48 protein-coding genes and 3 other RNA genes (1 of these 51 only partly in view) are annotated in these 57,671 nt (G+C 64.8%); 36 read left to right on the forward strand and 15 right to left on the reverse strand.

All coding sequences use genetic code 11. From position 1 onward, the window contains the following. Window positions 1-455: 455 nt before the first annotated feature. From ABQZ00_RS12640 to hpaM, 3 genes are all read left to right on the forward strand, one after another. Window positions 456-524: non-coding RNA, sX9 sRNA (locus tag ABQZ00_RS12640), on the forward strand. 157 nt (window positions 525-681) lie between these two features. After that, complete coding sequence (locus tag ABQZ00_RS12645) at window positions 682-2,823, forward strand: TonB-dependent siderophore receptor (protein ID WP_323538177.1); 2,142 nt, start codon at window positions 682-684, stop codon at window positions 2,821-2,823. Between the two features lie 300 nt (window positions 2,824-3,123). Beyond that, a complete protein-coding gene (hpaM, locus tag ABQZ00_RS12650; RefSeq protein WP_055845076.1) occupies window positions 3,124-4,176 on the forward strand; it encodes a type III secretion-associated outer membrane-bound protein HpaM in 1,053 nt (350 codons plus the stop codon). Between the two features lie 66 nt (window positions 4,177-4,242). Here the strand turns inward: hpaM and asnB are convergent, their stop codons facing one another. The 8 genes from asnB to map all read right to left on the reverse strand — a co-directional run bounded on the left by asnB (window position 4,243) and on the right by map (window position 13,284). After that, window positions 4,243-5,937, reverse strand: coding sequence for an asparagine synthase B (gene asnB, locus ABQZ00_RS12655; RefSeq protein ID WP_055845080.1), 1,695 nt, complete (start codon window positions 5,935-5,937; stop codon window positions 4,243-4,245). 295 nt (window positions 5,938-6,232) lie between these two features. Further along, window positions 6,233-7,363: a succinyl-diaminopimelate desuccinylase gene (dapE, locus tag ABQZ00_RS12660; protein ID WP_323538176.1), complete on the reverse strand. Its 1,131-nt coding sequence runs from the start codon at window positions 7,361-7,363 to the stop codon at window positions 6,233-6,235. A 19-nt stretch (window positions 7,364-7,382) separates the two neighbouring features. Continuing rightward, window positions 7,383-7,868: a GNAT family N-acetyltransferase gene (locus tag ABQZ00_RS12665; RefSeq protein WP_323538175.1), complete on the reverse strand. Its 486-nt coding sequence runs from the start codon at window positions 7,866-7,868 to the stop codon at window positions 7,383-7,385. Continuing rightward, a complete protein-coding gene (locus ABQZ00_RS12670) occupies window positions 7,865-8,221 on the reverse strand; it encodes an arsenate reductase (protein ID WP_115553389.1) in 357 nt (118 codons plus the stop codon). Before ABQZ00_RS12670 ends, ABQZ00_RS12665 begins: the two co-directional genes overlap by 4 nt. After that, complete coding sequence (locus tag ABQZ00_RS12675; protein WP_323538174.1) at window positions 8,218-8,691, reverse strand: hypothetical protein; 474 nt, start codon at window positions 8,689-8,691, stop codon at window positions 8,218-8,220. The genes ABQZ00_RS12670 and ABQZ00_RS12675 overlap by 4 nt, the downstream gene beginning before the upstream one ends. Next, window positions 8,688-9,884 carry a 2,3,4,5-tetrahydropyridine-2,6-dicarboxylate N-succinyltransferase gene (gene dapD / locus ABQZ00_RS12680; protein ID WP_323538173.1) on the reverse strand — a complete coding sequence of 399 codons (1,197 nt, stop codon included), beginning with the start codon at window positions 9,882-9,884 and terminating at the stop codon, window positions 8,688-8,690. Before dapD ends, ABQZ00_RS12675 begins: the two co-directional genes overlap by 4 nt. A 17-nt stretch (window positions 9,885-9,901) precedes the next feature. Beyond that, on the reverse strand, window positions 9,902-12,511 hold the full coding sequence (locus ABQZ00_RS12685; RefSeq protein WP_323538172.1) for a [protein-PII] uridylyltransferase: 2,610 nt from the start codon (window positions 12,509-12,511) through the stop codon (window positions 9,902-9,904). Then, window positions 12,508-13,284 (reverse strand): type I methionyl aminopeptidase, encoded by a 777-nt coding sequence (gene map, locus ABQZ00_RS12690; RefSeq protein ID WP_055845099.1) that lies wholly within the window; start codon window positions 13,282-13,284, stop codon window positions 12,508-12,510. Before map ends, ABQZ00_RS12685 begins: the two co-directional genes overlap by 4 nt. A gap of 318 nt (window positions 13,285-13,602) precedes the next feature. Here map and ABQZ00_RS12695 point away from each other — a divergent pair, with 318 nt between their 5' ends. From ABQZ00_RS12695 to bamA, 16 genes are all read left to right on the forward strand, one after another. Continuing rightward, window positions 13,603-14,127: a Csu type fimbrial protein gene (locus ABQZ00_RS12695; RefSeq protein WP_161556490.1), complete on the forward strand. Its 525-nt coding sequence runs from the start codon at window positions 13,603-13,605 to the stop codon at window positions 14,125-14,127. 8 nt (window positions 14,128-14,135) lie between these two features. Further along, window positions 14,136-14,903, forward strand: coding sequence for a fimbrial biogenesis chaperone (locus tag ABQZ00_RS12700; protein WP_323538171.1), 768 nt, complete (start codon window positions 14,136-14,138; stop codon window positions 14,901-14,903). A 16-nt stretch (window positions 14,904-14,919) separates the two neighbouring features. Next, window positions 14,920-17,268: a fimbria/pilus outer membrane usher protein gene (locus ABQZ00_RS12705; RefSeq protein ID WP_323538170.1), complete on the forward strand. Its 2,349-nt coding sequence runs from the start codon at window positions 14,920-14,922 to the stop codon at window positions 17,266-17,268. Next, on the forward strand, window positions 17,265-18,299 hold the full coding sequence (locus ABQZ00_RS12710) for a Csu type fimbrial protein (protein WP_323538169.1): 1,035 nt from the start codon (window positions 17,265-17,267) through the stop codon (window positions 18,297-18,299). The genes ABQZ00_RS12705 and ABQZ00_RS12710 overlap by 4 nt, the downstream gene beginning before the upstream one ends. A 48-nt stretch (window positions 18,300-18,347) precedes the next feature. After that, a complete protein-coding gene (locus ABQZ00_RS12715; RefSeq protein ID WP_055845111.1) occupies window positions 18,348-18,674 on the forward strand; it encodes a hypothetical protein in 327 nt (108 codons plus the stop codon). A gap of 2 nt (window positions 18,675-18,676) precedes the next feature. After that, window positions 18,677-19,384: a fimbrial biogenesis chaperone gene (locus tag ABQZ00_RS12720; RefSeq protein ID WP_323538168.1), complete on the forward strand. Its 708-nt coding sequence runs from the start codon at window positions 18,677-18,679 to the stop codon at window positions 19,382-19,384. Window positions 19,385-19,698: 314 nt separating this feature from the next. Then, complete coding sequence (gene rpsB / locus ABQZ00_RS12725; RefSeq protein WP_115512133.1) at window positions 19,699-20,550, forward strand: 30S ribosomal protein S2; 852 nt, start codon at window positions 19,699-19,701, stop codon at window positions 20,548-20,550. 170 nt (window positions 20,551-20,720) lie between these two features. Next, window positions 20,721-21,599, forward strand: coding sequence for a translation elongation factor Ts (tsf, locus tag ABQZ00_RS12730; RefSeq protein ID WP_115553380.1), 879 nt, complete (start codon window positions 20,721-20,723; stop codon window positions 21,597-21,599). Between the two features lie 281 nt (window positions 21,600-21,880). Beyond that, on the forward strand, window positions 21,881-23,404 hold the full coding sequence (locus tag ABQZ00_RS12735) for a sensor domain-containing diguanylate cyclase (protein ID WP_115553379.1): 1,524 nt from the start codon (window positions 21,881-21,883) through the stop codon (window positions 23,402-23,404). A gap of 106 nt (window positions 23,405-23,510) precedes the next feature. Further along, the gene (gene pyrH, locus ABQZ00_RS12740; RefSeq protein ID WP_046963035.1) at window positions 23,511-24,233 is read left to right on the forward strand and encodes a UMP kinase; all 723 of its coding nucleotides are present in this window, start codon (window positions 23,511-23,513) and stop codon (window positions 24,231-24,233) included. Window positions 24,234-24,432: 199 nt separating this feature from the next. After that, window positions 24,433-24,990, forward strand: a complete 558-nt coding sequence (gene frr / locus ABQZ00_RS12745) for a ribosome recycling factor (RefSeq protein WP_055845126.1) — start codon at window positions 24,433-24,435, stop codon at window positions 24,988-24,990. A 17-nt stretch (window positions 24,991-25,007) separates the two neighbouring features. Further along, on the forward strand, window positions 25,008-25,769 hold the full coding sequence (gene uppS, locus ABQZ00_RS12750; RefSeq protein ID WP_055845128.1) for a polyprenyl diphosphate synthase: 762 nt from the start codon (window positions 25,008-25,010) through the stop codon (window positions 25,767-25,769). Beyond that, on the forward strand, window positions 25,766-26,593 hold the full coding sequence (locus ABQZ00_RS12755; protein ID WP_055845131.1) for a phosphatidate cytidylyltransferase: 828 nt from the start codon (window positions 25,766-25,768) through the stop codon (window positions 26,591-26,593). Before uppS ends, ABQZ00_RS12755 begins: the two co-directional genes overlap by 4 nt. 2 nt (window positions 26,594-26,595) lie before the next feature. Beyond that, window positions 26,596-27,786, forward strand: a complete 1,191-nt coding sequence (locus tag ABQZ00_RS12760) for a 1-deoxy-D-xylulose-5-phosphate reductoisomerase (RefSeq protein ID WP_323538167.1) — start codon at window positions 26,596-26,598, stop codon at window positions 27,784-27,786. Between the two features lie 26 nt (window positions 27,787-27,812). Beyond that, window positions 27,813-29,159 (forward strand): RIP metalloprotease RseP, encoded by a 1,347-nt coding sequence (gene rseP, locus ABQZ00_RS12765; RefSeq protein WP_323538166.1) that lies wholly within the window; start codon window positions 27,813-27,815, stop codon window positions 29,157-29,159. Window positions 29,160-29,241: 82 nt separating this feature from the next. Next, a complete protein-coding gene (bamA, locus tag ABQZ00_RS12770; RefSeq protein ID WP_323517278.1) occupies window positions 29,242-31,647 on the forward strand; it encodes an outer membrane protein assembly factor BamA in 2,406 nt (801 codons plus the stop codon). A gap of 75 nt (window positions 31,648-31,722) precedes the next feature. Here the strand turns inward: bamA and ABQZ00_RS12775 are convergent, their stop codons facing one another. Then, window positions 31,723-31,914 (reverse strand): hypothetical protein, encoded by a 192-nt coding sequence (locus tag ABQZ00_RS12775; protein ID WP_115527438.1) that lies wholly within the window; start codon window positions 31,912-31,914, stop codon window positions 31,723-31,725. 127 nt (window positions 31,915-32,041) lie between these two features. Between ABQZ00_RS12775 and lpxD the strand changes: the two genes are divergently transcribed. From lpxD to ABQZ00_RS12820, 9 genes are all read left to right on the forward strand, one after another. Beyond that, on the forward strand, window positions 32,042-33,055 hold the full coding sequence (gene lpxD / locus ABQZ00_RS12780; protein WP_055845145.1) for a UDP-3-O-(3-hydroxymyristoyl)glucosamine N-acyltransferase: 1,014 nt from the start codon (window positions 32,042-32,044) through the stop codon (window positions 33,053-33,055). Continuing rightward, window positions 33,052-33,510 (forward strand): 3-hydroxyacyl-ACP dehydratase FabZ, encoded by a 459-nt coding sequence (fabZ, locus tag ABQZ00_RS12785; RefSeq protein ID WP_055845149.1) that lies wholly within the window; start codon window positions 33,052-33,054, stop codon window positions 33,508-33,510. Before lpxD ends, fabZ begins: the two co-directional genes overlap by 4 nt. Window positions 33,511-33,535: 25 nt before the next feature. Then, the gene (gene lpxA, locus ABQZ00_RS12790) at window positions 33,536-34,327 is read left to right on the forward strand and encodes an acyl-ACP--UDP-N-acetylglucosamine O-acyltransferase (protein WP_055845151.1); all 792 of its coding nucleotides are present in this window, start codon (window positions 33,536-33,538) and stop codon (window positions 34,325-34,327) included. A gap of 29 nt (window positions 34,328-34,356) precedes the next feature. Continuing rightward, a complete protein-coding gene (gene lpxB, locus ABQZ00_RS12795) occupies window positions 34,357-35,643 on the forward strand; it encodes a lipid-A-disaccharide synthase (protein ID WP_323538355.1) in 1,287 nt (428 codons plus the stop codon). Next, window positions 35,640-36,374 (forward strand): ribonuclease HII, encoded by a 735-nt coding sequence (gene rnhB / locus ABQZ00_RS12800; RefSeq protein WP_323538165.1) that lies wholly within the window; start codon window positions 35,640-35,642, stop codon window positions 36,372-36,374. The genes lpxB and rnhB overlap by 4 nt, the downstream gene beginning before the upstream one ends. 283 nt (window positions 36,375-36,657) lie before the next feature. After that, a complete protein-coding gene (gene dnaE, locus ABQZ00_RS12805) occupies window positions 36,658-40,248 on the forward strand; it encodes a DNA polymerase III subunit alpha (RefSeq protein WP_323538164.1) in 3,591 nt (1,196 codons plus the stop codon). A gap of 150 nt (window positions 40,249-40,398) precedes the next feature. Then, window positions 40,399-41,358: an acetyl-CoA carboxylase carboxyltransferase subunit alpha gene (locus tag ABQZ00_RS12810; RefSeq protein WP_055845163.1), complete on the forward strand. Its 960-nt coding sequence runs from the start codon at window positions 40,399-40,401 to the stop codon at window positions 41,356-41,358. Between the two features lie 64 nt (window positions 41,359-41,422). Beyond that, a complete protein-coding gene (locus ABQZ00_RS12815) occupies window positions 41,423-42,178 on the forward strand; it encodes a tetratricopeptide repeat protein (protein WP_323538163.1) in 756 nt (251 codons plus the stop codon). A 324-nt stretch (window positions 42,179-42,502) separates the two neighbouring features. Beyond that, a non-coding RNA gene (locus ABQZ00_RS12820) (sX9 sRNA) lies at window positions 42,503-42,579 on the forward strand. A gap of 29 nt (window positions 42,580-42,608) precedes the next feature. On the opposite strand, the gene ABQZ00_RS12825 is transcribed toward ABQZ00_RS12820, so the two are convergent. After that, on the reverse strand, window positions 42,609-43,055 hold the full coding sequence (locus ABQZ00_RS12825; RefSeq protein WP_115512148.1) for a CopD family protein: 447 nt from the start codon (window positions 43,053-43,055) through the stop codon (window positions 42,609-42,611). Between the two features lie 74 nt (window positions 43,056-43,129). Between ABQZ00_RS12825 and ABQZ00_RS12830 the strand changes: the two genes are divergently transcribed. Together ABQZ00_RS12830 and ABQZ00_RS12835 are read left to right on the forward strand one after the other, a co-directional pair. After that, on the forward strand, window positions 43,130-43,732 hold the full coding sequence (locus ABQZ00_RS12830) for a methyltransferase (protein ID WP_323538162.1): 603 nt from the start codon (window positions 43,130-43,132) through the stop codon (window positions 43,730-43,732). 421 nt (window positions 43,733-44,153) lie between these two features. Then, complete coding sequence (locus ABQZ00_RS12835; RefSeq protein ID WP_005993627.1) at window positions 44,154-45,497, forward strand: polyhydroxyalkanoate depolymerase; 1,344 nt, start codon at window positions 44,154-44,156, stop codon at window positions 45,495-45,497. 131 nt (window positions 45,498-45,628) lie between these two features. On the opposite strand, the gene ABQZ00_RS12840 is transcribed toward ABQZ00_RS12835, so the two are convergent. Both ABQZ00_RS12840 and ABQZ00_RS12845 read right to left on the reverse strand, forming a co-directional pair. Then, window positions 45,629-46,546 carry a sensor domain-containing protein gene (locus ABQZ00_RS12840; RefSeq protein ID WP_503064278.1) on the reverse strand — a complete coding sequence of 306 codons (918 nt, stop codon included), beginning with the start codon at window positions 46,544-46,546 and terminating at the stop codon, window positions 45,629-45,631. Beyond that, complete coding sequence (locus tag ABQZ00_RS12845) at window positions 46,543-46,905, reverse strand: PadR family transcriptional regulator (protein WP_055845177.1); 363 nt, start codon at window positions 46,903-46,905, stop codon at window positions 46,543-46,545. Before ABQZ00_RS12845 ends, ABQZ00_RS12840 begins: the two co-directional genes overlap by 4 nt. A gap of 371 nt (window positions 46,906-47,276) precedes the next feature. Here ABQZ00_RS12845 and ABQZ00_RS12850 point away from each other — a divergent pair, with 371 nt between their 5' ends. After that, window positions 47,277-48,830 carry an alginate export family protein gene (locus ABQZ00_RS12850; protein ID WP_323514138.1) on the forward strand — a complete coding sequence of 518 codons (1,554 nt, stop codon included), beginning with the start codon at window positions 47,277-47,279 and terminating at the stop codon, window positions 48,828-48,830. 338 nt (window positions 48,831-49,168) lie between these two features. On the opposite strand, the gene ABQZ00_RS12855 is transcribed toward ABQZ00_RS12850, so the two are convergent. Beyond that, complete coding sequence (locus tag ABQZ00_RS12855) at window positions 49,169-50,530, reverse strand: hypothetical protein (RefSeq protein WP_323538161.1); 1,362 nt, start codon at window positions 50,528-50,530, stop codon at window positions 49,169-49,171. A gap of 447 nt (window positions 50,531-50,977) precedes the next feature. Between ABQZ00_RS12855 and ABQZ00_RS12860 the strand changes: the two genes are divergently transcribed. From ABQZ00_RS12860 to ABQZ00_RS12875, 4 genes are all read left to right on the forward strand, one after another. Then, window positions 50,978-51,652 carry a DUF502 domain-containing protein gene (locus tag ABQZ00_RS12860; RefSeq protein ID WP_055845184.1) on the forward strand — a complete coding sequence of 225 codons (675 nt, stop codon included), beginning with the start codon at window positions 50,978-50,980 and terminating at the stop codon, window positions 51,650-51,652. Between the two features lie 4 nt (window positions 51,653-51,656). Beyond that, on the forward strand, window positions 51,657-52,433 hold the full coding sequence (locus tag ABQZ00_RS12865; protein ID WP_055845187.1) for a queuosine precursor transporter: 777 nt from the start codon (window positions 51,657-51,659) through the stop codon (window positions 52,431-52,433). A 61-nt stretch (window positions 52,434-52,494) separates the two neighbouring features. Continuing rightward, window positions 52,495-52,570: non-coding RNA, sX9 sRNA (locus ABQZ00_RS12870), on the forward strand. Between the two features lie 218 nt (window positions 52,571-52,788). Beyond that, window positions 52,789-54,738 carry a DUF885 domain-containing protein gene (locus ABQZ00_RS12875; RefSeq protein WP_115559471.1) on the forward strand — a complete coding sequence of 650 codons (1,950 nt, stop codon included), beginning with the start codon at window positions 52,789-52,791 and terminating at the stop codon, window positions 54,736-54,738. A gap of 191 nt (window positions 54,739-54,929) precedes the next feature. Here ABQZ00_RS12875 and mmuM read toward each other — a convergent pair whose 3' ends face one another. Then, complete coding sequence (gene mmuM, locus ABQZ00_RS12880; RefSeq protein WP_323538160.1) at window positions 54,930-55,892, reverse strand: homocysteine S-methyltransferase; 963 nt, start codon at window positions 55,890-55,892, stop codon at window positions 54,930-54,932. Further along, a complete protein-coding gene (mmuP, locus tag ABQZ00_RS12885) occupies window positions 55,889-57,286 on the reverse strand; it encodes an S-methylmethionine permease (protein ID WP_323538159.1) in 1,398 nt (465 codons plus the stop codon). The genes mmuM and mmuP overlap by 4 nt, the downstream gene beginning before the upstream one ends. Before the next feature lie 312 nt (window positions 57,287-57,598). On the opposite strand from mmuP, the gene gloA2 reads away from it, so the two are divergent. Then, window positions 57,599-57,671, forward strand: the beginning of a protein-coding gene (gene gloA2 / locus ABQZ00_RS12890) for an SMU1112c/YaeR family gloxylase I-like metalloprotein (RefSeq protein WP_323538158.1). It continues 317 nt past the right edge of the window; 73 of the gene's 390 nt are visible here — the first part of the coding sequence; it begins with the start codon at window positions 57,599-57,601; its stop codon lies off the right edge, out of view.

Genomic DNA, 57,671 nt, shown 5'->3' on the forward strand with positions numbered 1-57,671 from the left:
CGTTGTCCGATTTGTCGGATACCGGTCTCGACGCAAGCGAAGAAATGGTCGAGCCGCAGTAGCCCCTCTCCTGCGGGAGACCTGCCGACCACCACAACGCACACGCTGCGTCTGCAGCCGCAGTAGGCGCGCTGGCGTTGTCCGATTTGTCGGATACCGGTCTCGACGCAAGCGAAGAAATGGTCGAGCCGCAGTAGCCCCTCTCCTGCGGGAGAGGGGTTGGGGTGAGGGTACGTGCGCACGCATGCGACCGATGGCATGCGATGCGACGCATCCTCGGCTTGTTTCAAGCGGCTTGTGCATGACAAACACCACGAGGCTTCGTGTGTCCCCTCATCCGCGCTTCGGGCACCTTCTCCCATCGGATGAAGGAGAGCACTGCACTTCTGACGTCTGCATTTAAAGCAGCTAAAAAAAGACTGTGCAGCCATCAGGCGGCCGGTGCTCGGTGCGTTATGTAGCATGCGGACGCTCCTGTTCCTCCGCGCCCCCAACTGACGACTGCTCGCTACCTTTTGTTAGCCACCCTTATGAGTTGCGTTTGGCATTTGGCATTTTGGCTGCTGCACCTCGCATATCTGCACGTTCCAGCGTCCAGACATCCGCACGGCTGGCAGTGCATGTCATCAAGCGAGCACAGCATGATAAGATGCATTTGATAACCATTATCATTAACGACCAATGCGCCCCACGCTTCTTGTCACCGCGCTGACCGCTGCGCTCGCCCTGCCCTCGCCCTCCGCTTTCGCTCAGCACACCAGCACCTCGCCTGCCGTCACCGAACTCGATGGCATCAACGTGGTCGGCCGTGCGCAGACGTTATACAAATCCGACGATGCAGCGGTCGCCACGCGTACCGACACGCCGCTGGCGCTGGTGCCGCAATCGGTGCAGGTGCTGCCGCGCGAGTTGATCGACGACCAGGCCGCGCGCCAGATCACCGATCTGTATCGCAGCATCAGCGGCATCAGTTTCTTCAGCTACGCGGGCGTCACCTTGCGCGGGTTCCGCCAGGAAAACGTGCTCTACGACGGTCTGCGTGGCGATCCGTATGCCGGTTTTTCGGTGCCGCAGCTGTTCAACATCGAACGCGTGGAAGTGCTCAAGGGTCCGGCGGGGGCGTTGTATGGCGGCGGCGAACCCGGCGGCGTCATCAACTACGTCACCCGCAAGCCTGCGCACCAGGCGCAGCGGCGGGTGGAGCTGCAGCTGGGCAATCAATCGTTCGGCGCAGCGTCGTTCGAAGCCACCGGCCCGGCGCGCGAAGACGGCCGCATCCGCTATCGCATCGGTGCCTATGCCGATGGCGAGGATGGCTTTCGCCGGAACACCGATAGCCAAAGCCAGATCGGCGATGCCTCGGTGGCCTTCGATGTCGGCGACACCGGCGAGCTCACCCTGCAATACACCGATATCACCCAGAACCTGGGCGGCAATCGTCTGCGCGGCGTGCCGGTCGATGACGACGGCAATTTCCTCACCGACCGTCGCTGGAACCACAACGAGCCCACCGATTTTCTCGACATGCGCGCCAAGGTCGCCTTCGCGCAGTATCGGTTTGCCCCCTCCAGTGCGTGGGATGTGGACATGGCGCTGCGCTGGTTCAAAAACGATGAGCATCAGATCTATCACGAGCCGATGGGCTTGATCGACCGCGATCGCGACGGCACCGCCGAGTGGATGACGCGGCAGTTGCGCAACCAGTACCGCGACAACGATGCCATTTCCAGCAACGTCAATGCGGTGTTCCGCACCAGCACCGGTGCCATCGCACACAAGCTGCTGATGGGCGCCGATTACTATCGCCTGGATGCCGATTTCCGTGCGCAAACAGCCAATACCGCAGATAGCGGACGCGTGCGCGGGCCGGTGCCGGGCATCGACCTGTTCAACCCGGTCTACGGGCGTAGCGGCTTTTACGATTACGGCCTGGACACGCTGCCCTGGCGTGCCACCAGCACGCGTAGCCTGCGCTACGGCGCGTATCTGCAGGACGAACTGACGCTGACACCACGCTGGTATGCGATGGCCGGACTGCGCTGGGATGGCTTCAAGGACGACAACCTGCTGGATGGCTCGCGTATTACCGGCAACGACCTCAGCTGGCGCGTGGGCAGCACCTTCGTGCTGCGCGATGGCGTCAATGCCTATGCGAGTTACGCCAGCGGGTTTGTGCCGCAGGACGCGGCAAATCAGGATGCGAGCGTCGGCGGGCCGTTCGACCCGGAGCGCAGCAAACAATGGGAGCTTGGCCTGAAGACCGCGCTCAACGATGGCGGCTTGACGCTCAACACCGCGTTGTATCGCATCGAGCGCAGCAACATCGTGCAGGCCAATGGCAGCGTCGTCGATGGCGTCAACCAACTCTCTGCGCTGGGCCTGGTGCGCAGCGAAGGGCTGGAGGTCGACCTGCTGGCCGATCTGACCCAGCGCTGGGTGCTTAACCTGACCTACGCCTACAACGATGCGCACGTGCTCGATGCCGGTAGCGACGGCATCACCAATGCATCGGGCGATCGCTTCGCCAACGCACCGCGTAACACGCTCGGGCTGTGGACCCGCTACGACTTGCCGGCCTGGCGCTCGGCGGTAGCCTTCGGCGCCGACTACGTGGGCGAGCGCGTCAGCCTGGACGGCCAGCGCGTCAAGCCGTACGCCATCTACGACATCAGCTGGCAGACGCAGTGGGATGCGTGGAAGCTGCAGATCAACGTCAAGAATCTATTCGACAAGGTGTACGCGATGAGCGGCTTCAATGCGCGTGGCGGGCACTTTCCGGGCGAGCCGCGACGCATCTATGCGCAGTTGGCCTATACCTTCTGAGCACGGCGACTCGTCGCTCAAGCATCCGCAGCACGCGACGCTTGCAACGCCGGCGCGCCCTCCGGCAAGCATCGCCATCACGATCACGCCTGCGTCCATGCAACACGCACTCGCCACCACCGCAACTGCGCGTTGACGCACAGTTGCACTGCGCACAATTGCCACGCAATGAACCTGCGCCGAATCGCGCAGGCGGTCATGGGCTGGAACTTAACGTTCGGTGGGACACACTAGAGGCCGTCGCGATCTGGAGATCTCTCCACACCGATCGCCCCCCTCCCCTCACTGACCGGAATCCGCATGCCTCAGCTTGCCCGCTCCGTTTCCGCCCTGTTGCCCCTGGTGTTTGCAGCCGCCTGCTCGGCCGCACCACCGGCCAAATCCGGCCCACCCGACGCGCCTGTCGCCAGCTGCACCGCCAAGGTGAAGCCGGGGCAGGATCTGCAAAAGGCCATCGATAAACTGCCGCAAGGCGATACGCCGTCGGTGTTGTGCCTGGAAAAAGGCGAATTTCCGCTGCGTGGGCTGGTCTCGATCCACCGCGGCAACCTGACCTTGCGCGGCAAAGGCCCAAGCACGGTCTTGCGTATGGCCGATGGCGTGCAGCAACCAGCACTGGTGGTGGGCGACTACGAAAACCAGCAGCCGACCGGCGTGATCCGCAACGTCAGCATCGAAGACATGCAGATCGTTGCCAGCACCGGCGACAAGGAATTCATGCCCGAGCGCCCGTACCTGAGCAACAGCGCAGTGGTGGTGCGCTCCGGCCAAGGCATTCGCCTGGCTGGGTTGCAGGTCAACAAGTGCCGTAGCGCCTGCCTGTTGAGCGAATACGACACGCGCGAGATCACCATCGAAAACAACGATGTGTCTGGCGCGATCTGGGACGGTGTGTCGTTCAACCGCACCGCCAAGGTGACCATGGTCAACAACTACATCCACGACAACGTGGCGGCCGGGTTGACCACCGAACATCTGGAAGACAGCGAGATCCGCAACAACCGCTTCGAACGTAACGGCAGCCAGGGCATCTATCTGTCCGATGCGCGGCGCAACCGCTTCAGCAACAACGTGTTCGATGGCAACAAGGTGGCCGGCGTGTTCCTGGCCTGCGCCATCCGCTATCGCACGCCGGAAATCCTGTGCTGGGACAACAGCATGAGCCAGGACAACGTGTTCGAGAACAACCGCTTCTCCAATACGCCGTTCACCTACACCATCGGTGTGGACCGTGCAGCCAACTGCACCGCGGCCGACTTCAAGCCCAACCTGTGGCGTAACAACCAGGCCGATGTGGCCGGTGTGGATATCGAGCCGCAGCGCTACGGCTATTGCGTGCGCCACGAGCAATAAGCACCTGTACTACAGGGCGGCCGGCAGCGCGTTGGCGCATGCCGGCCGCTGCAGTTGCAACGCGCGTTACGAGGCCAGTGCCTGTTCGTGCACGCCGGCGATCGCACGGCCCGACGGGTCGGCCATTGCCGCAAAACTCGCATCCCAGGCAATCGCGGTCGGTGACGAGCACGCAATCGACTTGCCGCCCGGCACCGTTTCTGCCGCCGCCTGGCTCGGGAAAAACTGCTCGAACAGGCTGCGATAGAAATACGCTTCCTTGGTCTGCGGCGGGTTGACCGGAAAACGCCGGTCGGCCGCGGCCAGCTCGCGGTCGCTCACATGCGCGGCGGCATGCGCCTTGAGCCCATCGATCCAGCCATAGCCCACGCCATCGCTGAACTGCTCTTTCTGCCGCCACAGGATCGATTCGGGCAGATAACCGGCGAACGCTTCGCGCAGCACGCCCTTTTCCATGCGCGTGGCGCCGGTGCTGGTCTTGTCGATCATCTTGAAGCTGGCATCCATGCGCATGGCCACATCCAGGAACTCGCGGTCCAGGAACGGCACGCGTGGCTCAACGCCCCAGGCCATCATCGACTTGTTTGCGCGCAGGCAATCGAAGTTGTTGAGTGCATCCAGCTTGCGTACCAATTCCTCATGGAATTCGCGCGCGTTCGGTGCCTTGTGGAAATACAGATAGCCGCCAAAGATTTCGTCGCTGCCTTCGCCCGACAGCACCATCTTGACGCCCATCGCCTTGATGCGCCGTGCCAGCAAAAACATCGGCGTGGACGCGCGAATGGTGGTGACGTCGTAGGTCTCGATGTGACGGATCACTTCCGGCAACGCGTCCAGGCCTTCTTCGAAGGTGTATTCGAACCCGTGGTGCACGGTGCCCAGTGCTGCGGCGGCCACTTCTGCAGCGGCAAGATCGGGCGAGCCTTTCAGGCCGATCGCGAACGAATGCAGGCGCGGCCACCACGCTTCGGTGGTGTCGTTTTCTTCGATGCGATGCCGTGCATAACGCGCGGCGACGGCTGCGACCAACGACGAATCCAGACCGCCTGAGAGCAACACGCCGTACGGCACGTCGGTCATCAGCTGACGATGCACCGCCCGCTCAAAGGCTTCGCGCAATTCCTGCAGTTGCACCTGCACGCCTTCCACTTCTCCGTATTCGCGCCAGGCGCGTTCGTAGTAGCGGCTCAATGCGCCGGTGGCGCTGTCGTACCAATGGCCCGGCGGAAACTGTGCGGCATCGGCGCAATCGTCCACCAGCGATTTCAGCTCGGAGGCCACGCGCAGGCGGCCTTCGCGATCATGCCCCCAGTACAGCGGCACCACGCCGATCGGGTCGCGCGCAATGATCACGCGTCCGGCCGCCTTGTCCCACAGTGCGAACGCAAAGATGCCGTTGAGGCGGTTGAGATACGAGGCCGGCGCATCTTCGCGATACAACGCGTTGATCACCTCGCAATCGGAGCCGGTCTGGAAGGCGTACGGCTGCTGCAGCTCCTGCTTGAGTTCGCGATGGTTATAGATTTCGCCATTCACCGCCAAGGCCAGCTGCCCATCTTCCGAGAGCAAGGGCTGCGAGCCGCCGGCCGGGTCGACGATGGCCAGCCGCTCGTGCACCAGGATCGCGCCGGTGTCGACATACACGCCGCTCCAGTCCGGACCGCGATGCCGCTGCCGCTGCGAACATTCCAGCGCCTGCCGGCGCAGGGCCTGCAGATCGTCGCCGGGTTGCAGGCCGAAAATTCCGAAGATGGAACACATGGAAACACTCCTGATGAAACTGCGGGGATGGATGGCCGGTGGACGAGCATGCTGCTTGGAAGTGACGCCCAAAAAAAAACCCGCATCGGCCGATGCGGGTTTTCTGATTCCTGGGCGTTTGGATGTACTTCGCCTAGTCGCAGACCCGCATCGGCCGCGCACGATTATTCGCGCGCAGCGTGTTGCGGTTGGCGTTATTAAGCTTGGCGAGGTGGATGACCATGTAGCCGACGCTAACCGTTCGTTTTCGCTGGCGCAACTGTTTCAGCGGCAACGACGGCGGCGCAGCGCTTGCTCAACCGATCAACAAGCGTTCGACAAGCGTGCGGTACAGCGACGGCAACGCCTCCAGATCGGCCACGCGCACATGCTCGTCCACTTGGTGGATCGACGCGTTGACCGGGCCGACCTCGATGCATTGCGCGCCCAGCGGCGCGATGAAGCGCGCATCGGAAGTGCCACCGCCAGTGCTCTCTTCCGGCGGCGCGCCGGCGAACTGGCCCAACACCTCGCGCGCAACGCTGCGCAGGCGCCCCTCCGGGGTGTAGAACGGCTCGCCGCTGCGGTGCCAGCGAACGCTGTAATCCAGCGCATGGCGATCCAGCACTGCGGTAATTTCCGCTTCAAGACGCGGCGCATCCCACTGCGGGGTGTAACGCAGATTGAAGGCGACCTGCAGCTCGCCGGGGATCACGTTGTTGGCACCGGTGCCGGCATGGATGTTGGAAATCTGCAGACTGGTGGGCGGGAAACTTTCGAAGCCGTCGTCCCAGCGCCGTGCGACCAATTCGGCCAACGCGGGCGCTGCCAGATGGATCGGGTTGCGCGCCTTGTGCGGATACGCCACATGGCCCTGCACGCCATTGACGGTCAGCGTGCCGGACAGGCTACCGCGGCGGCCAACCCGCAGCAGGTCGCCCAGTCGCTCGGTGGACGATGGCTCGCCGGTGATGCACCAATCGATCGCTTGCCCACGTTCGCGAAACAGATCGGCCACACGCCGCACGCCATCGATGGCATCGCCTTCCTCGTCGGAGGTCAACAACACCGCCAACGTACCGGGGTGCTCCGCATGGGCCGCAACAAACTGCTCGGCGGCAATCACGAAGGCAGCCACGCTGCCTTTCATATCGGCGGCACCACGCCCGTACAGCACGCCATCGCGGATCTGCGGATCGAATGGATCGCTGGTCCACGCCTCGCGCGGGCCCGGCGGCACCACATCGGTATGCCCGAGCAACACCAGCACTGGCGCACCGCTGCCATGGGTTGCCCACAGATTGTCGACCTCGCCCAAGCGCAGGTGCTCGCAGGCGAAGCCCGCGGCAGTCAAGCGCCCTGCAAGCAGTGCTTGGCAGCCAGCATCGTCAGGGGTCACCGAGGGGCGTGCGATCAGATCGCAGGTCAGCTCCAGCACATCGTTCATGTCGTCAGGCCTTATGTGATCACACGGTTGATGCATGCATCGCTGGGGCGGCATCCGGGCCATGCCACTGCATCGTCTGCACGCGCACTGCAAAACGCTCGTTTCCCGGCATGCGGCCGCCGTGGCTGCCGGTGACGACGAAGCCGCAGCGTTGGTAGAAGGCCAGTGCTGCGTCATTTCCTTCCAGCAATTCCAACGACAGGCCGTTCGGACGATCCCGCTGGACCGCTGCAACAAGCGCTGCGCCAACGCCGCGCCGTTGCGCGCCCGGCGCCACGTACAGCCAGGCGAGTTCCTGCGCATCGTAGGCAACGAAACCCATCACGCGTCCATTGAGCTCGGCCACGCGCAGCGTGTAGTCAAACAGTGACTCACGCTCGGCGGCGATCGGCAGGGGCAGGAATGCTTCGGGCAAGCCGGCCGCTCGCAGCTCTTGCTGCCGCGCCGCATCGTGCACGGCACACAGCTGGAGCCAGTCCTCGCCCTGGTAGGGCCGCACGTTCACTCGATGCCGAACCGCTTCTTGAAGCCGTTATCGGAGAATCCCTGGCTCAACGCGCCATCGTCGGTCACGACCACGGGCCGTCGGATCAGCTGCGGATACTCGCGCAGCAGCAGCTTCCATTCGGCCTGCGAGCCAGGCGTTTTTTTGTTGTCGGGCAGCTGCCGCCAGGTGGTCGAGGACTTGTTGATCAAGGCATCGAAGCCGCCCGCCTGTTCGGCCCAGGCGACCAGCGTCTCCGGCTCCGGCTTGTGCTCGCGGTAATCGACGAACGTATGGGCCAAGCCGAAGCGGTCCAGCCACTTGGTGGCCTTCTTGCAGGTGTCGCAGTTCTTCAATCCATACAACGTGGTCATGTCGTGCTCTCTTCAACTGCATGGTGCGCGCCTGCACGCGCCAGCAAGGTGGTGGCCAACGCGGTGGGGTCTTGCCCGCGCGCAGGCAGGAACACCACCCGTGCGCGCTCACCGTGGAATTTCAACGCCAGCCGCACCGGTGGAACCAGCCAGGCCGGATCGACTGCACGCAACTGCGCCAGGTCCACACGCTGCGACCGCCCCTGCTGCACGATCTCCAGCGCATCGCCGGCATCGCGCACCTGCGCCCATCGCCTGCACAACACGATATGCCGCACGGTCAGCCCAAGCATGGCGACAGGCGCCAGCCAGCGCAGCACGTCCAGCTGCTGCGGCACGCCGTCGCGCGCCAGCGAGCCCGCCACGTAGACCGCAGCCCATCCCAGCCACAGGGCCGGGATGCCCCACCGGATCCAGCCGCTGGCTGGACGCGACAGCAAGGTGCCGGCAGGGGCGGGTGCGGTACTCAATCGGCCAGACCGCGCAGCAGCTCGTTAACGCTGGTCTTGCTGCGTGTCCTGGCATCCACTTGCTTGACGATCACTGCGCAATACAGCGAATGCGAGCCGTCCTTGGACGGCAGCTGGCCAGACACCACCACGCTGTACGGCGGCACATAGCCGTAGGAAATCTCGCCGGTAGCGCGGTTGTAAATACGCGTGCTCTGCGAAATGAACACACCCATGCCGATCACGCTGTGATGGCCGATGACCACGCCTTCGACCACTTCCGACCGCGCGCCGATAAAGCAATGGTCTTCGATGATGGTCGGGCTGGCCTGCAGCGGTTCGAGCACGCCACCGATGCCGGCACCGCCGGACAGATGGCAGTGCTTGCCGATCTGCGCGCACGAGCCCACCGTTGCCCAAGTGTCGACCATGGTGCCTTCGCCGACATAGGCGCCGATATTGGTGAAGCTCGGCATCAGCACCACGTCCTTGCCGAAATAGGTGCCGCGACGCGCGACCGCACCGGGCACCACGCGCACGCCGGCCTTGCGGAAGTCGGCTTCATGGAAGCCGGCAAAGCGCGATTCCACCTTGTCCCAGAACGGCGCCGGCTGGGCGTCGATCACCGCCATCTCGTTGACGCGGAAATACAGGAGCACAGCTTTCTTCAACCACTCGTTGACGGTCCAGCCGCCCTGCCCGTCCGGCTCGGCCACGCGGAATTCGCCGCTCTCCAGGCCATCGATCACGCGGGTGACGATCGCGCGGGTGGAGCCGTCGATCTCATCCATCGTCAAGGTGGCGCGGCGCTCGAAGGCGCTTTCGATGCCGAACTTCAGTTCATCGTTGCCTACATGGGTTGCCGCGCTTTGCACGGCCTGCTCGGCAATCGGCCGTTTCTTTGCAGCGGCCGCCTTTTTCGCTGCTGGCACCGACACCACGCCGGTCGCCTGCCTGGCCACGCGCGGAGCGCTGGCGGCCTTCTTTTCAGCAGTCTTCTTTTCAGAAGCCTTGTTTACAGCGGTGTTCTTGACCGGCGCGGCCTTGACCGCCGCCGTCTTGACGGCGCCTTTCTTGCCGACTCTCGCGACCGGCTTGGTCGTGTCTGCTGCGGTCGTCTTGCCGGCCTTGGCGGTGGGGGTGGCTGCGCGCTTGGGTGCGGCGCTGGCGGTGGTCGCGCCGGGCTTGCGCGCGGTCTTCTTGGTGGTGGCCATGGGGGTCTCCGGACGTACTAGGCGGGGTCGAGACAGGCGCACAACGCATCGCGCAGGGCCTGCCGGGCGGATTCGGACAACGGGCGATCGTGCTCGTCGGTGATCTGGAACTGATCTTCCGCACGCTCGCCAAAGGTGGCGATGCGCGCGTCGTGCACGCGGAGATGTTGCATGCGCAGGACATACGCCACATCGGCCAGCAGGCCAGGACGATCGGGGGCGACCAGACTGATGCGGGTGCGGCGGCCGCCAGCGCTTTCGCTGAATTCCACGCGCGGCGCAAAGCGGAAATGCCGCAACTGGCGCGGCACGGCACGCCGCGATGGCCGCACTTTTTGCAGGTCGCCGGCCAGCACCTGGCGTAGCGCGGCGGCAAGACGCTGCGGATCGCCATCGGCATAGCCTTCCTGCGGCAGCACTTCGAACACGTCGAAGATCGCGTCGTGCGGCGCGTCCAGCACGCGCGCGCGATGGATGCCGTAGCCCTTGCGATCCAGCGTGGCGACAATCGCCGAAAACAGGCCATCGCGGTCTGGCGAATACACGAACAGTTCCAACGCATCGTTGTCCGGCACCGCACGACGCGCCTTGACCAGGGTCTGGCCGATCTGCACTTCGATCAGCGAGACGGCCTGCCAGGCGAGCTGCTCGGGACGGAAGCGCAGGAAGTTTTCGTCCGGCATGCCAGCGAACTGGCGGTCGATGGTGGCATCGTCATGGCCTTGCGCCTGCATCAGCGCGCGTGCGGAGTCGCGTGCTTCGCGCAAGCGTTCCTCGCGCGGCGGCGGATGTTCCAGGCCTTCGCGCAGCGCGCGACGCGCGGCGAAATACAGATCGGCCAGCAACCGGTCCTTCCATGCGTTCCACAGCTTGGGGCTGGTGCCGGCGATGTCGGCGCAGGTCAACAGATACAAATAATCCAGACGCTCGCGGGTGCCGACCAGGGTGGCGAAGCGATGGATTACCTCCGGGTCGGAGATGTCCTGCTTTTGCGCGGTGACCGACATGCGCAGGTGCTGCTCCACCAGCCAGGTCACCAGTTCGGTATCGCCTTCGCTGAGCCGATGCGCAAGACAGAACGCGCGCGCATCGACTGCGCCCAGTTCGGAGTGATCTCCACCGCGGCCTTTGGCGATGTCGTGAAACAACCCGGCCAGCAGCAGCAATTCCGGCTTGCGCAGACGCGGCCAGACTTCGTGGGTGATCGAAAAACGCTCGTCGGCACGGCCGGCGGCGAACAGCGCGATGTTCCGCAGCACCATCAAGGTGTGCTGGTCCACCGTGTAGACGTGAAACAGATCGAACTGCATGCGCCCGGACACACTGGCAAACGCCGGAATCCACTGCCCCAGCACACCCAGCCGCGCCATGCGATTGAGCGTTTCCACCGCACGCGGGCCGCGCAGCAGCGCCATGAAACGGTCGCGCGTGGCGGCATCGGCTACGTCGTAAGCCGGCAGTTGCTGCAGCACTTCGGCCAGCGCGCGTGCGGTCAACGAATGCAACCCGCGCACATCGCGATGCGCGGCCCACTGCGCAAACAGCGCGAATACCCGCAGCACATCGCCATCCGGCCAGCTGTCGGCATCGGCGGCCAGATAACCGCGACGCAGGCTGAAACCATCGCCCAACGGCTCCGGTACCGCCTCGCCATCGAACTGTTCTTCGAAGCGCTGCAGCAGCCGATCGCTGATCCGGCGGATCAACGCAGCGCTGCGGTAAAAGCGCTGCATCATTTTTTCGACGCCAAGACTTTCCGGGTCGTCGGCAAAGCCCAGCCGCTGCGCCAGGGTCTTTTGGTAATCGAAACGCAGGCGTTCTTCCGGCCGGTTGGCCACGATGTGCAGCCCGAAGCGCAGCCGCGCCAATTCTTCGCGCTCGCGTCGCAACGCAGCCGCTTCGTCGAAGCCGACATGGCCCAGCCCGACCAACGCTTCCAGATCCTTGACCCCGAACGCGCGCAACGCCATCCAGCCCAGGGTCTGCAAATCGCGCAGGCCACCCGGGCCGTCCTTGATGTCGGGTTCGAGATTGTCGGCGGTGTCGCCAAAGCGCTGATGCCGCGCCAGCAATTCTTCGCGCTTGGCCTGGAAGAAATCGCGCGGCGGCCACACCCATTGCGGCGCGATCGCCGCAGCCAGTGCCGCGCGCGCGTCGCCGTCGGCCACCAACGGCCGCGACTCGATCAACGCGGTGAGCACGGTCTGATCGATCGCAGCGGCGGTGCACTGCGCCGGCGAGCGCACCGCGTGACTGATCGGCAGGCCCACATCCCACAACAACGCGAACAACCGCGCCAGCGCCTGCTCGTGGCGCTGCTGCACGGCGGTGTCGCCCAACACCAGCACGTCCACGTCCGAACGCGGAAACAGCTCGCCGCGGCCATACCCACCGACCGCATGCAGCGACAGGCCGCTATCGGCCGAAATACAGCGGGTCCAGGCGTTGCGCATCAACTGGTCGACCGCGCGTGCGCGTAGCGCAACCAACCGTTCGATCGGTTCGCCCTGATCGAAGCGTTTGCACAGCCGCATGTCCGCGTGCACCAGCAGCGGACGGGCCTGCGCGGCCCATTCCGCATCGCCGGCGACGCCCGGGTCGGGTCGATCCGCCGGCGTGGCCGTCATACCGGCGCGGGCGAATTGGCAGACAGCGTCAGCACATCCACGCCGTCTTCGGTCACTGCGACCATGTGCTCCCACTGCGCGGACAACTTGCGATCCTTGGTGACCACGGTCCAGCCGTCGGGCAGTGTCTTATGGTGATAGGTGCCTTCGTTGATCATCGGCTCGATGGTGAAGGTCATGCCCGGCTTGAGCACCAGGCCTTCGCCCGGACGGCCGTAATGCATCACCTGCGGTTCGTCGTGATAGACCTTGCCGATGCCGTGGCCGCAGTAGTCGCGCACCACGCTGAAACGTTCGGCCTCAGCAAACTTCTGGATCGCATGGCCCACATCGCCCAGCGTGGCGCCCGGCTTGACCGCGCGGATGCCGCGCCACATCGCTTCATAGGTGGTGTCCACCAGGCGCTTGGCCATTACCGACGGCGTGCCCACGTAATACATGCGGCTGGTGTCGCCGTGCCAGCCGTCCTTGATCACGGTGACATCGATATTGACGATGTCGCCTTCCTTCAACACCTTGGCCGCGCTCGGAATGCCGTGACAGATCACGTTATTGACCGAGGTGCATACGCTCTTGGGAAAGCCGCGATAGCCAACGTTTGCAGGAATGGTGCCCTGCACGTTGACGATGTGGTCGTGGCAGATGCGGTCGAGCTCGGCAGTGGTCACGCCCGGCTTGACGTGCGGGCCAACGATGTCGAGCACCTCGGCGGCCAGACGGCCGGCGATGCGCATCAGTTCGATTTCTTCTTTGGTTTTTAGATTGACGCTCATGCCCCCGATTATCGCCGATCCGGGCTGAATCTGAACGACCCGCGACAGCGTTTTTTGCAGGACACAGTGTCGACAGCACAAGCGGACCGGGCAACAGCAAACCGTCGCGAGCGCCTATTCATGTGTGACGCAGTTCCTCTCGCGTCAAGAATCCTGCGAGCGAAGTCATCAATAGGACATCGCAAATTTCGCAAAAGATGCAAGCGAAACAGCTAGATACAAGATGAATTCGCAGTTATTTTTGGCACAGTTGATGCATTGCATGGAGGGCGACAGCTTGTCGCGTCATCAAAGACCTGACCGGTCAAGGAAATGTCCATGCGCACTGTCCGCCCTGTCCTGCTCTCCATCGGCCTGCTCTCGACCATCGGCATGGCGACGGCAGCAGATACAACCACCTTCAACGTCAAGATCGCCGTCACCAAGGCCTGCACCATCACCGCCGCTTCCGCCACGGACGTCGACTTCGGTTCGGTGCTCTCCACCTCGACCGCCAACGCCGATGCCAACGGCAGCGTGACCGCCCAATGCACCGCATTGACGCCCTACAACATCGCGCTGAGCGCGGGCAGCAACGCGGGCACCTCTAACGATGTGACCACCCGCCGCATGAAGAACGCCGACCCACTGGTCACCACCAACAACTTCATCGCCTATCAGCTCTATCAGGATCTGGGCCGCAGCACGGTCTGGGGCAGCACCACCGGCACCAACACCCTGAGCCGCACCGCCACCGGCATCAACCAGGTCTACCCGGTCTACGGTCGTGTGACCAATCCGTCGGTCAACAACGCCGCGACTGGTAGCTACCAGGACACGATCACCGCGACCATCGTCTATTGAGCTCACGCATGCCATCGCAACAGCTGCCGTCGCGCCTCCGTGCGTGGCTGGTCCCGCTGGGACTCGCCCTGAGCCTGTCGCTGAGCTGCGTCTGGCTGTTGCCGCCTGCGCAGGCGGCCAGCCTGCAGCTGGCGCCGACCTCGCTGACCCTGAGCGCAGAACAGACCGCCGACGGCCTATGGCTGAGCAACAGTGGCGGCGCACCGGTGCAGGTGCAGACCCGCGCCTATCGCTGGACCCAGCGCGATGGGCAGGACCAGCTCGATCCGACCCAGGAAATCCTGATCAGCCCACCGATGCGCACCCTGGCTGCAGGCGAGCGCCAACTGATTCGCGTGATCCGCGCCGGGCCTGCGCCCAGTCGCCAGGAGCTCTGCTACCGCATCATCGTCGACGAACTGCCCAGCGCCGATGCCGATCGCAAGGGCATGCAGTTCGTGCTGCGCTACTCGGTGCCGATCTTCGTCCTGCCACCCGGCAAGGCCGAGCCCACGCCCACCCTGAGCGCGCAGGTAATCGCCGGCACCGACGGCAATGCGCAGATCCAGATCAGCAACAGCGGCTCCGGGCATGCGCAGGTCGCCGATCTGCAGCACCGGGTCGATGGCGCAACCAAGACCACCTTGAACGGCTTGGTCGGCTACGTGTTACCGGGCCAGACCATGCGCTGGTCGCTGGGCGCACCGCTGGCGCAGTTCGGCCGCGGCTCCATCGTCGCGAGGATCAATGGTGAGGCTGACGAACGCACCTTGTTGGCCGCGCCCACGGCGCCGTGATACGGCCCGGCTGGCGATGACCCTGCTTGCGACCGCCACCGGGTTGGCGAACGCCATGGCCGGCGATCTCGCCGATGTCGCATCGTTGCCCGACCAGATTGCGCAAAGCGCCGCCACACAACCGCAGTCGCTGTATCTGGACGTCACCTTGAATCAGGCCGATCGCGGCCTGGCGCCCTTTGAGCTGGTCGACGGCCATTTGCGTGGCTCGGTGGAAACGCTGCGCAAACTCGGCTTCATCCTGGCCGATCGCCTGCCCGGCGAATTGGTCGATCTGGATCGGCTACCCGATGTGGAAGTGCGCTACGACGCCGCGCTGCAGCGGCTCGCGCTGCAGGTACCGCTGGCGCAGCTGTCGCTGTCCACCACCGTACTCAAGGCCGAAGAAGCCGCCCCGCCCAGCGCCACCGCATCGCCGGGCATGCTGCTCAATTACGACTTCTATGCCACGCGCAATGCCGGTTCCAGCAGCATGTCGCTGGCCACCGAACTGCGCGGCTTCGGCCTGGGCCGCGGCATGGTCGATACCACGGCCATTTTTCTGGCCTACGACCGCCCGCAGGACCAACGCTGGCGCAGCGAGGCGGTGCGCCTGGACAGCGCCTGGCAGATGGATTTCCCCGACAGCGCCACCAGCCTGCGGGTGGGCGATTTCTACAGCGGCTTCGTCGACTGGAGCCGTTCGCTGCGGCTGGGCGGCGTGCAGATCGGCCGCAATTACGCGCTGCAGCCCTATCGCGTGCTGACCCCGACGCCCAGCTTTCTGGGCGAAGCGGCGGTGCCCTCCACGGTGGAGCTGTATGTCGATGGCCTGCGTCAATACAGCGGCCAGGTGCCGGCCGGGCCGTTTCAACTGGCCGCGCAACCGGGCATCAGCGGCACCGGGCAGGCGCAGATCGTGGTGACCGATGCCTTCGGCCGGGTGCGTCGGCTGGACTTCGCGTTTTACGGCACGCCGCAACTGCTGGCGCGCGGCATTTCCGAGTGGTCGGCAGGCATCGGCCATCTTCGCCGCGACTATGGCGTGCGTTCGTTTTCCTATGCCTCGCAGCTGGTCGCCAGCGCCAGCTTGCGCAAGGGCCTGCGCGACGACTTCACCATTGAGGCGCACACCGAAGCCGGCGGCGGCGTGATCAATGCCGGCGCAGGCGGGGTGTGGTTGCTCGGCGCTGGCGGCGTGTTCAATGCAGCCTACGCACACAGCAGGATGCATGCGCTGCGTGGCGGCCAGTCTGTGCTGGGCTACGCCTGGAACAACCGGCGTTTCAACGTGAATCTGGGCACCCAGCGCACCCACGGCGATTACCGCGACCTCGGCGCGTTGCAGGGCAGCCTGCCGGCGCGTGTCAGCGACCGCGCCGCATTCGGCGTCAATGCCGACCCGATCGGCTCGCTGGGCACCAGCTACGTGCGCCTGAGCTATCCGCAAGGCGACACCTCGCGTTATGCCAGCGTGTTCTGGTCGCGCAGCTTCGGGCGCAACTGGGCCGCCAATCTGTCGGGCAATCAGAACCTGGATATCCGCAGCGACCGCAGCCTGTATCTGTCGCTGTCCACCACCTTCGGCGAATTGCGCCAGGCCAGCGCGTCGATGCAGCGCAACGGCAATCGCACCGGGTTTGTGGCCGATGTCAGCCAGCCGCTACCCGGCGACGGCGACCTGGGCGGCATCGGCTGGCGCGTGCAGGCACGCGCGGGCGACGATGCCAGCGGCGGGCTGGCCGAGCTGGGCTGGTTGAACCGCATCGGCCGCTACAACTTCGGCGCGGCCACCCAGGACGGCGACCAGTTCGGCTATGCCAGCGCCAGCGGCAGCCTGGTGTGGATGGACGGCCGCAGTTTTGCGGCGCGCGACGTCCAGGACGCGTTTGCGGTGGTGTCCACCGACGGCCAGGCCGGCATTCCGGTACGGCTGGAGAACCGCTTGATCGGGGTCACCGATGCACGCGGCACCTTGTTGGTGACGCCGCTGCAATCGTGGCAGCGCAATCAGCTATCGATCGACACGCTGAGCCTGCCGGCGGACCTGCGCGTGGATCGGGTCGACACCACGGTGACGCCGCGCCAGCAATCCGGTGTGGCAGTGCGCTTCGGCATCACCCGGGTGCGGGCTGCGGTGATCGTCTTGCACGACGCAAATGGCGCGCCGGTGCCGGTGGGCAGCGTGGCGCAACGCGAAGGCGATGCCGAACGCGTGGTGGTCGGCTACGACGGCGAAACCTATCTGGACAATCTGCAGAACGACAACCGCATCCTGGTGGAATTGCCGGAGGGCCGCTGCATCGCGCAGTTCGCGTATCCGGCCGACGCTGGCCGCATTCCGCGGGTCGGCCCGTTGCGCTGCATCGCGGAGCCGACGCCATGAGCGTGCAGGCGCTCTGGCGGGCCTTGCTTGTACTGAGCCTTGCATTGCTGTGGCTGACGCCCAGCCAGCCGGCGCATGCCGATACCACCTGCACGGTGACGTTGGGGACGCCCTTGGCCTTCGGCAACGTGGCCGCCAATGGCGCCACCGATGCGGTCGCGAGCTTCAACGTGTCCTGCGCCACCACCGCGCTCAGCGTGCTGGGCCAGGCGCGGGTGACGCTGTGCCTGGACCTGGGGCCCGGCAGTGCCAGCGCAGGCGTGTATACGCCGCGCCGCATGCTCAACGCCACCAGCGATGCGTTGAGCTATCAGATCTACAGCGACGCGGCACGCACGCAGGTCTGGGGCGCCACCGGATCGAGCACGCCGTCGCCGCTGGTACTGAGTTTCGCCTATTCGGTACCGATCCTGGTCGGCGGCTCGCAGACCACCACGGTCACCTTCTACGGACGCATTCCAGGCAGCCAGACGCTGTCGGTGGGCAACCACACCAGCAGCTTCGGCGGCGCCGATACGGTGATGCGCTACGCTTACAACGAAAGCATCATCGGCGGCATCCAGCCGCCGGCCAGCTGCAACACGGGCGGCAGCGGCGCCAAGACCGCCAGCAATGCATTTCCGTTCACCGCCTCGGCCGATGTGCCGGCGCGCTGCAATACCTATGTCACCACCGATCTGGATTTCGGCAGCATCGCCGGCAGCATCGACACCCAGATCGACCGCAGTTCGACCATCAGCCTGGCCTGCACCAACCGCACCGCCTGGAACATCGGCCTGGACGTCGGCGTCAACGCCAGCGGCGGCACCCGACGGATGCGCCACGCCAGCAGCGCCAACTTCATCACCTACGAGCTCTACAAGGACTCGGGCCGCAGCAACCGCTGGGGCACCACGGTCGGGGTCGATACCCTGGCCGGCACCGGCAACGGGGTCGCGCAGACGGTGACGGTCTATGGCCGCGCGCCGGCGCCGCAGCTACCCATCGCCGGGGCCTATACCGACACGGTGACTGTCTCGATCACTTACTGACCGTTAATTAAGTTCGCTTCGGGGGCGTCGCTATTTGTAACGACTCCAATGCAAACGATTGCCTTCATGACGCCGGTCACCTTCCTGAAGTGCTTCACGCTGGTCGCCCTCGCTTGCAGCGCCGCTGCCGCAACTGCGTCCACTAACCGCGGCCCGGACAACTCCAGCCTGCACATCGGCCTGCGCCTGCTCAGCGGTTGCGAGCTGCGCACGACCCCGCCGCGCGCCAGCTGCTCGCGTGGCACGCCAGTCGCGGTTGCGCAGCCGTCGCGCAACGTCAACACCCCGTCGACCACCAGCACTGGCCAGGACGCCAGCGCACTTGCAGGGCCTGCGCCCAGCGGTGCGACGCGCATCACCACCATCGCGTTCTGAGCATGGCCGCCACCCGCCCGCGCTGCAGTTGGCTGATCCTGGGCCTGCTATGCATGGCCGCTAGCGGCAGCGCTGTCGCTGCCGAGATCGCCATCGCCCCGACCACCGCGCACATCCCGGCCGATAGCGACCAGGCGGCGGTCTGGCTGTACAACCAGGCGGCGCAACCGTGGCGCGCCGATGCCAAGCTTTACCGCTGGAGCCAGGACGGCGGGCGCGAAGTATTGGAACCGGCCGTCGGCGCCACCGTCAGCCCCAGTCAGTTCGAAATCCCGGCGCAAGGCCGCCAGCTGTTACGGGTCATCCGCCTCGGCCCTAGCCCGGCTCGGACCGAAGATAGCTATCGGTTGGTAGTGACCCAACATGCCGTGGGCGATGAAACCGAGCTGCTGCGATATTCCACGCCGGTGTTTGCGATGCCCAGCGAGCCGGGCGAGTTGCACCCGCAGCTGCAGGCGACGCTGTCCGGCCAGGGCGGCGGCCGCAGCTTGCGCATCCACAACGCCGGCGTGCACCACGCCCGCCTGGCTGACCTGGCCTTTATTGATGCCGGCGGTACCCGGCACAGCATCGGCAACGATCTGGCCGGCTATGTGCTGCCCGGCCAGACCCGGCAATGGGCGCTGCCGGCAACCCTGTCCGCCGATCTGGGACGCTTCGTGGCCCGCGTCAACAGCGATACCGAAACCACGCTCGCACTGCAGCCCTGAGTCCCCTCGCCCGCCAGTCCGGGCGATGCCGGCAGTGCACATTGCATACGACCGGCCCGGCCGGCTATACTCCGCCGGCTGTTTTGCGTCTTTGCCGCATCGCGCCGTCCACGTCGGACGTCACCGACGAATCCACACCTGCTGCCGCCATCCGTGCCGGGGTGCCCTCACAAGGGTTCGTCGCGGAGGCAACAGGGAAGCCCAACCCCGGAATCTTGTGCGTTTGATGCGAGTGTTCTCGCAGCGCTCGCACTCCCTGCGCTGACTTCAAACAACAGCTGCGCACGGCGATTCCGCTACCAGGAGTTTTTTCAATGCCTCAGGTCACCATGCGTCAGATGCTGGAAGCCGGCGTCCATTTCGGCCACCAGACCCGCTACTGGAACCCCAAGATGGCGCCGTACATCTTCGGCGCGCGCGGCAAGATCCACATCATCAACCTCGAGAAGACCGTCCCGCTCTTCAACGACGCGATGAACTTCCTCTCCTCGATCGCGCAGAAGCGCGGCACCGTGCTGTTCCTGGGCACCAAGCGCAGCGCGCGCGAGTCGATCAAGGAAGAAGCCGAGCGTTGCAACATGCCGTTCATGACCCAGCGCTGGTTGGGCGGCACGCTGACCAACTTCCGTACCGTCAAGCAGTCGGTTGCCCGCCTGAAGGAACTGGAAGCCGCTGAAACCGACGGCACCTTCGAAAAGCTGGTCAAGCACGAAGTGCTGGGCCTGCGTCGCGAGCGCGAAAAGCTGGACGCGTCGCTGGGCGGCATCAAGGAAATGAACCGTCTGCCCGACGCGATCTTCGTGATCGACATCGGCCATGAAGACATCGCCATCAAGGAAGCCAAGAAGCTCGGCATCCCGGTGATCGCCGTGGTCGACACCAACTACGATCCGGCCCTGGTCGACTACGCCATCCCGGGTAACGACGACGCCATCCGCGCCGTGCAGCTGTACGCACGTGCCGCTGCCGATGCCGTGCTGGAAGGCAAGGCTGCTGCGCCGAACTCGGCGTCGGTGCGCGAAGAAGAGTTCTCGGCTGACGCCGGCGACGAAGGCAAGGGCCGTCGTGCCCCGGCCAAGAAGTCCGCCGAGAAGAAGGCCGACGCACCGGCCGCTGCTGCGGCACCGGCAGCAGCTGAAGCACCTGCAGCACCGGCTGCCGAGTAATCGGCATGCAATGCGGCCGCTCCATGCTGGGCGGCCGCAGCCCCGACGGGTCCATCGCGACCCGTCGCTGAGGCCACCAAAGATTTTTACGGGGGCGGCCCGCACGCTGCACCGTCTCCTCACTGGCGGAACACTTCCGCCGTACGCATTCGTCCATACGAGGTAATTCCATGGAAATCACTGCTTCCCTGGTCAAGGAACTGCGCGAGCGCACCGGCGCCGGCATGATGGAGTGCAAGAAAGCACTCGTCGAAAACGCTGGCGACATCGATGCCGCTGCCGAGTGGCTGCGCAAGTCGGGTCTGGCCAAGGCCGACAAGAAGGCCGACCGCGTTGCTGCCGAAGGCCGCATCGCCACCGCACAGGCCGGCGGCAAGGCCGTGCTGGTCGAAGTCAATTCCGAGACCGACTTCGTCGCCAAGGATGAGAACTTCCTGGCCTTCACCGAGGTCGTGGCCAACGCCGCACTGAACTCCGACGTCGCCGATGCCGAAGCGCTGAAGAGCGTCAAGCTGGACAGCGGCGAGACCATCGAAGAGCGTCGCGCTGCGGTCATCGCCAAGGTTGGCGAGAACCTGCAGGTGCGTCGCCTGGCCCGTATCGACAGCGCCAACAACGTCGCGGCCTACGTGCACGGCGGCCGTATCGGCGTGCTGGTCGAGCTGAAGGGTGGCGACATCGAGCTGGCACGCGGCATTGCCATGCACATCGCCGCAATGAACCCGCCGCACGTCAAGGCATCCGACGTCCCGGCCGAGTTTGTCGCCAAGGAAAAGGAAATCGAACTGGCCAAGATGTCCGAAAAGGACAAGTCCAAGCCGGCCGAGATCCTGGAAAAGATCATCAGCGGCAAGATCAGCAAGATCGTCAACGAAGTCACGCTGTACGGCCAGCCGTATGTGCTGAACACCGATCAGACCGTCGAGCAGGCCGTCAAGGCCGCTGGTGCCGACGTGATCGGCTTCCAGCGCCTGGCCGTTGGCGAGGGCATCGAGAAGGTGGTGGAAGACTACGCCGCCGAAGTGATGAAGCAGGCCGGTCTGGCCTGATCTTCGCCACAGCGTGAAAAAAAGCCGCGGCCATGCCGCGGCTTTTTTTTGCCTGCCAATCCGCGCTGCATCGAAGCGCGCGAAACTGAAGCACACACATCCGTGGTGCCTGCAACCGGCCTCGACGCTATAGATGTTGTCGGCCGTGCCGCTAAGCCTAGATGCCAACCAGACTCTCAGCACCCCTCACGCATGCGTTCCAGCGCAGCGACTGCGAGCCGTGGCGTGCTCAAACTCACCGAACGCAGCTGTATGCTTGCGTTCACTGTTGGCGATGACTCATGCAACCAGATCTCCAGGCCGCCCTGCACTACTGCCGTAACCTGCCATCGCCGCCCGGCGTCGCGCTGCGCATCATCGAGCTGGCGCAGGACCCGGATGTGGACATGACCACCACCGCGAAAGTCATCGGCATGGACATCGCCCTGAGCGCACGCATGCTGCGCGTGGCCAACTCACCGCTGTACGCCAGCCGCCGCCGTGTCGACAACCTCGGCCAGGCGCTGACCATGCTCGGCCTCAACGCGACCCTGAGCCTGGCGCTGGGATTTTCGATGGTGCACGGCGTGCGCAGCACCTTCGTCGCGCACCCGTTGCATGAGCGCATCTGGCGTCGTGCCGGGCTATGTGCGCTGGCCAGTCGGATCCTGGGTCAGGCCTATGGCATCCGCAAACCCGAAGAATTGATGCTGGCCGGCCTGCTGCAGGACATCGGCAAGCTGGCACTGCTGCAAGGCGCACCCGAGCTGTATGCGCCACTGCTGGAACAGGCGCCCGACAACGCATCGCTGCTGGATGCCGAACGCGAACACCTGGGTGCCACCCACGCCGAAATCGGCGCCTGGCTTGCGCACCAGTGGCAGTTACCGCACTACCTGCAGAACGCGATCGCGAAAAGCGAAGAAGAACCGTCAGGCCTGGAGCCCTTCATGGCCTGCGTCGCGCTGTCCGGACGTCTGGCCGACATCTGGCTCTCCGCCAGCGCGGCCACCGCCACCGAGCATGCGCAGCGCCAGGCGCAGGACGTGCTGGAACTGGATGCCGAACGCTTCGAAAAAGTGATCGAACGCATCGCCGAATCCTTGCCCGAGCTCGAAGCCTTATTCGACATCCGCGTGCCGCAACCCGAGCACATCCAGCTGATCTTCGAGCAGGCGCGCGAGCTGGCCCTGCTGCGCAGCCTGCGCGAATTGCAGGATGTGGCCGAAGCGCGCCGCCATGCCGACGAATCGGAAAACCGCATGCGTCATCTGGCCGAGCAGGCCAGCCGCGATGCGCTGACCGGTGTGTTCAATCGGCATCAGCTCGGCACCGCGCTGGCGCATGAGTTCGAACTGGCATCACGGCAGGCCTGGCCGCTGTCGATCGCCTTCATCGATCTGGACGATTTCAAGCGCGTCAACGATGCGCACGGCCACCTGGTCGGCGACGAGGTGTTGCGCAACTTTGCGCAGACGCTGCAACGCATGGTGCGCACCAGCGACCTGGTGGCACGCTATGGCGGCGAAGAATTTCTGGTGATCCTGCCCAACACGCCTGCCGATGCGGCGTTGATGGTGATCGAGCGCATCCTTGCCGAAACCGCGCGCACGCCGATGGCGCAACTGCAGGGCGGCCCGCTGCACATCACCTTCTCTGCGGGCCTGGCCACGCATGGCGGCATCGAGCGCCAGTTCGAAAGTATCGAACACCTGTTGCAGGCCGCAGACAGCACGCTGTACCGCTCCAAGCATCGCGGCCGCAACCGCGTCACCGCCTACGATGCGACCGATGTTCCGACGCCACCGAACCCGCGGGCGCACTGAGCGGCACGTCACCTCGATGACGACAAAGGAATTTTTACCACGCCCGGTGGCACGCTTCCGCTAGAATTGCCGGCGTTTGTCGTCCCCCACCCCCGAGGTCTCCCCCATGTCCGAACTTTCCTATCGCCGCATTCTTCTCAAACTTTCCGGGGAGGCGCTGATGGGAGACGGGGATTACGGAATCGATCCCAAGGTGATCAACCGCCTCGCCCATGAAGTGATCGAAGCGCAGCAGGCCGGCGCACAGGTCGCATTGGTGATCGGCGGCGGCAACATTTTCCGCGGCGCCGGCCTGGCCGCCAGCGGCATGGACCGCGTCACCGGCGACCACATGGGCATGCTCGCCACCGTGATCAACGCGCTGGCCATGCAGGACGCGCTGGAAAAGCTCGGCGCCAAGGTGCGCGTGATGAGCGCGATCAAGATCAACGACGTCTGCGAAGATTTCATCCGTCGCCGCGCCATGCGTCACCTGGAAAAGGGCCGTATCGCGATTTTCGCCGCCGGCACCGGCAACCCGTTCTTCACCACCGATTCGGGCGCGGCGCTGCGTGCGATCGAAATCGGTGCCGACCTGCTGCTCAAGGCAACCAAGGTCGATGGCGTGTACGACAAGGACCCGAAGAAGCACACCGATGCGGTGCGCTACGACAGCCTGACCTACGACGAAGTCATCATGCAGGGCCTGGAAGTGATGGACACCGCCGCCTTCGCGCTGGCACGCGACAGCGATCTGCCGCTGCGCATCTTCGGCATGAGCGAGCCCGGCGTGCTGCTGCGCATCCTGCGCGGCGAGCAGATCGGCACCTTGGTGCAGGGCCGTAGCTGAGTTTTTCGGATTAGAAAATCGGGATTTGTGATTCGTCACAGCGTGGATCGGGCGCTCCGCTCGTGTCCGATCCACCGCAGCGCCTGGCGTGAACGCGCCAGGCAGGTGAACCGGCTGCGCCGGCTCATGTAGGCCGGCGAGTCGTGAAACCCCAGTCCCGGCTATAATCCCCGGATTCAGCTCCACACGGATTCCGGCGATGCTCAACCAGATCAAACAAGACGCGCAGGCGCGCATGACCAAGAGCATCGATGCTCTGCGCCATTCACTGACCACCGTGCGTACCGGCCGCGCTTCGCCGGCGCTGCTGGACGGCATCAAGGTCAAGGCCTACGGCACCGACACCCCCCTCAATCAGGTTGCCAGCATCAGCGTGTCCGAAGGCCGCTCGCTGGTGATCAGCCTGTTCGACAAGGGCATGATCAAGGACGTGGAAAAAGCCCTGTACGCCTCGGATCTGGGCCTGACCCCGACCGTGGTGGGCACCGTGATCCGTCTTAACCTGCCGCCGCTGACCGAGGAGCGCCGCAAGGAGCTCAGCAAGTCCGTGCATGGCGAAGGCGAAGACAGCAAGGTCGCCATCCGCAACATCCGTCGCGATGCCAATCAGCAGGTCAAGGATCTGCTGAAAGACAAGAAGGTCACCGAAGACGAAGCCCGTGCCGCCGAAGACGACATCCAGAAATTGACCGACAAGGCCATCAAGGATGTGGATGAGGTCGTCAAGGGCAAGGAACAGGAATTGATGACGGTCTGATCGTGGCAACACCTGCCATGCATCCAGTCCCTTCTACCGACGCAGTCCCGCGCCACATTGCCATCATCATGGATGGCAACGGGCGTTGGGCGCAGCGTCGGCGACGTCCGCGCATGATCGGCCATCGCGCCGGTGCGCGGGCGGTCAATCGCACCATCGATTTCTGCCTGGAAAAGGGCGTGTCGGCGCTGACCCTGTTCGCGTTCTCCAGCGAAAACTGGGGCCGCCCGCAGGAGGAAGTCGATTCGCTGATGAAGCTGTTCCTGCATGCGCTCGACCGCGAGGTCGAAGAACTGCAACGGCGTGGCGTGCAGGTGCGTTTCATCGGCGAGCGCAATCGCTTCGCAGCGCCGTTGCGCGACCGCATGGCCGCTGCCGAACGCAGCACCGCGGGCAATGCGCGCCTGGTGCTAAGCATCGCGGCCAGTTACGGCGGCCGCCAGGACATCGCGCTGGCGGCACGTGCGCTGGCCGAAGAGGTGGCGGCCGGCCGCCTGCAACCGCATCAGATCGACGAGGCCCTGTTGTCCAGCCGCGTCGCACTGTCCGACCTGCCGGCGCCGGATCTGTTCATCCGTACCGGTGGCGATACCCGCATCAGCAATTTCCTGCTCTGGCAGCTGGCCTATACCGAGTTGTGGTTCACCGAAACCCTGTGGCCGGAGTTCGATGCCGGCGTGCTGCAGCAGGCGCTGGACGACTATGCCGGGCGCGAACGCCGCTTTGGCCTGACCAGTGCCCAGATCGCCGACAAGGCGACGGAGATCTCCTCCGCATGACCAAGACCCGCGTGATTGCTGCGCTGATCATGGCGCCGCTCGCCATCTGCGCGATCGTGCTGCTGCCCACCCAATGGCTGGCGGCGCTGGCAGCGATTCTGTTCCTGACCGGCCTGTGGGAGTGGCTCAAGCTCTCCGGCATCGACGACAGTCTGCCGCGCACCGTGCTGCTGATGCTCAATCTGCTGCTGATGGTGCTGATGGTGTGGGCGTCGGCCGGCTCGATGGTGCTGTTCCAGATCGCCGCCCTGGTGGGCGTGGCCTGGTGGGTGCTGGCGCTGCTGTGGCTGCGCTTTTTCACCTTCGGTGCCGATCATGGCAACGGTCAGGCGCGCGCGCTCAAACTGGCGGCCGGCACCCTGGCGGTGCTTCCCGCCTGGGCCGCGCTGGTGCTGCTGCACGCCAACCCGGACAAGGGCAACCTGTGGCTGCTGACCGCCCTGACCATGGTCTGGGCGGCCGACTCGGGCGCGTATTTCGCCGGACGTGCGTTCGGCAAGCACAAGCTGGCACCGCGCATCAGTCCGAACAAGACCATCGAAGGCCTGCTCGGCGGGATGGTTGCCGGCATCGCGGTGGCCTGCGCCTTCGGCTGGCTGGCCGGGCTGACCCTGGCGCATGTGCCGCAGTTGGTCCTGGTCGCGGCGGTGGCGGTGCTGGCGTCGGTGCTCGGCGATCTATTCGAGAGCCTGCTCAAGCGCCACGCCGGCGCCAAGGACTCGGGCACGGTGATTCCCGGCCACGGCGGCGTACTGGATCGCATCGATGGCGTGCTCGCCGCCCTGCCGGTGTTCGCACTCGGCAAGGAAATTCTCGGATTCTAAGCATGGCTGGCTCTTCTCCCCGCCAGGTCGCCATCTTCGGCGCGACCGGCTCGATCGGTACGTCGGCACTGGACGTGATCGCCCGTCATCCGCAGCGGCTGCGCGCCAGCGTGCTTTCTGCGGGCCGCCAGGTCGACGCCTTGCTGGCGCTGTGCGCCACGCATCGGCCAGCGCATGCGGTGATTGCCGACGAGGCGCTTTACCCGGCCCTGCGTGACGGCTTGCGTGCCGCCGGCCTCGCCACCCAGGCGCACGCCGGCACCGCGGCGCTGGATGCGCTGGCCGGCAGCGATGCCTGCGACACCGTGGTGGCTGCCATCGTGGGCGCCGCCGGCCTGCCGTCGACCCTGGCTGCCGCCCGCGCCGGCAAGCGCCTGCTACTGGCCAACAAGGAATCGCTGGTGCTGGCCGGCGAGTTGCTGACCCGCACCGCTGCTGCGGCGGGCGCGGAAATCATTCCGATCGATAGCGAACACAGCGCCATCTTCCAATGCCTGCGCTCGTGCGACGCCAGCCGCGGCGTGCGTCGTGTGGTCCTGACCGCATCCGGTGGCCCGTTCCGTGGCTGGGATCGCACCGCGCTGGCGACAGTGACGCCCGCGCAGGCGGTTGCGCACCCGAGGTGGTCGATGGGCCCGAAGATTTCGGTGGACTCGGCCACCCTGATGAACAAGGGCCTGGAAGTCATCGAGGCGCATCATCTGTTTGGCCTGCCCGGCGAGCAGATCGACGTGCTGGTACACCCGCAAAGCCTGGTGCATTCGCTGGTGGAATTCGTCGACGGCTCCACCCTGGCCCAGCTTGGTCTGCCGGACATGCGCACCACGCTGGCAGTCGGTCTGGCGTGGCCGGAGCGGGTGGAATCGGGCGTGGCGGGACTGGATCTGCTGCAACAGGGCCGCCTGGATTTCGAGGCGCCCGACACCGATGCATTTCCCTGCCTGCACCTGGCCTGGGAAGCTTTGCGCGCCGGCGGAACCGCGCCGGCGATCCTGAACGCGGCCAACGAAGTGGCTGTTTCAGCGTTTCTTCAGGGCCAAATAGGTTTCCTAGCGATCCCTGCGTTGGTCGAACACACGCTGACAACGCTCTCACGGCACAATGCCGACTCCCTCGACACCCTGCTTTTTGCCGATGCGCAAGCCCGGCAAATCACTGAACGCGCCCTCGCCAACTACACCCATCATGCTTGATCGATCCACGCAGCCGAGTTGCATCCATGGGTGATTTCATCGGTTCGGTCTGGTGGATGATCGTCAGCCTGGGTCTATTGGTGACATTCCACGAATTCGGACACTTCTGGGTCGCGCGCCGCTGCGGCGTCAAGGTGCTGCGGTTTTCGGTGGGCTTTGGCAAGCCGCTGTGGATGCGCCGCGACCGCCACGGCACCGAGTTTGTGGTGGCCGCGATCCCGCTAGGTGGCTACGTCAAGATGCTCGACGAGCGCGAAGGCGACGTGCACCCGGCCGAACTGGATCAGGCCTTCAATCGCAAGACGGTGTGGCAGCGTATTGCCATCGTCGCGGCGGGCCCGATCGCCAATCTGCTGCTGTGCATGGCGATGCTGTGGGCGATGTTCGTGGTCGGCAAGCAGGATTATTCGGCCACCGTCGGCCGCGCCGATGGTCTGGCCGCCGAAGCGGGGCTGACACCGGGCGAGCGCATCGTGCGCATCGACGGACGCAGCGTGAGCAGCTGGAGCGATGCCAGCATGCAGCTCACCACTGCGGCCATGGATCGGCGCGATATCCAGCTGCGCACCGCCGCCGAGGGTGGCGGCAACGGCGAGCACACCTTGCGTCTTTCGCAACTGCCGGTCGGTTTCGACGAGCGCCGGGTGGCATCGCTAGCCGGCATCGGCTGGCGGTTCATGTTGCAGCCGCCGGTGATTGCCGAGGTCGTGCCCGGCTCGGTGGCCGACGGCCTGCTCAAGCCGGGCGATCGCATTGTGGCCATCGATGGCCAGCCGATCCGCTCTGCCCAGGACATCATTCCGCAGGTGCAGGCGCTGGGCGCGCACGGCGGGCCGGGCATGATCGAAGTGGCGCGCGGCGAAGACCGCCTGGCGCTGGAAATAGCACCGCGCAAATCGCCGCAAGGCCAGTGGATGATCGGGGTCCGCCCCGCCGCCGCGCCGGCGCCGGAATACGATAGTCGCCAGCAATACGGCATCTTCGCTGCGGTGCCGGCAGCCATCCGCGAAACCGGCAAGATGACCGCCGATTCGCTGGGCATGATGAAGCGCATGCTGACCGGCCAGGCCTCGGTCAAGAACATTTCCGGCCCGGTCACGATTGCCCGCGCCGCCAACGCCTCTGCCGAACGCGGGCTCGACTGGTTCCTGTATTTTCTGGGCTTGCTGTCGCTCAGCCTGGCGATCATCAACCTGATGCCCATCCCGATCTTGGACGGTGGGCATCTGCTGTATTACCTTATTGAGTTGGTCAAGGGCAGCCCGATCAGCGAACGGGCCATGATTGCCGGGCAATATGTCGGCCTGGCGGTCCTGGCCGGGTTGATGGGACTGGCGTTCTACAACGACATCCTCGGCCTGGTTCCACGATGAAATTGCTCCACTCTTTCCGCCTGTTGTCGTCGTCATACGTCGGCATCCAGCAACACCCGAATCGACTCCAACCGGATGTGACATGACGCGTCTTCCCACTCGCCGCCTGCTTGCCCTCGCTCTTGCCGCCGGCCTCAGCCTGCCAGCCGTTGCCCTGGCCGCAGAGCCGTTCGTTGCCAGCGACATCCGCGTCGACGGCCTGCAGCGCATCGCTTCCGGCACCGTGTTCACCTATCTGCCGGTGAACCGCGGCGACACCGTGGACGACACCAAGGTGGCCGACTCGATCCGGGCGCTGTACCGCACCGGCTTCTTCGAAGACGTGCAGCTGGACCGCCAGGGCAACATCCTGGTGATCACGGTCAAGGAGCGCCCGGCGATCAACAAGCTCACCGTGACCGGCAACAAGGACATCAAGTCCGAAGAGCTGCTCAAGGGCCTGGGCGATATCGGCCTGACCGAAGGCGGCACCTTCGATCGCCTGAGCCTGGACCGCGTGACCCAGGAACTGACCCGTCAGTACAACAACCGCGGCAAGTACAACGTCGAGATCACTCCGACCGTCAGCCCGCTGGACCGCAATCGCGTCGATGTGGCCATCGCGATCAAGGAAGGCAAGGCGGCGAAGATCCGTCACGTCAACCTGATCGGTACCGAAAAGTTCGCCAACGAAGACATCCTGGAAAACTGGGAATCCAAGGAGCACAACTGGGCCTCGTGGTATCGCCGCGACGACCAGTACTCCAAGGAAAAGATGTCCGGCGACCTGGAGAAGCTCAACTCCTGGTACCTGGACCGTGGCTATGTCGACTTCAGCATCGACTCCACCCAGGTGGCCATCAGCCCCGACAAGCGCGACATGTTCGTCAGCGCCGGCGTCACCGAGGGCGAGCAGTACAAGATTTCCGACATCAAGGTCACCGGCGACACGGTGCTGCCGCAGGCCGATATCGAGCGCCTGGTGATTCCCAAGGCCGGCGATATCTTCTCGCGCGCGCTGCTGGAATACACCTCCGATGCGATCACCAACACGCTGAGCAACGTCGGTTACGCGTTCGCCAAGGTCAACCCGCTTCCGACGCCGAACCGCGAGGACCGCACCGTTGCGGTAAACCTGCAGGTGGTGCCGGGCCCGCGCGTGACCGTGCGCCGCATCCTGTACAAGGGCAACAGCCGCACCTCCGACGAAGTGTTGCGCCGCGAAATGCGCCAGTTCGAAAACACCTGGTATTCGCAGGCTGCGATCGACCGTTCCAAGATCCGTCTGCAGCGCCTGGGCTACTTCGAGTCGGTGAACGTGGAAACCCCGGCGGTGCCTGGCAGCAACGACCAGGTGGACGTGATCTACGACGTCAAGGAAACCACTTCCGGCAGCTTCGTGTTCGGCCTGGGTTACTCGCAAAGCTTCGGCGTGACCACCTCGGTGCAGTTGTCGCAGAACAACTTCCTGGGCGGCGGTAACCGGGTGGCGGTGGAAGCCTCGCGCAGCACCTTCCAGCAGCGTTACGCGTTCTCCTACACCAACCCGTTCTTCACCGACGATGGCGTGTCGCTGGGCTACAACCTGTCGTGGCGCTCGCTGGATTACTCGGACTTCAACACTGCGCAGTTCAATAGCCAGAACGGCTCGGCGCAGGTGGTGTTCGGCGTGCCGATCACCGAGAACGACACCGTGTCGGCGATGATTGGCGTGGACAGCAACCAGATCACCACCTTCCAGGGCACCACGCCGCAGTCGATCGTGGACTACATCCGGGCTGTCGGCACAGACACCTTCAAAGCCGTGCGCACCGAATTCGGCTGGGCGCGCGACACCCGCAACGACTTCTTCATGCCGACCCGCGGCATGTACCAGCGCGTCGGCCTGGAAACCACCCTGCCCGGCTCCACTGTCGAGTACTACAAGCTCAACTACCAGATCTCCAACTACTGGCCGATTATCCCGGCGCTGGTGCTGAACACGCGCTTCGAGTTGGGCTACGGCGACAGCTACGGCAAGGACAGCACGCGCGACGTCTGCGGTGTCGTCAACAACGCGACCCTGACCGAGCAGGCCTGCGACGGCAGCAACCGCCTGCGTAGCGTTACCGCCACCGGGCTGCCGTTCTACGAGAACTTCTATGCCGGCGGTACCAACTCGGTGCGCGGCTTCGAAGACAACACCCTGGGCCCGCGTTCGGAAGCCATCAACGGCTTCACCCGCGGTCAGCCGCTGGGTGGGTCGTTCAAGACAGTCGGTTCGGTGGAAATGTACTTCCCGAAGCTGTTCGACAGCCCGTCGGCGCGCATCTCCGCGTTCTTCGACTTCGGCAACGTGTACAGCGGCGTGGACAACTTCAAGGCCAACGAGTTGCGCGCCTCCACCGGTGTGGCGCTGTTGTGGCGCGCCCCGGTCGGCCCCATCTCGATCAGCTACGCGTTCCCGCTGAAGAAGGAAGACAACGACGAGATCGAGCGCCTGCAGTTCACCTTCGGCGGCCAGTTCTAAGACGCACGCAAAACAATGGCGGCCCGACTGGTCGGGCCGCCATTGTTTGTCTGTCATGCCTGAGGTGTTACAGGCTCAGAAGTAGCTCTGGAACAACGTGCTCAGACAGGTCGCCGTCCCGCTCCAATCGGATGTATCCACACACTGGACCTGCTGGTCCCAGAAGCTATGAGCGTCGGCACGCTCCTGCGCGAAATCATCGGCCGAGGCGCTGCTGACTGCGCCCAACAGGACCACGCCTGCGAACATGGAGAGGAGAGTTTTCATATGCTTCTTCCTGGGTTAGCCGCTCGGTTGCGGCCAGGCAACAGATACGCCTGACTGTTTAGCGAATTTTTGGCGATGTTTTTTTTCCGTAAAAACAGCCACTTACTGTTTACGCGAGGTTCACCTGATGCCCCTGACTGCCAGTGCGATTGCCGAACAATTTGGTCTGACCGTCGTGGGCGACGGCGCGACCGAGGTCACCGGGGTGGCGACGCTGGCGCACGCCGGAGCGGGCCAGCTGAGCTTCCTGTCCAACCCGCGCTATCGGCCGCAGTTGGCTGACACACAGGCTGCCGTGGTGGTGGTGCGCGCCGAGGACGCCGAGGCGGCGCACAGCACCGTGCTGGTTGCCAAGGACCCGTACACCGCATTCGCCAAGATCGCCGCGTTGTTCGATGTGGCACCGGTACGCGAGCCCGGCATTCATCCCTTGGCGGTGATCGACCCCAGCGCACAGGTGTCGCCTGGCGCGCATGTTGGCCCGTTCGTCAGCATCGGTGCGCGCAGCCGCGTGGGCGATGGCTGCATCATCGGCACCGGCAGCATCATCGGCGAAGACTGCGTGGTGGACGATGGCAGCGAGCTGATCGCCCGGGTCACCCTGGTCACCCGGGTGCGGCTGGGCAAGCGCGTGCGGATTCATCCCGGCGCGGTGATCGGCGCCGATGGGTTCGGCCTGGCGATGGATGCCGGCCACTGGATCAAGGTGCCGCAGCTGGGCGGCGTGGTGATCGGCGACGACTGCGAGATTGGCGCCAACACCTGCATCGACCGCGGCGCGCTGGAAGACACCGTGCTGGAAGAAGACGTGCGCGTGGATAACCTGGTGCAGATCGCCCACAACTGCCGGATCGGCGCGCACAGCGCGATCGCTGGCTGCACCGGCATCGCCGGCAGCGCCAAGATCGGCCGCTATTGCCTGCTCGGCGGGCATGTCGGCGTGGTCGGCCACCTGGAGATCTGCGACAAGGTCGTGATCACCGGCAAGTCGGTGGTGCGCAATTCCATCCATGAGCCGGGCGAGTATTCGTCTGGCACCCCTCTCACCGACAATCGCACGTGGCGCAAGAATGCCGCGCGCTTCAAACAACTCGATGCGCTGGCAAGGCGCATCCTGGCTGTGGGCAAGGAGAACGCATGAGTTACCCCGTTTACGAGCTGCCGATCGACGTCAATCAGATCCAGACGCTGATCCCGCACCGCTACCCGTTTCTGCTGGTCGATCGGGTCATCGAACTGGACCTGGAAGCCAAGCGCATCGTCGGGCAGAAGAACGTCAGCATCAACGAGCCGTTCTTCCAGGGCCACTTCCCGAACCGTCCGGTGATGCCGGGCGTGTTGATCATCGAAGCGCTGGCGCAGGTGGGTGGCGTGATGACCCAGCTCGGCCTGGGCCGCGATGCGTTGTCCCAGCTGTTCTACATGGTCAAGGTGGACAATGCGCGCTTCAACAAGCAGGTGGTCCCCGGCGATGTGCTGATCATGGAGGTGCAGATGAAGCGCCTGATCCGCAATGTGGGATGCTTCTATGGCGAGGCCAAGGTCAACGGCGAAATTGTGGCCAGTGCCGAGGTGATGTGCGCCGGCGCCAGGTAATGACCCGCTCCCGGAGTGAGACACGATGCGTGATTCGACACCTTTGATTCATCCCACCGCCGTCATCGACCCGTCGGCGCAACTGGCCGACGACGTGCGCGTTGGCGCGTTCTGCCTGATCGGCGCCGATGTCCACATCGGTGCCGGGACCGAGGTGGGGCCGCATTGCTCGATCCACGGCCCGACCCGGATCGGCCGCAATAACCGCTTCATCGGGCATGCGGCGATCGGCGGCGAACCGCAGGACAAGAAGTACGCCGGCGAGCGCACCGAGCTTACGATCGGCGACGGCAACGTGATCCGCGAATTCGTCACCATCAATCGCGGCACCGGCGGCGGCGGCGGCATCACCGTGGTCGGCAACGACAACTGGATGCTGGCCTACACGCACGTGGCGCACGACTGCCATGTCGGCAACCACTGCGTGTTCTCCAACAACACCACGCTGGCCGGCCATGTCACCGTGGGCGATTACGTGATCATCAGCGGCTTTGCCGGCGCGCATCAGTTCTGCCGTATCGGTGCGCACGCCTTCCTGGGCATGGGCGCGCTGACCAACGGCGACGTGCCGCCTTTCACCATGGTCGGCAGCGAGTCGCTGGGCCGCCCGCGCGGCATCAACAGCGAAGGCCTCAAGCGCCGCGGCTTCGATGCCGAGCGCATCACCGCCATCAAGCGCGCCTACCGCACGCTGTACGTCGCCGGCCTGCCGCTGGCCGACGCCAAGCTGCAACTGGCCGAACAAGCCAAGGACAGCGAAGACGTCCGCGGCATGCTCGAGTTCATCGAAGCGGCAGAAAGGCCGTTGCTGCGATGACGGGAATCGGGAATCAGGAATCGGGAATCGTGGACGGCCAGCGCAACGGCCCGTCGGTCGGCAGCGTTCCGACTGCACGACCGATTCCCCATTCCCCACTCCCGATTCCCGGCGCGCGCAAGCGCGCGCCCCGCATCGCCCTGATCGCTGGCGAAGCCTCCGGCGACATCCTGGGCGCCGGGCTGATTACGCAGTTGCGGCTACGGTATCCCGATGCGGAATTCGTGGGTATCGGTGGCGATGCGATGCGCGGTGCCGGTTGCCAGACCTGGTTCGATGCCAGCGAGCTGGCGGTGATGGGGCTGACCGAAGTACTGCGCCATCTGCCGCGCCTGCTCAAGCTGCGCCGCGCCTTCCGCGAGCGCGTGCTGGCGTGGAAGCCGGACGTGTTCATCGGCATCGATGCGCCGGATTTCAATTTGCCGGTCGAACGCTGGCTCAAGCAGCGCGGCATTCGCACCGTGCACTACGTCAGCCCATCGGTGTGGGCATGGCGCGAGAAACGTGCCGAGAAGATCGGCGCCAGCGCCGACCTGGTGCTGTGCCTGTTCCCGATGGAGCCGCCGATCTACGCCAAGCACGGCGTGGATGCGCGCTTTGTTGGTCACCCGATGGCCGACGACATCGCTTACAAGGCCGACCGCGAAGCGGCCCGCGCTCAATTGGGAATTTCCGCCGCCAGCACTGTGCTGGCGGTGCTGCCGGGCAGCCGGCATGGCGAAATCAGCAAGCTGGGCGACACCTTCTTCCAGGCCGCCTGGCTGGTCTCCGAGCACCTGCCCAACCTGCATGTGCTGGTCCCCGCCGCCAACCCGGGCTGCAAGCAGTTGCTGGCCGAACAGCTGTCGCGCAGTTCGTTGCCGGTGATGCGCTCGCACCTGCTCGACGGCCAGGCGCGCACCGCGATGCTGGCGGCCGATGTGGTGCTGCTGGCCTCGGGCACCGCCACGCTGGAGGCGATGCTAGTCAAGCGGCCGATGGTGGTCGGCTACAAGGTCGCGCCGCTGACCTATCGCATCGTCAAGACGCTGGGCCTGCTCAAGGTCAACCGCTACGCACTCCCCAACATCCTGGCCAACGCCGACCTCGCCCCCGAGCTGATGCAGGACGACTGCACCCCGGAACGGTTGTGCGTGGCGCTGCTGGATTGGTTCAAGCACCCGGACAAGGTCGCCGCCCTGCAACCGCGTTATCTGGCCCTGCACGCCGAACTCCGCCGCGACGCCTCCGCACGCGCAGCCGATGCGGTGGCAGAGCTGCTGACGCAGCGGGAATCGGGAATCGGGATTGGGGAATCGACAGGAGCAAGTCCATGAAGCGCTCCATCTCCCCTGCTGCCGTGGTCGCTCCGACGACGCAGAACACGCTCTTCCACGATTCCCCAATCCCCATTCCCGATTCCCGGCTCATCGCCGGCGTCGACGAAGCCGGCCGGGGGCCGCTCGCCGGGCCGGTGGCGGTGGCGGCGGTGGTGTTCGACCCGAGCAAGCCGCGCATCAACGGGCTGGACGATTCCAAGCAGCTCAGCGCCGAGCGCCGCGAGCAGTTGTATGCGCGCATCGTCGACCGGGCGCTGGCGTGGTCGGTGGTGTTGATCGACAGCGAAGAAATCGACCGCATCAACATCTACCAGGCCACCATGCTGGGCATGCGGCGGGCGGTGGAAGGCGTGGCGCACGTGGCCGGGTTTGCGCGCATCGACGGCAACCGTGTGCCCAAGGGACTGCCCTGCCCGGCCGAGGCGCTGATCGGCGGCGACGCGCTGGACCGCGCCATCATGGCCGCCTCGATCGTGGCCAAGGTCACCCGCGATCGGCTGATGCACGAACTGCACGCGCAGCATCCCGAATACCGCTTCGACCAGCACAAGGGCTATGCCACGCCGGTGCATCTGACCGCGCTGCGCACCCATGGGCCGTGTCCGCAGCATCGCCGCAGCTTTGCGCCGGTGCGGCTGGCGCTGGAAGGCCGTGAAAGTCGGGACCCGGGACCGGGGACCGGGGACCCGCAACAGCTGCAGGTCGTGGAGCTGGTTGTCCGGCCATAGGCGGCGGGCGTTCTGGCACCGTTGGTTTGGTTTTTCCTCGGGACCTGTGATCGGAACATCTGCACATTGTGCAATCCGTCGCTGGGGTTGCAGACATGGATCGTTCTACCCGCACAGAACCTGAATTCCTCATCAGCCAAATGCCTCCCCAAGGCCCCGGCAGCTGGCGATTCAGCGCTTTCCCGGCCCCCTGCTGCCCGATCCCGGGTCCCGCACCCACCTGTCAAGCCTTGTTCGTCCCCGCCCCCGCCGGTACCCTGACCGCGCATTATTCCGGTCTCGCATGTCCACTTCCCGTTTTGTCCATCTGCACGTCCACACCGAGTTCTCGTTGGCGGATTCCACTATCCGCGTGCCCGAGAAACCGGATCAGGCTGACCCGAAAAAGGCCAAGCAGGCCAACCTGCTAAGCCGCGCGGTCGAGCTCGACATGCCATCCCTGGCGGTCACCGACCTCAATAACCTGTTCGCGCTGGTCAAGTTCTACAAGGCCGCCGAAGGCGTCGGCATCAAGCCGATTGCCGGCGCCGACGTGATGATCGCCACCCCGGACATGACGCCCTGGCGCATGACCCTGCTGTGCCGCGACCGCGAAGGCTACCTGAGCCTGTCGCGGCTGCTGACGCGCGCCTGGATGGAAGGCCACCGCCCCGAAGGCGGCGTGGCGATCCACCCGGAATGGCTGCAGGCCGGGCACGCCAATCTGTTCGCCCTGGCCGGCCGCGACAGCCTGGCCGGCCGCCTGTTTTCCGAGGGCCGCGCCGATCTGGCCGAGCAACAGCTCGCCGACTGGCAACGCGTATTCGGCGATGGCCTGCACCTGGAGCTGACCCGCACCGGACGCGAGGGCGAAGAACGCTTTAACCAGTTCGCCCTGCATGCCGCCGGCGTGCGCGGGCTGCCGGTGGTGGCCAGCAACGATGTGCGCTTTCTGTATGCCAGCGACTTCAATGCGCACGAGGCGCGTGTGTGCATTTCCTCCGGCCGCGTGCTGGACGATCCCAAGCGCCCGCGCGACTACAGCGACCAGCAGTACCTGAAGTCCGGCGATGAAATGGCCGCGCTGTTCGCCGACGTGCCCGATGCGATCGACAACACGCATGCGCTGGCGCAGCGCTGCAACATCGAGATGCGCCTGGGCACCTACTTCCTGCCCGCCTATCCGGTGCCCGAAGACGAGACGCTGGACAGCTGGATCCGCAGCCAGTCGCGCGACGGTCTGGCCGCGCGCCTGGAAAAGAGCCCGATCGCGCCCGGCAAGACCCGCCAGGACTATGTCGACCGGCTCGAATTCGAGCTGGACACCATCATCAAGATGGGCTTCCCCGGCTACTTTTTGATCGTTGCCGACTTCATTCAGTGGGGCAAAAATCAGGGCATCCCGATCGGCCCGGGCCGCGGTTCCGGTGCCGGCTCGCTGGTGGCCTGGGCACTGCAGATCACCGATCTGGACCCGCTGCCGTACAACCTGCTGTTCGAGCGCTTCTTGAATCCAGAGCGCGTGTCGATGCCCGACTTCGACATCGACTTCTGCATGGATCGCCGCGACGAAGTCATCGACTACGTGGCGCGCAAATACGGCCGCGAGCGGGTCAGCCAGATCATCACCTACGGCACCATGGCCGCCAAGGCGGTGGTGCGCGACGCCGGGCGCGTGCTTGGCTTCACCTATGGTCTGGTCGACAGCGTCGCCAAGCTGATCCCCAACATCCTGGGCATCACGCTCAAGGATGCGATGGGCGAAGGCAAGGATTCGGAGATGGCCTCGCCGGATCTGATCCAGCGCTATCAGGTCGAAGACGACGTACGCGACCTGATGGACCTGGCGCGCCAGCTCGAAGACCTCACCCGCAACGCCGGCAAGCACGCCGGTGGCGTGGTGATCGCGCCCGAACCGCTGAGCGAATTCTGCCCGCTGTTCGCCGAACACGACGAAGACGGCCGCGGCAAGAATCCGGTCACCCAGTTCGACAAGGACGACGTCGAAGCGGTGGGCCTGGTGAAGTTCGACTTCCTCGGCCTGCGCACGCTGACCATCATCGACTGGGCGGTCAAGGCGATCAACGTGCGCCACGCGCGCGCCGGCATCGATCCGGTCGACATCACCACCATTCCGCTCGACGACGTGCCCACCTACAAGGGCGTGTTCGCCTCGGGCAATACCGGTGCGGTGTTCCAGTTCGAATCCTCGGGCATGCGCCGCCTGCTCAAGGACGCGCGCCCGGACCGTTTCGAAGACCTGATCGCGCTGGTGTCGCTGTACCGCCCCGGCCCGATGGACCTGATCCCGGACTTCAACGCGCGTAAGCACGGCCAGCAGGAGATCATCTACCCGGATCCGCGCACCGAAGCGATCCTGAAAGACACCTACGGCATCATGGTGTATCAGGAGCAGGTGATGCAGATGGCGCAGATCGTCGGCGATTATTCGCTGGGCGGCGCCGACCTGCTGCGTCGTGCGATGGGCAAGAAGGTGCCGGCCGAAATGGCCAAGCACCGCGAGATCTTCCGCGAAGGTGCGGCCAAGGGCGGCGTGAGCGCGGCCAAGGCCGATGAAATCTTCGACCTGATGGAGAAGTTCGCCGGCTACGGCTTCAACAAGTCGCACGCCGCCGCCTACGCGCTGGTCAGCTACCAGACCGCGTGGCTGAAACGCCATTACCCGGCCGAATTCATGGCCGCGACGCTGTCCTCGGACATGGACAACACCGACAAGGTGGTCGGCTTTCTCGATGAGGTGCGCAACCTCGGCCTCACCGTCAAGCCGCCGCGCGTCAACGAATCGGCCTATATGTTCGAGGCCGCCACCCCGGACACCATTCAATATGGTCTGGGCGCGATCAAGGGCGTGGGCCACGGCGCATGCGAGGCAATTGTCGAAGAGCGCCAACGCGGCGGCGCGTACACCACGTTGCTGGATTTCTGCACGCGCGTAGGCACCGCAAAGCTCAACCGCCGCACGCTGGAAGCGATGATCAATGCCGGCGCGATGGATGGCCTGGGCACCAACCGCGCCTCGCTGATGCTGCAATTGCCGGAAGTGATGAAGGCGACCGAGCAGATGGCACGCGAACGCGCTTCCGGCCAGAACTCACTGTTCGGCGGCGCAGATACAAGTGCGCCGGCGCTGCGTCTGGACCTGCCCGAAAGCAAGGAATGGCCGCTGGGCCAATTGCTCACCGGCGAGCGCGAAACGCTGGGTTTTTATCTCAGTGGTCACCCGTTCGACCCGCACCGCGACGAAGTCCGCGAGCTGGTCGGCTGCGATCTTGGGTCGCTGGAAAAGATCCTGGCCTCGCAGCAACGCGGCGGCGGCGGGGGTGGCGGCGATGGCGAAAAACGCGCCTGGCGCCCGGAAGTCAGCGCCATTCTGGCCGGCCAGGTGATCGGCGTGCGCCGCAAGGGCGACAGCCAGGTGTTCGTGCAACTGGAAGACGGCCGCGGGCGGGTGGAATGCAGCGCTTTCTCCGATGCGATGGCCGAATTCGGCCACCTGCTCACCCGCGACCGCATTCTGATCGTCAAGGGCGGCCTGCGCGAGGACGAATTCAACGGCGGCTACAGCCTGCGTATCCGCCAATGCTGGGACTACGAGCAGATCTGCGCCGAGCATGCGCAACGGCTGTCGCTGCGCCTGGATCTGCGCGAAAAACAGGCCTTCAAGCGCATCGACGCCCTGCTGGCCAAGCACCGCCCCGGCAAGACGCCGCTGCGTCTGGACCTGCTGCTGCGCGCCCCCGGCGGCGGCGTGGCCGGCATGCTCGACCTCAATGGCAGCAACTCGGTGCGCATCGACCAGCACCTGATGGACAGCCTGCGCGCCGATCCGGCGGTGCGCACGTTGAAGATCAAGTACAGCCCACCGTGGGCGTGAGAATGGGGAGTCGGGAATGGGGAATCGCAAGAGCGAACCCCCGATTTCTTGCTCTGATTCCCCATTCCCGATTCCTCTCCCAACCCCACCGTACGGGTCCATCGGACGCATTCGGCTACACTCCCCGCCTTACGTTGACGACGCCATTGCATGAATCCTAACTACCTCGACTTCGAGCAACCCATCGCCGATCTGGAAGCCAAGATCCAGGAACTGCGCAACGCCAGTACCGGGCCTGCAGTCAATGTGGAGACCGAGGTGCGGGCGCTGCGCGACAAGGCTCGCGTGCGCACCGCACAGATCTTCCGTGACCTGTCGTCGTGGCAGATCTCGCAGCTGGCGCGCCACCCGCAGCGCCCCTACACGCTGGACTACATCAACACCATCTGCGACGAATTCCAGGAACTGGCCGGCGACCGCGCCTATGCCGACGACAAGGCCATTGTCGGGGGCCTGGGCCGTATCGACGGCCGCCCGGTGGTCATCATCGGGCACCAGAAGGGCCGCGACACCAAGACCAAGGTGGCGCGTAACTTCGGCATGCCGCGTCCGGAGGGTTACCGCAAGGCGCTGCGCCTGATGAAGCTGGCCGAGCGCTTCCGGCTGCCGCTGCTGACCTTCATCGACACCCCCGGCGCCTATCCCGGCATCGGTGCCGAAGAACGCGGCCAGTCCGAAGCGATTGCGCGCAACCTGCTGGAAATGGCCGAGCTGAAAGTCCCGGTGATCTGCACCGTGATCGGCGAAGGCGGCTCCGGTGGCGCGCTGGCCATCGGTGTCGGCGACCGCACCCTGATGCTGGAGTACGGCACCTACTCGGTGATTTCGCCCGAAGGCTGCGCCTCGATCCTGTGGAAGGATGCGGGCAAGGCCAAGGACGCCGCCGAACAGCTCGGCCTCACCGCCAAGCGCCTCAAGGGCCTGGGTCTGGTCGACAAGGTGATCCGCGAGCCTACCGGCGGCGCACACCGCAATCCCGAGCAGATGGGCAAGCGCCTGAAGGCCGTGCTGCTCAACGAGATGGACGCGCTGGAGAAAATCCCGGTCGAGGCACTGCTGCAACAACGCTACGAGCGTCTGCGCAGCTACGGCGCCTACGAAGGAAACTGAATCCTGCGGCTCCGCGTGGCGGAGCCTCAAGGAACTTGCACCAAGGACAAGGACTCCTACCGGCATGAGCCCACTCATTCTGCTGTCGATCGTGTTGCAAATCGCCTGCTGCGTGCATGTCGTGCGCAGCGGCCGGCCGCTGTACTGGATCTTGATCCTGCTGACGTTCTCGTATCTGGCGGTGTTGATCTACGCGTTTGTCGCGGTCATCCCGGACATGCGTAACGACCCGACCGCACGGCGTGGCTTGCAGCGCGTGCGACGGAAGCTGGACCCGCAGCGCGACCAGCGCGATGCCGCCCGCAAACTGGATGTCTCCGACACCCCGGAAAACCGCCGCCAGCTGGCACGCACGCTGCTTGAGCAGGGCAACTATGCGCAGGCCGCCGAGGTGTACGAAGGCGCCTTGCGCGGCTTGTATCGCGACGACCCGGACCTGATGCTGAGGCTGGCGCAGGCGCAGTTCGGTCTTGGCAATGCCGCGCAGGCACGCCAGACCCTGGATGCCTTGATCGCCGCGAACCCCAACTTCCGCTCGCATGACGGGCATCTGCTGTACGCACGCGCGGTGGAAAGCAGCGGCACCATCGAAGAAGCGCTGCACGAATACGAGACGCTGGTGCAGGGCTACCCAGGCGAAGAAGCACGCGTGCGCTATGCGCAGCTACTAAAACGCGCCGCGCGCCCGGAGGAAGCCAAGGCCGTGTTTGACCAGGTGGTGCGTCGCGCTGCGGCCTCGCCCAAACATTACCAGCGCGAGCAACGCAGCTGGATCGATCAGGCACGCAAGGGTCTGAGCGAGTTGAGTTCGATCGCCTGAGTCAGGCCTGCGTTTTGCGTGCGCCTATCCGTCGCGATGCTGGCGCATTCGCTGCGTAGATGGAACGCAAGCCAATCGCACTCCGCTGCGGGATATCGCCAATGACGAGCATCGTGTTGCTGGTCCGGATGTGCTGCGCGATCGCTGCAGAGCGTGCAGCGCACGGCTGCACTGCAGGCCGTGCTCCGCCAGCCCGCAGTGTTTTTTCCAGCGAACGCATCGGCATCGGTCGATGTGCCTGCCGCCGAGGCGACGCCAAGAGCAGCTAGCAACCCTACTGCGCTTACCAGCCAGGCAGGCAGGCACCGCTGCTGCGCGATAGGGCTGTACCACACGGATAATCCTGCTCATGGCGCGCCGTCCACGCCTACCGGACCACTGCTCGCCATGTCTTGGTAGCCGCTCCACGCCGCCTTGCGCGCATCACCGCTTAAAAAGGCTTGGCCAGCACCAGCCAGATCACGCCGACCAGCAGAATCACCGGCACCTCGTTGAACAAGCGCAACGCCCGACCGCTCGGGACCGCACGGCCCTGATCCACGCCCTTCAACCAGCGTCCGGCCACGATGTAGTGCGCCAGGATCAACGCCACCGCGAACAGCTTGGCGTGCAGCCAGCCGCCGGTCACCATCGTGGGGAAATCCGGTATTACCCGGTAGCCTTGCCACAGCACCGCGCCCAGCAGCAGCGCCAGACCGAGCATGCTGTGTCCGAACCTGTAGAGGCGGCGGCCCATCAGCACCAGCCGTGCACGCACGGAGGGTTCGCTGCCGGCTTCGGCGATGTTGACCAGAATGCGCGGCAGGTAGAACACCGCTGCCATCCAGGCGATCACGAACAACAGATGGAAGGTCTTGATCCACAAATACAGGGTCATGCGCTGGCTCCGCTGGCTCGCGTAGGATGACCCGCATTTTCACCTATCCGCGCACGCGAAAGCAGCTGAGCCCCATGCAGCAGTCAGACGAAAAACAGTACGACGCCCAGTATTTCCGCCGCTGGTACCGCGATGCCGGGCTGGCCGACCCGGCCCGACTGCGACGCAAGGTCGCACTCGCCGTCGCGCAGGCCGAGTACTACCTGGAGCGGCCGATCCGCAGCGTGCTGGATATCGGCTGCGGCGAAGCTGCCTGGCGCGCCCCCTTGCTGGCGCTGCGGCCCAAGCTCAGCTACCTGGGCTTCGACAGCAGCGCATACGCCTTGCAGCGCTACGGACGCAGCCGTCAGATCCACCCTGCCCGCTTCGGCGATTTTGCCTGGCTACGTCCCTGCGCACCGGTGGACCTGCTGATCTGCTCGGACGTGCTGCATTACGTGCCCACGCGCGAATTCAACCAGGGCCTGCCGGGGCTGGCCGACATGTGCGCAGGCGTGGCGTTTCTGGAGACGTTTGCGCAGGAAGATGCATTCGAAGGCGACCACGACGGCTTTCAGCCACGCCCGGCGCGCTGGTATCGCAAACGCTTTGCCAGCGTCGGCTTCGCCGCGCTGGGTTCGCATTGCTGGTTGTCGCCGCACCTGGTCAGCGAGGCGTCGGCGCTGGAGCATGGTTGACGCAGCGTTGGCTGTTTGAGGCAGTTATCGTGTGTAGCGTCGCTCCGTACCCTGACCAATCTCCCGCAGGGAGAAGGGCTTACTCCCGTCAGACCCGCCGTTACCCTGCGGGCGAGCGCGATCTTCCAGCCCAGCGAGCTGTTCCTTCTCCCACCGGGAGAAGGTGCCCCGCAGGGGCGGATGAGGGTACGGACGAAGCCACAGAAAGTTGGATGCACATGTGGCTTCGCCCGTACCCTCCCCCCCCTCTCCGGCAGGGAGACAGAGGCTTACCCCGCCGGCGAACGCGGTCTTCAAGCCGTGCGAAGCCGCTCGAAAGACCACGACCAGCGGCAGCTAAAGCTGCTTACGCCTGCCCTAGCTTCTGTGACAGCGTCTACCGTCCGGAGCCCCATTAAGGTGCAAATGCGCCAAACCCGGTATGCTGCGCGGCAGCAAAACCGCACGGATGGGTGGAATGCTTTATCAACTGCATGAGCTGACCCGCAATCTGCTAGCCCCCTGGGTGCATCAGGCCCAGGCGAACGCCAAGATGTTTTCCGACCCCGACAGTCTGTGGGCCTCGCTTCCCGGCGCCGAACGCATGGCGGCCAGCAATGAGCTGTTCCATCGGCTGGGCAAGGAATACGAAAAGCCTGCCTGGGCGCTGGACGATGTCGAGGTCGACGGCCACTCGCTGCCGATCATCGAACGTGAGGTCCTGAGCAAGCCGTTCTGTCGCCTGCTGCGCTTCAAGCGTTTCAGCGACCACGTCGAGCTGATCGGCAAGATGAAGGAGCAACCGGCCGTGCTGGTGGTGGCGCCTTTGTCCGGCCATCACGCCACGCTGCTGCGCGACACCGTGCGGACCCTGCTGCGCAACCACAAGGTCTATGTGACCGATTGGGTGGACGCGCGCATGGTGCCGCTGGAAGCCGGTGCGTTCCGGCTCGAGGACTACATCACCTATATCCAGGACTTCATCCGCCATATCGGCGCCGAGCGCCTGCATGTGGTGAGCGTGTGTCAGCCCACCGTGCCGGTGTTGGCGGCGGTGTCGTTGATGGCGACCAACGACGAGCCTACGCCGCGCTCGTTGGTGATGATGGGCGGCCCGATCGATGCACGCCGCAGCCCCACCCAGGTCAATAACCTGGCGACGGAAAACGGCATCGAGTGGTTCCAGAACAACCTGATCCACACCGTGCCGTTCCCGTATCCGGGACATGGCCGCCAGGTGTATCCGGGCTTCTTGCAGCACGCCGGTTTCCTGTCGATGAACCCCAATCGGCACGTGATGTCGCACTGGGATTTCTACACCGATCTGGTCAAGGGCGATCTGCAGGATGCGCAGGCGCATCGGCAGTTCTACGACGAGTACAACGCCGTGCTCGACATGCCGGCCGAATACTATCTGGACACGATTCGCGTGGTGTTTCAGGACTTCTTGCTGCCGCAGGGCAAGTGGAAAGTGGACGGCCAGCTGGTCAAGCCGTCGGCGATCCGCAACACCGCCTTGTTGAGCATCGAGGGCGAACTGGACGACATCGCCGGCCTCGGCCAGACCGAAGCAGTGCACGATCTGTGCACCGGTATCGATGCGGCGCACCGCCGCCATTTGGTGGTGGAAGGTGCCGGTCATTACGGCATCTTCAGCGGCCGTCGTTGGCGCGAAGTGGTCTACCCGCAGGTGCGCGAGTTCATTGCGCGCTATGACGCAGACCCGGTCGGCAGCCGCGACCCGGCCACCGTCACTCCCATCCGCAAACGCGGCAAGCGCGCCTGATCTGCACAACAAAAAATCCCCGGCATGTCCGGGGATTTTTTTATGCTGAAAAATCGAGAGGCAATTTAAACCGTGTCATGCAAAGTGCGCTGCGCTAAGGCCACGCGCGTGTTGCACGCCACTCTCGATCATCACGCCTCCACATCACCGCTTTTGACCAGCAGATGCTTGGCCAGCATGCCGTGCAACGTGCCTATCCCGCGTGCCGCATGCAGGGTGACGAACAGCAACAGCACCCCCAGTAGAGACAACGGCACCACCATCAGCGGCATCACGATCACCTGTCCGTCCCAGGTGATGGACATTCCTTGATCGAAGAACAGCGCCAGCGGTGCAGCAGTGAGCGTCAACGACACGCTTAGCAGAGTAGTAAACAGCGTGAAGTAGACACTGCCCAACGGCAGCATCAACACGAAGTACAGCAGCGTGCTCCAGGTCCGCAGGTCGGTAAACATCGCAGCGATGCGCTGTAGCCAGCCGCCTTGCACGCCCGGATGTTGCGGGCGACGTGGCATGCGCACCCCGAGCAGGGTTTCCACCATGCGTCCTTCCACCAGCGACAACACGCGCACCGAGCCGAAGAACAGCACCAGCAGCGGCACGCCGATGATCAGGATCAACAGGCCCAGCGACAGGCTGACCCCGGTGACCACCCAGGTGAAATAGAACACGCCGGTGAGTAGCGACAGCAACATGTAGAACAGTGCGCCGTAGGTGCGCGGGTCGGCGGCCACGCCAAAGAACTTGCCGATCAATGAAGGACGCTTGGGCGGCAGTGGCGGGCGCAACGCGCGGCTGACCGTGACCTCGGTTTCGCGATAGATCTCGGCCACTTCATCGGGCGCACCGTAGCTGGCGGCAACCCCTGCAATGACGTCGGCTTCGCTCTTGCCGCTCTGTTCGGCTAGCTCGGCGCGCAGATATTCTTCGGCGTCGTAAAGCGCATCCTGGATCATCGCCGGGTCGGCACCAACCAGCGCCTGCCGCAGCTGCAGCAGGTAGTCGGCAATGGTGGTCGGCAACGGACGTGTCGGTAAGGTCGTCATCATGGGTGTGTCCCCTGCAGCACTGAATCAACGGAATCACGGGTGGCGCGCCAGGCGGCGGTCCATTGGCGCAGGCAGTCACGCCCGCTGTCGGTAATGCGGTAGTAGCGGCGTGGCGGCCCCGATGCGGACGGCTCGATATGGCTGTGCAACAGTCCCGCCCCTTCCAGATTGCGCAACACCGGATACAAGGCGCTCTGCTTGCCGCTCAGCACGCCTTCCAGATGCTCGAGCCGCTTGGCGATCAGATAGCCGTACAGCGGTTCGTCGGCCTGGGCCAGCACCGCCAGCAAAGCCAGCGACACGGTGCCGGCGCTCAGCTCCTTCTGAAATTTGCGTAGGTGGACATCCGGCTCGGTCATCGGTCATCTCCGCTAGGTCGAAGGTGATGCTATGTAGAACCTAGCTATAGCGAATGTGCCGGTAGTCATGGGCGGGGAGTCGGGAGTCGGCAGTGGGGAGTCGCAAAGGCCAAGGCAGAGGCCTGGTCGGCCAGCCACGCTTGAGCAATTGTTGGTATCGCAATGAAGTCACCGCATCCCACATCGGCGCCGTTGCGAATCCCCACTGCCCAATCCCCGCTCCACTAGCGCTCGCCTGCGCAAACCCTAGTGCGTTCATGAGCTTAGAACCTTTGGGTTACTGCCTTTCTGGCGCGGCTTTACTACAGTCGACGTCCCCCGTGCCGATAAGTTTCGCTCAGGGGTTTTTCACTTTTCGATGGGGCAACACGATGCAATTGACACGCTTGGCGCAGCCGGCCATGGCTGAAACTTCCTTTGGAGCCACCCGGCGCCTGTGCCTTGCGATCGGGTTGGCGCTGCCGGTACTGGGCTTTGCGCAGACACAACCGGCGCCGGCCAATGCCGAACAGACCCAGCCGGAACCCGCCAAGCCGCCGGTCACCGCCGCGCCCGCCACCGCCAAGGGCTATCCGCTCGAAGCGCGGGGCTGGGGCGCCAAGCAGGGCGGCAACATGTGGCAGGTGCGCTGGGCCGAAGACTGGTCGTATCTGAAGGATCCGTCCAAGCGCAAGAGCCCGTTCGACCCGCTCAAGTACATCCCGCTCACTGCGTCGGGCGATGTCTACGTCTCGCTCAGCAACGAGCTGCGCGTGCGCAGCAATACCATCACCAATCCCGGTCTGATTCCCGGCAGCCATTCGCAACAGCAGTACCTGTTCCGCGCGTTCTTCGGTGCGGACCTGCATGTGGGCGAGCACTTCCGTCTGTATACGGAACTGGCGCACGGCAGCCTGGATGGACGCAACGAAGGCGCCAAGACCGGCACCCAGGAAAACAACGCGATCCTGCAACAGGTGTTCTTCGACGTGAAGGGCAACATCGGCGGCGCCGACACCGGCCTGCGTGTCGGCCGTCAGGTGTTCGTCGACGGCCCGACCACATTGATGGCGCTGCGCGACAACACCGATATCTTCGTGACCTTCAACGGTGTGCGCGCCTGGGCCATCGGCGAAAAGACCCGCGTGGATGTGTTCGATTTCAACTTCAACCTGGATGGCACCGAAGGATTGGGCGACGACCGCATCGACCGCTCGCGGCATTTCCGCGGCGTGGTGGGTGGCTATCGGTTGCCGACCGCCAAGCCGATGTATCTGGAACCGTTCTTCTACCAGTTCCGCAACGACAATCAGCTCTGGGGCCGCCAGACCGCCGAAGAAAATCGCAACTACTACGGCCTGCGGTTGTGGGGCAACGTGGGCAAGCTGCGCACCGATTCGTTCGTGACCGTGCAGCGCGGCAGTTTCGGCGGACGCGACCTGCGCGCCTATATGGCCAGCACTTCCAATGCGTGGACGCTGAGCGACAGCGGCTGGAAGCCGCGCCTGGGCTTCCATAGCGAAATCGCCTCCGGCGGCGGCGGCACGTCCGGCACCGGCACGCTGCGCAATAACAATTTCCTTTACGGCAACACGATCTACTTCAGCTGGGCCACGTTCTTCGGCCCGGTGAACCTGGTCACTGCCGCGCCGACATTCACGTTCTCGCCCACCTCCAAGCTCACCGTGAATTTGGAATGGGAAACCCTGTGGCGCCAGACCACCAGCGATGCGATCTACAACAACCAGGCGCGCGCCTACGCACGCACCCAGAGCACCGGCGAGCGTCGCATCGGCACCATGCCGCGTATCAACGCCACCTGGAACATCGATCCGAACTGGTCGGTGACCTTCCGCGCCGAGCACCTGATGGCCGGTCCAGCGCTGGAAAAAGCCGGCTACGGCGATTCGACCTTCGTGATGGGGTGGTTGAACTTCCGCTTCTAAACGCGGTGTTTGGTCAGCGCGCTGCACTGTGCTGACTCGATGTGCAGGCGTTTTGTTTTAACGAGTCGTTGCTCGATCACATGCCGCGTCCCGCAAGGACGCGGCATGTTGGTTTTCAGCGCTGGTGTGTCTGATGACCACGCACTCTTTTCACGGTGCACGGTGCACGGTGCACGGTGCACGCAACAGAGAATCGCTGCGTTCGGTCACTTGTGGCGACTGGTTTTCGCGCGGCTCCGACGGTCGACCGATACCGCAACTAGCTGTTTTGCACATGCAACCGCGGTACACATCCGCAATCGGCCTGCCCATGCCAGTCACGTCGAAAAGCGCTTTTCTTACTGAATCGACGGCGCCCGGCGCTCTGCCGCAAGCGCACTGCCCGCCAACGGCCAGCGGTCGTCAGCCGCGTTTCCTTCTGGCCGTGCGTACTGCCGCAGCAGCAGGCTATTGCCGTCAGGGCCCGGCTGCAGCGCACGTGCCTGCCCGCGTAGCGCAGGTGGCAGGTCGGCAAGCCGCTGCGCGAGCGGCCTTGCGTCAGTTGGGTGATCGCGCAGCCACTGCAGCGCCGACAGCGCGCGCAGTGCAGCGGCGGTGTCCTGCATCTTGTGCTGGTAATTGGCGTAGTCCGGCTGCCCCGCACTTGCCAGCAAGCAGCCCATCGCATTGGCGACGCAAGCCACCGATGCCGTTTGAGGAGCAGGAATCCATGCCTGCGGCACCGGCTGATCCTGCGCCAGCAAGGTGCGTACCGGTGCGCTGCAGGCCCAGGTATAGGTGGGTGCGAGCAACGCCTGGGTGCGTTCCTGATCAAACGCGCGCAGCGACATGCGCTCTTCCCAGGACAGGTTTTCACCTTGCCTGAGCACCTTTTCCTGCAGAAGCGAAAACGCCATGCGCGACTCGCCATGCAAGGCGTTGCACAGCGTAATGTCTTCCACCGCCAGCGGCGCAAAGGCAGTGGCGCACTGCGCCGGCAACGGGTGCTGCGCAGGCAGTTCGGCCAGCATGTCGGCGAACAGATGCGCATTGCCACGCAACATCGCCGCGCCGATCAACGGCATCACCAGATTGTCGCCACTGCGCAGCAACACTCGCGCAGTCTGCGCATCGGCGCAGACACCCGCTAACGCCTGCAAGGTATGTCCCTGCACGAAATCCACTGCGTTGCCGGTCATCGATAACGGCAACCGTGGCGGCTGCGGCAGCGGTGCGTTGATGTCTGCGCGGAACGGGCTGCGGTAGTCGGCATACTCGGCCAGCGCACGCAGCCTGACCAACAACGGCGCCTGGGCGGCCAGCGCATCGGCATAGGCCTGCGGGTGCTGACGCACGCGCTCCAGACAGCCTCCGGCGCTGGCACTGCACAGCGCGGGCGCAGACGATGGCCAGCGCGGCGAGCCTGGAAGGCGCGGCGCAGCGCTCTGAAAGGGGCTACCTGCCGGCAACCGGTTGAACCGTTCCACATCCTCGGCCAGCAAGTGCTCCCGCTGCGCCTCGGGCATGGCGTACGACAGCGACCAGAGTGCGACGAACATATTGGTTCCGCGCAACGGCGGCGGCGGTTGACGCAGCTGCGCCAGCGCCTGGCGTTGCGCCTCAGGAATCGGCCAGCGTTTGGAGACCGCATACAGCGCCACCAATGCTGCCAGCAGGATGCAAACACCCAGCAACGCCGACTTGAGAAACCTGGCAAGCATGCGTGTTCAACCTTCCCTGGGGAGGCACACATATTAATGCGACAGCTCGCCCATACGACAACCTGAGCGAAGGCACATCGACACAACGAGAGCGAGGTATTTCAGGATGCAAAAACATCGACAGCCATTCGCCTGACAAACGCGACGGGCTAGGCCAAGACACCGCATTCCTGACCACCCGCCGAAAGCCCGTGTTTCACTTGAGCAAAGCGGCACCAGCGCCGGTCACCCAGGCAGTCGCGGCTGTCATACGCGCATCCAGCGACGCGCGTCCCTTCTCCTGGCGGAAGTAAGAAGTGACCTACTGCAGCCGTGGCCACTCGACATCTCACTGCTCAATGGCAACGTTACACCACGCAGCAGTGCATCTTTTACCAATCCCCACTGCCCAAGCCCAAATCCCCGCCTCCCCTGCACCGGACGCGGCCGAATGCCTACACTACGCAGATGTCTGAATCCCCCACTCCGCACACCCGCCCTTCCCTGCAACGCGTGTTTCTGACCGGGTTGCTCACCCTGCTGCCGGTCTGGCTGACCTGGGTGGTGGTGAAGTTCGTCTTCTCGCTGCTCTCTGGCATCAGCAGCCCGTGGGTGGTGCCGCTGTCCGGGCGCATCGCCGCCTCGTTTCCGGATTACCTGGGCTGGATCAAGGCGCTGTGGGTGCAGAACACCATCGCCTTGGTCGCCACGGTGGCGGCGATCCTGTTCGTCGGCATCCTGAGCCGGCGGGTGATCGGCCAGCGTCTACTGCGCTGGTTCGAGGCGATCATGCGGCGCATCCCGCTGGCCAGCGTGGTCTACGACAGCGCGCGCAAATTGCTCGACATCCTGCAGACCCAGCCCGGCAGCACGCAGCGCGTGGTGCTGATCGACTTCCCGCATCGCGATATGAAGTCGGTCGGCCTGGTCACGCGCGTGATCAAGGAGCAAGGCACCGGCCGCGAGCTGGCGGCGGTGTATGTGCCGACCACGCCCAACCCCACCTCCGGCTATCTGGAAATCGTGCCGGTGGAGCTGCTCACACCCACCGACTGGACTGTGGATCAGGCAATGAGTTTCATCATCTCCGGCGGCGCGGTTTCGCCGGAGTCGGTTCCCTTCACCCGTACTGCGGATCGCTAAGGCCATGACACACACGCGTACCCTCGATGATCGTGCGGTCCGCCTGTTCATTGCCTTGGCGGCGTTCTTCTGCGTCAACGCGGCGCTGGCCGAGTTCATCGGCGTCAAGATCTTCGCACTGGAAGACACACTCGGCATCGCACCGCTGAACTGGAACCTGTTCGGCCAGACCGGCTCGCTCAGCTTCACCGCCGGCACCTTGTTATGGCCAGTGGTGTTCATCATGACCGACACCATCAACGAGTTCTTCGGCAGCCGCGGGGTGCGTTTCATCTCGTGGGTGGCGGTGGCGCTGATCGGCTACGGCTTCGTGTTTGCATTCGCGGCGATCGCCCTGGCGCCGGCCGGCTGGTGGGTGACCGCAGCGCAGAGCCAGGGTGTGCCGGACTATCAGGCTGCATTCGCCGCGGTGTTCGGGCAGGGCTTGTGGACGATCGGCGGCTCGCTGGTGGCGTTTCTGTTCGGCCAGTTGATCGACGTGTCGGTGTTCCATCGCATCCGCAAGGTCACCGGCGAAAAACACGTGTGGCTGCGTGCCACCGGCTCCACCGCGGTGTCGCAGTTGGTGGACAGCTTCGTGGTGATCTACATCGCCTTCGTGCTTGGCCCGCAGCATTGGTCTATCGACCAGTTTCTGGCGGTGAGCACGCTCAACTACATCTACAAGATGGGCTTTGCGATCGCCCTGATTCCACTGCTGTACGTCGCGCGTCGCGCCATCAGCGCATATCTGGGCGCCGATCGCGCCGAGCAGCTGCGCGAAGAAGCCGCTGCCGACTAAGCGCAGCTCGCAAAACGACTGTGCTCACCACCAGGCGGGCGCGGCCGGTACTCGGTGCGGCATGTACCGTTCGTACACGCCGGTTCCTCCGCGCCGTCCACACCCACCTGACAACTGCTTGCTACGTTTTGTGAGCCGCTCTAAAGGCTGCGCAGCGCCCACCCACTGCCTGCCCGTGGCCGGCAGTGCCCGTGGCAGCACGCCGCGCGGTGCGTTATCGCAGCGCACCATTCCAGCGATGCACTGCGCCTGCCCGTGCCGCATCTGAATTGCATGTGCGCCGCATGCCCCGGATAGCTGGCCGTAACGGTGCGGATCGGGCAAGCTCCCCGCTCGCTTGTTTCCGGAGCCGGTAATGCCCCTCAGCTTTTCCCGCCTGCTGTCGCTGGTCCTCGCCGCTGTGTTGAGCCTGTCAGTGGCAGCGCCCGCCGATGCGGCCAAGAAGAAGACCGCCAAGGCACAGACCTCGCAAACGCGCGCGAAGGCGAGCAAAGGCAAGAAGACCACCAAGCCGGCGGCCAAGGCGTCGAAGACGGCCAAGGGCAGCAAGGCCGCCAAGGCCAGGCCACGCGCGGTCGCCGCGCCAGTGGTGCTGACCAAGGCCCAGCAGCTCAACCTGCTCTACGACCAGTACTGGGACGCCTCGCTCAAGCTCAATCCGCTGCAGGCTACCTTCCAGGGCGAGAGCCGCTACAACGACCAGCTGCCCAACTTCCTCTCGCCGGCGTTCCGCCAGCAATCGCATGATTTCACCGTGCTGTGGCTGGGCAAGGCCGAAGCGCTGGGCCCGGACGGCCTGAGCGGGCAGGACCTGCTCAGCTACCAGATCTTCGTGCGCGATGCGCGCAGTGCGCTGGCCGCCGAGCAGTTCCCCAGCTGGATGCTGCCGATCAACCAGTTCTACAACATCGCCAGCATTGCGGTGGTGCTCGGTTCCGGCACCGGCGCGCAGCCGTTCAAGACGGTCAAGGATTACGACAACTGGTCGCGGCGTGCGCTGGGCATTCCCGACCTGTTCGACCAGGCCATCACCAACATGCGCGCCGGTATGCAGGCCGGCGTGGTGCAGCCCAAGGTGCTGATGCAGAAAGTGCTGCCGCAACTGGATGCGATCATTGCGCGCAGCGCCGAAGACAGCCTGTTCTGGGGGCCGATCCGCAACCTGCCGGCCGATATGCCCGAGGCCGACAAGCAGCGCCTCACCGCCGAGTACAAGCGGATGATCGAGGTGCGCATCCTGCCGGCGTATCGCGCGCTGCGCGGCTTTATCGCCACCGAATACCTGCCCGCCTGCCGCGACACCGATGGCTTGGCGGCGCTACCCAACGGCGCGGCGTGGTACGCCTACGACGTGCGTCAGAGCACCACCTCCGACCTGAGCCCGGAGCAGATCCATCAGATCGGGCTGGACGAGGTCGCGCGCCTGCAGGGCGAGATCGCCGCGCTGGCCAAGCAAGTCAAGTTCCGCGGCAACCTGCCCAAGTTCTACAAGTTCATGCAGACCGACAAGCGCTTCAGCTTCCGCAGCGATACCGAGCTGCTGGGCTATTACCGTGGCCTGCAGGGGCGCGTGCAAGGCGCGGTGCCGCGTCTGTTCGCCAGCCAGGACATGCCGCCGCTGGAAGTGCGCGCGGTGGAACCGCAGCGCGCGCAAGCGGCGGCCAGCGGCTCGTACATGCGCCCCAGCGTCGGTGGCAGCACTGGCGCCACGCCGGGCATCTTCTACGTCAATACCTCCGACCTGCCCTCGCGCAAGACCTGGGAAGCGGAGAGCCTGTACCTGCACGAGGCGATTCCCGGCCACCATTACCAGCTTGGACTGCAGCAGCAGCTGACCGACCTGCCCAAGTTCCGTCGGCTCGGGGGCGAGACCGCCTACATCGAAGGATGGGGCCTGTATGCCGAGTCGTTGGGGCGCGAGCTGGGGCTGTATCAGGACCCGTACAACACCTACGGCTATCTGCAGAATGCGCTGTGGCGCTCGATCCGGCTGGTCGCCGATACCGGCCTGCACAGCAAGGGCTGGACCCGCACCCAGGCCATCGACTACATGCTGGACAACTCGGCGATGAGCCGCATCGACGCCGAAGCCGAAGTCGACCGCTACATGGCCATCCCCGGTCAGGCGCTGGCCTACAAGGTCGGCGAAATGAAGATCGCGCAGCTCCGCGAGCAGGCGCAGCGCGAGCTGGGGCCGCGCTTCGACATCCGCGCCTTCCATACCGAAGTGCTCAAGGACGGCTCGGTGCCGCTGGAGATCCTGCAGGACAAGATCCAGCGCTGGATCGCAGCGCAGAAAGGCTGAGGGCAACGATTGCGGCCGATGGAAGGGTTATCGGCCGTCGCGGTCAGGCCGGTGTTAGGCCTGGGTGCGGATCTGCGCTTGGCATGCGTCGCGCAACACCGGCATGACGTGCCGGTTGCCGGTTGCCGCAGCGGACACGCTCGCCGATTGAGGCGCCCCATCAAGGCGCGCCATCGATAACGGTGGCGCCCTCAATCCACCGCCCGCGCCGCGGCCAATGCGGCGATATCGCGCGGCGTGGTGCGGCAGCAGCCACCGATCAACCGCGCGCCTGCGGCCAGCCACTGCGTGTGCTGGTCCGCCAGGCTGCACGCGGGCGCATCGCCGGCATGCCAGCGTTTGTCGCCAGCGTCGTAGTGCTCGCCCGAGTTGGGATACACCACCAGCGGCAAGGCGGTCAGCGCCGACAGGCGCTGCAATGCGGCGGTGACCTGATCCAGCGCAATACAGTTGACCCCCACCGCGATCACCTGCGCGCAGGCATCCAGTGCCGGCATCACCTGCGCCAGCGGCGTGCCATCGCTCAGATGGTCGGCATCGCGCAAGGTGAAAGAGAACCAGGCATGCAGCTGCGGAAATTCTTCCAGCAGCAGACGTAACGCCACGATCTCGTTCGCCGAGGGCAGCGTCTCGCAGGCTAGTACATCCACACCCGCCGCTGCCAACGCGGCGATGCGTGGACGATGGAACTCCATCAGCTGCGCCAACGGCAACGTGTAGTCGCCACGGTATTCGGAGCCATCGGCCAGATACGCGCCATATGGCCCCACAGACCCTGCCACCCACAACGGCGCAGCGTCAGGCTGCGCCTGCAAATGATCGGCACGCGCCTGTGCGGCCAGGGCCACGCTACGGGCGATCAAGGCTTGCGATTGCGCCAGATCCAGCCCGCGCGCCGCAAAGCCCAGCGGCGTGGCCTGGTAACTGGCAGTGATCGCGCATTGCGCGCCGGCAGCGAAGTAGTCGCGATGCACCTGATAGATCAGCTCCGGTTGCTCCATCAGCACGCGCGCCGACCACAGCGCATCGTTGAGATCGCAGCCGCGTTGTTCCAGTTCGGTGGCAAGTGCGCCATCCAGCAGCACATAGCCATCGTGCTGGAGCGCCGCACTGAAGGGCGCATCTGCGCGCGGCTGGCGGGGAAGAATCGTCATGTGTGCAGTCTCCTGGCCGCGAGCCATTGGGTCAGTGCATAGGCGCCGTAACACAGCGCCACAAATGGAATGCCGCACCACAGCGCGATGCGCTGTTGCGGATCGAATGCCAACCCGATGCAGGCCAGCAGACACAGCGCGAATCCAAGGATCGGCGTCCACGGATACCACGGCGCGCGATAGGCCAGCGTCTCCACGGCAATCCCGTCGCGGACCAGCTGCTGACGAAAGCGGTAATGCGATGCGCAGATGCTTAGCCACACCACCACCACCGCAAAGCCGGACACTGCGGAAATCGCAACGAATACCGTCTCGGCCGCGTACACGCCGGTGAGCAGGGCCAGCAGACCGCCCAGCATGCTCAGCAGCAAGGCCGGCAACGGAATGCCGCGCCGGGTCAGGCGCGCAAGGCGTGCCGGCAGCGTGCCTTCGTTGGCCAACGACCACAGCATGCGCGCCGCCGCATACAGACCCGAATTGGCCGCCGACAGGATCGCGGTCAGGATCACCGCATTCAAGATGTCCGCCGCGTACGGAATGCCCAGCAACTCGAACGCGCGCACGAACGGGCTGGTTTCGACGGCCGCCTGGCTGGCGGGCAGCAAGGCAGCAAGCACCAGCACGGTACCTACGAACAGCACCACCAGCCGCACCAGCGTCGTGCGGATCGCTAGCGGAATGGCGCGTGCCGGCTGCGCGGTTTCGCCGGCGGCCACGCCGATCAATTCGGTGCCGGAAAACGCGAAGTTCACCGCCACCATGGTCATCAGAATCGGCAACGTGCCGTGCGCAAACCAGCCATCGGCACGCAGATGGCGCAAGCCGGGCGCAGGCGCGCCATCGGCCAATGGCAGCAGGCCGATCACCGCCGCGCCACCGAGCACGATGAAGACCAAAATCGTGATCACCTTGATCAACGAAAACCAGAATTCGCCCTCGGCAAACCAACGCGCCGACACCGTGTTCAAGCCGAAGATCAGCGCGCAGAACAACAGACACCAAGGCCACGCCGGGCTATGCGGAAACCAGTACTGCATGCAGAACGCAGCGGCAGTAAGGCTCGACCCCAGCGCCACCGTCCAGGTCAGCCAATATAGCCATGCCACCACATACCCGGTGGCCGGCCCCAGATAGCGCGCCGCATACACATGAAACGCCCCGGTCTGCGGCATCGCCACCGCCAGTTCGCCCAGGCATTGCATCACCAGATACACCACCAGCGCACCGATCAGATACGCGATCACCGTGCCCAGCGCACCGGTGCTGGCGATGATGTAGCCGGTGTTGAAGAACAGCCCGGTGCCGATCACCCCGCCCAGCGACAACATCACCAGATGGCGCACCTGCATGCTGCGCTGGAACTGCGGTGCGGCGCTGGAAGAAGGGTCTGGCATGCGTCGGTCTGATGGGCGGCGCACCATCCTGCCACGCGCATGCAGGCGAGCACAGCCATGCGGTGACGAGCTGTGACGCTGTACAAGCACTTCAGGCAGCCGCGGGTATGCTCGCGTGCCGATCTTGCGGAGCACCGTCATGTCTGAGACACGTTACCTGCGCCTGCCTGCAGCGTTGCCGCCCCGCGCACGCTGCGCGCTACCTGCGCATGCGCAGACGCCTCACAGCCGCGCGACCGTTTTACGTGGTGCGGTGGTGTTGGCGGATCGCAGCCAGCAACACGATCTGTCGGTATGGCAGCGGAGCGCAGCATGAGACTGGCCGGCATCCACCATGTGGCGATCATCGCGGGCGACTACGCGCTTTCGAAACAGTTTTATTGCG

It is taken from the genome of Xanthomonas sp. WHRI 10204 (assembly GCF_040202875.1).
Taxonomy (GTDB): domain Bacteria; phylum Pseudomonadota; class Gammaproteobacteria; order Xanthomonadales; family Xanthomonadaceae; genus Xanthomonas.

What these genes read in the sequence shown, in the direction of transcription:
- ABQZ00_RS12645 (WP_323538177.1), top strand. Translation starts at nt 682, where the DNA reads ATGCGCCCCACGCTTCTTGTCACCGCGCTGACCGCTGCGCTCGCCCTG.
- hpaM (WP_055845076.1), top strand. Translation starts at nt 3,124, where the DNA reads ATGCCTCAGCTTGCCCGCTCCGTTTCCGCCCTGTTGCCCCTGGTGTTT.
- asnB (WP_055845080.1), bottom strand. Translation starts at nt 5,937, where the DNA reads ATGTGTTCCATCTTCGGAATTTTCGGCCTGCAACCCGGCGACGATCTG.
- dapE (WP_323538176.1), bottom strand. Translation starts at nt 7,363, where the DNA reads ATGAACGATGTGCTGGAGCTGACCTGCGATCTGATCGCACGCCCCTCG.
- ABQZ00_RS12670 (WP_115553389.1), bottom strand. Translation starts at nt 8,221, where the DNA reads ATGACCACGTTGTATGGATTGAAGAACTGCGACACCTGCAAGAAGGCC.
- dapD (WP_323538173.1), bottom strand. Translation starts at nt 9,884, where the DNA reads ATGGCCACCACCAAGAAGACCGCGCGCAAGCCCGGCGCGACCACCGCC.
- ABQZ00_RS12685 (WP_323538172.1), bottom strand. Translation starts at nt 12,511, where the DNA reads ATGACGGCCACGCCGGCGGATCGACCCGACCCGGGCGTCGCCGGCGAT.
- map (WP_055845099.1), bottom strand. Translation starts at nt 13,284, where the DNA reads ATGAGCGTCAATCTAAAAACCAAAGAAGAAATCGAACTGATGCGCATC.
- ABQZ00_RS12695 (WP_161556490.1), top strand. Translation starts at nt 13,603, where the DNA reads ATGCGCACTGTCCGCCCTGTCCTGCTCTCCATCGGCCTGCTCTCGACC.
- ABQZ00_RS12700 (WP_323538171.1), top strand. Translation starts at nt 14,136, where the DNA reads ATGCCATCGCAACAGCTGCCGTCGCGCCTCCGTGCGTGGCTGGTCCCG.
- ABQZ00_RS12705 (WP_323538170.1), top strand. Translation starts at nt 14,920, where the DNA reads ATGACCCTGCTTGCGACCGCCACCGGGTTGGCGAACGCCATGGCCGGC.
- ABQZ00_RS12710 (WP_323538169.1), top strand. Translation starts at nt 17,265, where the DNA reads ATGAGCGTGCAGGCGCTCTGGCGGGCCTTGCTTGTACTGAGCCTTGCA.
- ABQZ00_RS12715 (WP_055845111.1), top strand. Translation starts at nt 18,348, where the DNA reads ATGCAAACGATTGCCTTCATGACGCCGGTCACCTTCCTGAAGTGCTTC.
- ABQZ00_RS12720 (WP_323538168.1), top strand. Translation starts at nt 18,677, where the DNA reads ATGGCCGCCACCCGCCCGCGCTGCAGTTGGCTGATCCTGGGCCTGCTA.
- rpsB (WP_115512133.1), top strand. Translation starts at nt 19,699, where the DNA reads ATGCCTCAGGTCACCATGCGTCAGATGCTGGAAGCCGGCGTCCATTTC.
- tsf (WP_115553380.1), top strand. Translation starts at nt 20,721, where the DNA reads ATGGAAATCACTGCTTCCCTGGTCAAGGAACTGCGCGAGCGCACCGGC.
- ABQZ00_RS12735 (WP_115553379.1), top strand. Translation starts at nt 21,881, where the DNA reads ATGCAACCAGATCTCCAGGCCGCCCTGCACTACTGCCGTAACCTGCCA.
- pyrH (WP_046963035.1), top strand. Translation starts at nt 23,511, where the DNA reads ATGTCCGAACTTTCCTATCGCCGCATTCTTCTCAAACTTTCCGGGGAG.
- frr (WP_055845126.1), top strand. Translation starts at nt 24,433, where the DNA reads ATGCTCAACCAGATCAAACAAGACGCGCAGGCGCGCATGACCAAGAGC.
- uppS (WP_055845128.1), top strand. Translation starts at nt 25,008, where the DNA reads ATGCATCCAGTCCCTTCTACCGACGCAGTCCCGCGCCACATTGCCATC.
- ABQZ00_RS12755 (WP_055845131.1), top strand. Translation starts at nt 25,766, where the DNA reads ATGACCAAGACCCGCGTGATTGCTGCGCTGATCATGGCGCCGCTCGCC.
- ABQZ00_RS12760 (WP_323538167.1), top strand. Translation starts at nt 26,596, where the DNA reads ATGGCTGGCTCTTCTCCCCGCCAGGTCGCCATCTTCGGCGCGACCGGC.
- rseP (WP_323538166.1), top strand. Translation starts at nt 27,813, where the DNA reads ATGGGTGATTTCATCGGTTCGGTCTGGTGGATGATCGTCAGCCTGGGT.
- bamA (WP_323517278.1), top strand. Translation starts at nt 29,242, where the DNA reads ATGACGCGTCTTCCCACTCGCCGCCTGCTTGCCCTCGCTCTTGCCGCC.
- ABQZ00_RS12775 (WP_115527438.1), bottom strand. Translation starts at nt 31,914, where the DNA reads ATGAAAACTCTCCTCTCCATGTTCGCAGGCGTGGTCCTGTTGGGCGCA.
- lpxD (WP_055845145.1), top strand. Translation starts at nt 32,042, where the DNA reads ATGCCCCTGACTGCCAGTGCGATTGCCGAACAATTTGGTCTGACCGTC.
- fabZ (WP_055845149.1), top strand. Translation starts at nt 33,052, where the DNA reads ATGAGTTACCCCGTTTACGAGCTGCCGATCGACGTCAATCAGATCCAG.
- lpxA (WP_055845151.1), top strand. Translation starts at nt 33,536, where the DNA reads ATGCGTGATTCGACACCTTTGATTCATCCCACCGCCGTCATCGACCCG.
- rnhB (WP_323538165.1), top strand. Translation starts at nt 35,640, where the DNA reads ATGAAGCGCTCCATCTCCCCTGCTGCCGTGGTCGCTCCGACGACGCAG.
- dnaE (WP_323538164.1), top strand. Translation starts at nt 36,658, where the DNA reads ATGTCCACTTCCCGTTTTGTCCATCTGCACGTCCACACCGAGTTCTCG.
- ABQZ00_RS12810 (WP_055845163.1), top strand. Translation starts at nt 40,399, where the DNA reads ATGAATCCTAACTACCTCGACTTCGAGCAACCCATCGCCGATCTGGAA.
- ABQZ00_RS12815 (WP_323538163.1), top strand. Translation starts at nt 41,423, where the DNA reads ATGAGCCCACTCATTCTGCTGTCGATCGTGTTGCAAATCGCCTGCTGC.
- ABQZ00_RS12825 (WP_115512148.1), bottom strand. Translation starts at nt 43,055, where the DNA reads ATGACCCTGTATTTGTGGATCAAGACCTTCCATCTGTTGTTCGTGATC.
- ABQZ00_RS12830 (WP_323538162.1), top strand. Translation starts at nt 43,130, where the DNA reads ATGCAGCAGTCAGACGAAAAACAGTACGACGCCCAGTATTTCCGCCGC.
- ABQZ00_RS12835 (WP_005993627.1), top strand. Translation starts at nt 44,154, where the DNA reads ATGCTGCGCGGCAGCAAAACCGCACGGATGGGTGGAATGCTTTATCAA.
- ABQZ00_RS12840 (WP_503064278.1), bottom strand. Translation starts at nt 46,546, where the DNA reads ATGATGACGACCTTACCGACACGTCCGTTGCCGACCACCATTGCCGAC.
- ABQZ00_RS12845 (WP_055845177.1), bottom strand. Translation starts at nt 46,905, where the DNA reads ATGACCGAGCCGGATGTCCACCTACGCAAATTTCAGAAGGAGCTGAGC.
- ABQZ00_RS12850 (WP_323514138.1), top strand. Translation starts at nt 47,277, where the DNA reads ATGCAATTGACACGCTTGGCGCAGCCGGCCATGGCTGAAACTTCCTTT.
- ABQZ00_RS12855 (WP_323538161.1), bottom strand. Translation starts at nt 50,530, where the DNA reads ATGCTTGCCAGGTTTCTCAAGTCGGCGTTGCTGGGTGTTTGCATCCTG.
- ABQZ00_RS12860 (WP_055845184.1), top strand. Translation starts at nt 50,978, where the DNA reads ATGTCTGAATCCCCCACTCCGCACACCCGCCCTTCCCTGCAACGCGTG.
- ABQZ00_RS12865 (WP_055845187.1), top strand. Translation starts at nt 51,657, where the DNA reads ATGACACACACGCGTACCCTCGATGATCGTGCGGTCCGCCTGTTCATT.
- ABQZ00_RS12875 (WP_115559471.1), top strand. Translation starts at nt 52,789, where the DNA reads ATGCCCCTCAGCTTTTCCCGCCTGCTGTCGCTGGTCCTCGCCGCTGTG.
- mmuM (WP_323538160.1), bottom strand. Translation starts at nt 55,892, where the DNA reads ATGACGATTCTTCCCCGCCAGCCGCGCGCAGATGCGCCCTTCAGTGCG.
- mmuP (WP_323538159.1), bottom strand. Translation starts at nt 57,286, where the DNA reads ATGCCAGACCCTTCTTCCAGCGCCGCACCGCAGTTCCAGCGCAGCATG.